Source organism: Microcoleus sp. N9_A2, assembly GCF_036701775.1.
In the GTDB taxonomy this organism is placed as follows: domain Bacteria; phylum Cyanobacteriota; class Cyanobacteriia; order Cyanobacteriales; family Microcoleaceae; genus Microcoleus.
Genome location: NZ_JAUBRH010000007.1, coordinates 115,343 through 172,431, shown reverse-complemented (window position 1 = coordinate 172,431; position 57,089 = coordinate 115,343). Strand labels below are relative to the sequence as shown.

Here is a 57,089-nt window from a genome sequence, read left to right as displayed (position 1 = left end):
TTCGCCACCATCTAGGAAGTCACTGCCAGCGCCGCCATCAAGGATGTCGTAGTCTTGTTTACCGTAGAGGCGATCGTTACCCTCGTCGCCATTGAGTTGGTCATTACCCGTGCCACCATCAAGGTAGTCATCGCCCGTGCCACCTGCAAGTTTATCCTCATCTTGCTGACCGTAAAGGCGATCGTTCCCGTCGCCACCATTGAGTTGGTCGTTGCCTACACCGCCATCAAGATAGTCATCACCTGCTTGTCCGAAGAGGGTATCGAACCCGCTGCCGCCGTAGAGAGCATCATTGCCTGTTCCGCCTTCGAGGATGTCGTAGTCTTGTTGACCGTAGAGTTGGTCGTTGCCGTCGCCACCGAAAAGGCGATCGCTACCTTCGCCACCATCCAGCAAGTCGTTACCCGCGTCTCCGTTCAGGGTGTCAGTGCCAGCTTGACCGAAAAGGCGATCGTTGCCGTCACCACCTGAAAGCAGGTCGTTACCTTCACCACCATCGAGGAGGTCATTGCCAGCATTACCTTCCAGGGTGTCCTTACCTGCTTGACCGTAGAGTTGGTCGTCGCCGTCGCCACCCGTCAGCTTGTCTTCGCCGATGCCACCATCGAGGAGGTCATCACCCGTTCCTCCAGTTAAGGTATCGTTGCCTTGCTGACCCAAGAGTTGGTCGTTGCCCTCGCTGCCAAGGAGTTGGTCTTCGCCTTCTCCACCTTCGAGGTAGTCATTTCCTGCGTTTCCATCGAGGGTGTCGTTGCCCTCCTGACCGTAGAGTTGGTCGCTGCCTTCTCCGCCAAGGAGTTGGTCGTTGCCTGCTTCACCTTTGAGGAGGTCGTCGCCAGCTTCCCCGTAGAGTTGGTCTTTGCCTTCTCCGCCGTAGATGCGATCGCTCCCTGTTCCGCCATCAAGGGTGTCGTCGCCAGCTTCCCCGTAGATTAGGTCATTGCCGCCTAAGCCACTGATGATATTGTCCAACAGGTCGCCGATGAGCAAATCCTCAAATTTGGAACCTTCGAGGTTTTCGATGGTTTCTAGGCGATCGCCATCCGCATCTCCAGCCCAACCTGTCCCTGTTGTCAAGCTAACGGCTACAGCAGTTGCAGAGGTGAAATAGGAAGCTGCATCGTTACCAGCACCGCCATTGAGAGTATCGGCATCCTTACCGCCAACCAAGAAATCGTCACCGTTCTCACCGAACAGAGCATCTTGACCTTGTTCACCAAATATGATATCTTTACCGTCTCTTGCTTGGACGATATCGTTACCTTCTCCAGCATGGATGATATTGGCTTTGGCATCGCCGATAATTTCATCATCAAAGAACGAGCCAATGACGTTTTCAATGTTATAGAGTTGGTCATTGTTGCCAAAGCCGTCTGTTGCTTTGTTTTGCTCTAAATTGACTTTGACTTTGGTTTGATTTGGGTCGCGGCGGTAGCTAACGGTATCCTTGCCGTCGTCTCCATCAAGGTAGTCATTTCCGGCATTACCAATGAACAGGTCATCCCCTGCTAAGGCTTCAATGCGGTTGTCTTTACTGTTGCCAATGAGAACATCATCATACTTGGAGCCGATGATATTTTCCAGATTTCGCAGGATGTCTGTGGTGCCAAACCCATCTTTAGCAGTGCCTGCGTTGATGGTAAAGTCGGGTTCTGTGTCGGTAGGTATGAGGCTGGTAGAAACTATAGTTGTGTGGAGAGAACCACCAAGATTTTGGTAGTTCTTTTGCTCGTCAATATTGACAATTACACCACTCGGCGAGTTTTCGTAGCTGACGGTATCAACTTCAGTACCACCGTCAATTAGGTCCTCGCCTGCTTCTCCCATTAGGAAGTCGTTGCCTGCTTCTCCATATAAGGTGTCGTTACCAGCATTGCCATTTAGGTTATCAGCACCAGCACCACCTGCTAGTTCGTCGTTGCCTGCATCGCCTTTGAGGATGTCATCGCCATCTTCACCGAAGAGTTTGTCATTTCCTTCGTTGCCATCAATTCTGTCATCACCTATCCCTCCTATTAAGAGGTCATTGTCTCCCTCACCCAGTAACTCATCGTTACCACTGCCACCATCAAGTAAGTCATTTTCTGCACCACCCAGGAGTCCATCATTATCACCCTCACCATATAACTTGTCATTCCCTTCTTGTCCATCAAGTAAGTCATTTCCTGCACGTCCGAAAATGCTATTATTTCCTGAATCTCCTAGAAGAAAGTCAGCTTCATCTGAAGGAAGTAGTCCGTAGGAGTAAAAAGACTTGAAAGCTTGAGAAATTGCTGCTTCATCTGTACCAGTCAAGCCAAAAGGAACAGGCTGTTTGGGCAAAGGAGGTGACACAGCATACCCAGTTGAACCATCAAGGCTAAAGAAAATTTCACCAGGGTCATATTCAGCTTTGAGCAAATTGTCGTAGTTGTATCCCCTCTTAGGATTTTTAGGATCGACAAAAAGAGAATCAGCACTAGACCCATCAAAAGAGTACCTCCCAGCGATATTGACAATGGCAACTGCTACAGCATCAATGAATTTATCTTCAGACTCATAAGCCTCTTTCTCCATTGGTATATTGTCATAATTCAGCCCACCAGAATAGTAATCTCTAAAGTAAGCCTCACCAAATTTTACTAGACTACTGTTTCTCTGTTCATATTGCCGAGAATGGACAAGTTCATGAGCTATAAGGCTTAACTGAGCAAGTGTATTTTCCTCTGACTTTGAAATATAAATGTTGAGACCGAAGGTTTGACCCTCTGTTTTAGTAAGTCTCACTTTTGGAAAGTTTTGAGAGAACCCTAACTCATCCAGTAAAACAGCATCGTAGTGTATGCTTACCCGATCAACAAGGCTGCCAAAATGAGGACGTAGATAGCCTTTTTGAACATCCGTTAGCGCAGATGCAAGTGGATTTTTCTCTAACATCTTTTGAGCTGCTGCAGGATATGCAAGTCTTCCAAAACTACCCCACTCATCCTCTGCTAATGGTTTTAGAGATGGAGATTCAACTTTTTCTATCGGCACAAAAGTTTGAAGTTTACTGCCAGCAGCATTGAGACCAGCATTGATCGTATCTGTAGAAAAGGGATTCTGTAGCAAGTCCGGCAGTCGGAAAAAGTCCGATAAAAGTCCGCTCGAAGTCTGATCGAGGTCAGATGTAGAATATAAAAATCACCTGTTTTACAGTCAGCGGAGAAATTCTGTCCGACCGATCGCTCTGTTGGCTGCTCGACTGCGATCGGTCAAACTCGAACCAGGCTTAAATGCCTGCATTTTTAATAAGATATTTATCTTAGAGAAAAAATTAATTTACCCTACCCAGACACAGCATTTATGACGGTTGAAGAGGCGATCGAACTGGTTGAGCAACTGTTGGAACGGGGAAAACTGACGAAAGCCCAGGAAGCAGTTCTTTGTGGCACTTGGTTCGGGAAAGCCTACGCTCAAATTGCTAAAGAAACAGATTACGGTGAGGGTTACATCAAAGATGTTGGCGCAGACTTGTGGCGCTCGCTCGCAACTGTTTTAGGCGAAAAAGTGACGAAGCAGAACCTGCACGGCGTACTTAAGCGAGCCGCCAAGCTAAAATTAGCAGCATCCCCCTTGTTACCGCTTCCACCTTCAGCTTCCCCCCGCTCTCGCATCGACTGGGGTGAAGCGATCGACGTGTCTCGCTTTTACGGGCGCACGGATGAACTGCACGCGCTGAACCAGTGGATTTTGCAAGATGGATACCGTCTAATTGCCCTACTGGGGATGGGTGGCATGGGCAAAACCGCATTGTCAGTCAAACTGACCGAGCAAATCCAGGAACAGTTTCAACTTGTGATTTGGCGCTCGCTGCGGAATGCTCCGCCACTCGATGAAATCTTGACCGATTTGATTCAATTCCTATCGCACCAACAAGTCAGCGCTTTACCGGAAACGACTGAAGCTAAACTATCTCTGTCGATCGCCTGCCTCCAGCAAAGACGCTGTTTGGTAGTGCTAGACAACGTAGAAGCCATTTTGGAGAGCGACACGCAAGCCGGAGAGTACAAAGCCGGCTATGAAGGCTACGGTTATTGGTTCGATCAAGTTGGCGAGATTCCTCACCGCAGTTGTGTTATTATCACAAGCCGCGAAAAGCCCAAGGACGTTGCCAAGCTCGAAGGCGTTCGCTCAACTGTGCGATCGTTCGCTCTCAAAGGGCTGACTTTAACCGCAGCACAAGCAATTTTTCAGGATAGAGACTGTGCAGCTAGCGGTGAAACCGTTTGGGAGTCCGTCATCGAGCGCTACGCGGGCAACCCGCTGGCACTCAAAATTGTCGCGGCTGCTATTTGGGAATTGTTTGGCGGCAATGTCGATCTGTTCGTGCCCTATCTGAAGCAAGGCGGGCTGAAGTTTGGCGACATCACCGACTTACTCGATCGCCAGTACGAACGGCTCGCGCCACCCGAACAGCACATCCTGTACTGGCTCTGTATCGCTCGGGAACCTACTTCGCTGGCAGAGCTAGAGCGGAATGTGGTGTCAGAGCCGATCTCACGCCAACTGCTGGATATTCTCACCTCGCTGGTGAGGCGCTCTCTGGTGGAGCGATCGGATCGGGGCTGGTTTCTCCAACCGGTGGTAATGGAATACTTAACCGAGAAGTTGATCGCTCAAATCTGTCGGGAAATTACGCAACAGGAATTAGCCTGCTTCAAAAGCCATGCCTTAATCGAGGCTACGGCAAAAGACTATGTTAGGCAAACCCAGATCCGTTTGATTTTGCAGCCGATCGTTAGCCAGCTTGTCGATCGACTGGGCAACCAGAAAAGCCTAGAATTTTACCTGACACAAATTCTGGCTCAACTGCGACAACAACCAACGCTACCGCCCAATTACGCGGCGGGAAACCTGCTCAATTTACTGTGCTATTTACAAACAGATATCGCGGGCTACGACTTTTCCCAGCTAACCGTTTGGCAAGCCGATCTGCGAGCGGTGAATCTAGCAGGCGTGAACTTTACTGGAGCCGATTTGAGTCGCTCTGTGTTTGCCGAACTCTTCTCGGGCGCGATTTCGCTGGCATTTAGTCCCGATGGGAAGCTGCTAGCAACCGGCGATTCTCGCTGTGAGGTTCAGGTTTGGGAGGTTGCCAGCGGCAAACAACTCGCAACCCTGAGAGGGCATGAGAGTTGGGTGTGGTCGATAGTTTTTAGTCCCGATTCTCAATTATTAGTCAGCGGTAGCGATGATTATTCTGTAAAGGTATGGAATTTAGCAACAGGTGAATGCCTGCAAACCCGCAAAGGACCCCCAAACCTGCTGAATGCAGTGAGTTTTGGTAATTCAACATCCAGGGAATTGGAAGGTTATTGCACCTTGGCCGGTCAGGATTCCGATACCTGGCATCCAGCAGCACTGTTACAGCATATTGAAGCGCTTCAGGGACACAATTTTCTGGTGCGATCGCTGACTTACAGCCCTGACGGGGACTTTTTGGCATTGAGCACTTCAGCTTCAATTATCCATTTGTGGAATATTCAAACTGGCGAGTGCCAGCTAACCTTCAGCGGACATCAAGACTTTGCGCGGCTGCTGAAGTTTAGCCCCGATGGCACCGTCTTAGCGAGCAGCAATTTCTTAGCGAGCAGCAATTTTGACGAAGAGAGAGAGCGCTACATCCCAGAAGTTAAGATTTGGGATGTCAGAACCGGAGACTGTCGGCTGACACTGCAAGGACATTCAGGCTTAATCAACGATTTTGCCTTTAGTTCGGACAGTCAATGGCTCGCGACGGCCAGTAGCGACCAAACAATTAAGCTTTGGAACCTGCAAACGGGCGAATGTGCTAAAACCTTCCTCGGTCACTCCAGTCGAGTGCTGAGCATCGCGTTTGCACTCCATGACCAGTCTTTAGCCAGCGGGGGGGATGATCGCGCGATCGTGCTGTGGGACATCCGCACGGGGCGGAGCCTCAAAACATTCCAGGGATATACCAATGCTATCTACTCGCTGTCGCTGTCGCCCGATCGCCGCACCCTTGCCACTTCTCATGAAGATGAATCCGTCAAACTTTGGAGTTTGGAGACAGGAAAGGTGTTCGGGACGCTGCGCGGGCATGGGAACCGAGTGTGGTGTGCGGCGTTTCCCCCGCTGCCAAATCCTGACGCTAGTGATGAAAATCAATACGCGAACAACCTGCTGGCAAGCTGTGGGGCTGACTACAGCGTGAAACTCTGGAATTGGCAAACCGGACACTGCCTGAGAACGTTGCGAGGTCATGCCAACTGGGTGTGGAGGGTTGTCTTCAGCCCCAACGGACAGTTACTCGCTAGCGGGAGTTACGATCGTACAATCAAACTTTGGGATGTACGGACAGGTGAGTGCGTCAGAACATTTCAGGAACCAGCCAGTGCCATTCTGTCAGTTCTCTTTAGCTTTGATGGGCAATCTCTGATTAGCGGAGATTATGGTGGGACTGTGAGGCGGTGGAACGTACAAACAGGCTCCAGCCTCTGCTGTTGGCAGGCTCACGAGGGGCGAATTTTTACGCTTGCCCTGCACCCGGACAACATTCGGGTTGCCAGCGGTGGCAGTGACCAGCTCGTTCGGCTGTGGGATGTGCGGACGGGTCAATGCTTAAAAACGTTTCAGGGACATCGGGCTGCGGTTTCAGCCGTTTGTTTCGCGACCAACGGGCAGCACCTTATTAGTGCTAGCTTCGATCAAACTATTCGGATTTGGGATATTGCCACAGAACATTGCATTCAAACGCTGCAAGGACACCAAAATGTTGTTTCCTCTGTCATTGATGACACTGCATTGTTCAGCAGCAGTCTTGACCAAACCATCCGAGTGTGGAATTTGAGCTCTGGAGACTGTCTGAGAACGCTGATTGCCCCACGTCCTTATGAAGGTATGAACATCACCGGAGCTATAGGACTAACTGAAGCTTCCGTAGCAACTTTAAAAGCACTGGGGGCGATCGGGAATTAAAGTAGGGGTAAATCGCATCGCTGAAATTTTTTCCTCCTGTCGCACATTGATGGTGTTGCTAAACAAAACTTTTTGCCTTTTAAAAAAATTAGATCGGCTACCTTTCAAATCAGAAAAAGTATTTACGAACATAAATTAATTATAGCCTTTCTCCCAATGGTATTACAAAAAAATGCCCTCTTTCAATCTTATCATGCCAGCCAAAACGTTTACCATGATTCCGTAAAACAGGCACTCATCAATGATGGCTGGACAATTCTCAAGGAAAACTACGAACTGGAGTACGGGGGAGATAACTTATATCCAGATTTTGCTGCTGAGAAATCTATTGCTGCAACGCGAGACAAAGAAAGAATACTTGTGGAAGTCAAAAGCTTCCTCGGACGATCGTTCATTACTGACCTACAAGCTACCATCGGTCAGTACATCATGTACAAAGAAGTTGTCGAAGCTCAAACCCTGGATTTCAAGCTATACTTGGCAATTGCAGCTAACTTGTACGATAATAAATTTCAAACCCCGCTCGCCCAATTAATGCTTCAAAAAAATCAAGTTAACCTATTGGTTTTCGATCCAATCCAGGAGGTCATCGAACGATGGATAAACTCGAACGCTACCGAAGCTTAATCCAAAAAATTCTCGAAGAATATCAGCAACTTGGCTCGGGCAATTCCGATGTCGAATCTGTCTTGCTGCTAGACCCGATTCGCGAGCATTATCTTCTAATGAAAATGGGTTGGTATCAAGATAATCGCATCAAAAGCAATGTCATCCACGTTCGCCTGAAAGATGGAAAAATCTGGATTGAAGAAGACCGGACTGAGGACGGCATCGCAACCGATTTACTGCAAGCGGCGGTGTCTTGTGAAGATATTGTCCTCGCCTTTCATCCACCGCGTTTGCGTCAGTTTACGGAATTTGCAACTGCGTAACGCGATCGCTCTTATGGAGAAAATAGCACATCGCGCATCAAGAGCGATCGCGCACTTGTCTAATTCGCAGCCAACAAACCCGACATATTCAGCACTTTTTCTGACCAGATTTTTACCTGTTCGCTAACTTTTATTCGTTGCTGAACGTTCGATCGAATCTCAGCCCAAGAATACTGCCAGCAAGCTAACTGAACCTGCAACTCAACTAACTCAGCAGCTATTTCTATCTCTGTATCGGCAGCAGTCCATTCAATAAACAGCTTGCTTTCTTGCAGTAAATCTTCAATTATTTCGCCATGAGCTGTATTTTGACAGCGGGATTTGATTCGCGCTAAATTTGATGCTAAATTTCCCAGACGAACCGGCAGTTCGTCTCGCAAATAGCGTGACTTTAAAGCATTCCAATCTCTCATAACTCTCCTAATAGCCGTTGAACGATCTGAGCAACTCGATCTCGAATCATCGGATCTTGAATTTCCATCGAACGATTGTTTTGGCGGGGGCGGATATTGATGAGAGATTCATAACCTACTTCTTGTGTCAGCGGATACCAATCTGCTCCCCAAATATCTACTTGCTTGCTCCCATTTTCCAGCAATACAGCTTCGCAGTCAGCGTGAAGCTCTCCACCACCAGCTAAAATTCCCCGTTCGATATCCACTGCCAGTTTAATATAACTGCTCAGGATTTCCAACATTTCTTCAAGTTGCTCTTTGGTAGCACGCTCTTGTATCAGATTAATCATCTTTGTCTGCGCTTTCGATAAACTACTTTTTAAGTTACGTTAACTGTGCTTGCCTCAAAAGCAATTGCTTGCCGAACAATACAACATTTTCCACTGGATTTAGGAACATCAAATTGATGCTTGATAAGTATCATTGTAGAATAAATTTAGTTATATTTATCCACAACTCGGTAAATTACTGTCATATGCTAAATATTCTATCAAATAAAATGATGCACTTTCTATCTCCCAATCCACCCATTCTAATGGGTTTTCAAAAACACCTTCTAGTCCAAATAAGCTGACAGTTTTACCAACATTTGGAAAATCATCATCTATAACTGTTCTAGAGGTTTTTTCGAGAGGCTTGAAATCATGGGAGCCGGGAGGCTCTTCTACATATCCGGTTAATTGGCGTACCGATGTTTTGACTCCATCGAAAATTAGGTAAGATTTTGGCAGAAAAGTTATTTCATTTTGGGGATTAAGTGGATGATTTGGTAGCAAGCCGAGTTGACGGGTGGGAATGACAATTTTTGAATCGCGGATTAAAGGTCGATCTAAATTACAATTTGTGAAATAGAGTAGGTCAAAATGATTGCTAATTACAGTCATTGAATTTTCTCCAAAGTAATCGTTTTTATGCTCGCTAGCGGGATTTGTAAAGTGCGATCGCTTATAGGTTTCCCTGAAAAATTTTATCTTGAATATAACATAAAAAAGGTTTTTTTACGTGCAGTTGGAGAGTTTTTGCTGCTGTCGTTTGCTGCCGCATCTGTTCCGATTTCAGGATTGTTAAGAGTGCGATAATTGTCAGTTCGATTGACAGCGCGGATATCGGGTTTACCCCAATTACTCCTGTTACTCATTACTCATCACTCATTATTTGGTCAAGATTGCGCTGCTTCAACTCGATCGAGTTTATTTTTTAAACCGCGATCGCGATCGCAGCTTTGAAAATTTTTGGCGATCGTGCAATGAAACCGCTAACTCCACAAGACATCCTCAAGCGTTACTCAAAACACCGGACAGGTATTGACAGCCCCGGCTCCTTTTACTCTCCTTTGGAAACGAAAGTAATGATGAGAGCTAATCCGCCCCTTAAGCCTGAAATATTAACAGCTATTCCAACTATTTTAACCGATAAAAATCAAAAACCTCAGTTGCAAGCTACACTTAAAACTCCTTACCAACTGATCGATACTGCTTTCAATCTTGAAACAGCCCTTCAACCATTTCAACAAGCAAAAATCATCGGTATAGACTGCGAAACGACAGGGCTTGACCCCTACAAAGCCAAAATTAGATTGTTACAACTTGCCATTCCTGACCATCCAGTAATCATTGTAGATTTATGGGCCATTGAACCGAGTTCCCTCGAACCATTACGCTTGCTCTTAGCGAGTCCTGCATTCAAGGTAGGTCACAACCTCAAATTTGAATGGCAAATGCTCACTTTTGCCGGACTGGAACCATCCAAACCCTTTTTCGATACCTATTTGGCTTATCGAGTGCTGACGGCTGGACTAAAACGGTATCTGTCCTTAGAGGCTGTCACTGAGAATTTACTCAAAGTAAATCTAGACAAAACGCAGCAAGTTAGCGATTGGTCGGGAAACTTAACACTCGCTCAACTCCAATATGCTGCTACCGATGCTGCAATCTTACTCCCGCTGGCTGCTGTTCTCGAACAAAAATTGAAAGCTTCTAAGCTTTGGAAAACTGCTTTGCTAGAGTTTTCCTGTCTGCCTGCGGTGGCTTCTATGGAACTCAACGGAATGCTTTTAGATAGAGAACAGTGGAGAGTTTTGGGAGTCAAGTTCTGTCATCAACGCGACTCTCTTTTAAAACAAATTAATTCGCAACTCCATCGACCTAACCCTCACCAACAAATCTCTCTGCTGCCCGAATTTACGGATACAATTAATCCTCGCTCTCCCAAGCAAGTCTTAGCCGCTTTGCAAGAAAAAGGTATTCCTGCTACTTCCACTAGCTCTCAACATTTAATTCCTTTGCAAGGCGAGTATCCCGTTATTGAAGCACTGTTAGAATACCGCAGTTTATCGGCTCGTATCGATACTTTTACTCTGGGTTTACCTGAACGCATTCACCCGATTACAGGGCGCATTCATCCCAATTGGTTTCAGATTGGTGCTAGATCAGGACGGTTTAGTTGTCGAGAGCCAAATTTAACGAATATCCCCAGAGATAAGGAAACCCGACAGTGTTTTAAAGCTGCACCCGGTTACGTCCTGCTCAAAGCCGATTATAGCCAGATTGAACTGCGGATCATGGCGAAGGTTTCGGGCGATCGCACGATGGTGAAAGCTTACTCCAAAGGGGAAGATTTGCACTCTCTCACAGCTTCCTTGGTGCTAGCAAAACCTTTATCTAAAATTACTGTCGAAGACAGACAGCTCGGCAAAATTATTAACTTCGGTTTAATTTATGGCATGGGAGTCACGAAATTTAAGAATATGGCTCAAGCAGAGCATGGAGTCACTTTAACGCTGCAACAAGCTTCACACTTTCGCAAGAAGTTCTTTGAATCCTATACAGGTATCAAACAATTTCACGGCAAAGTTCGGAGCGCCTGGAGCCGAGATATTCGAGAGAGTCGGACAGTCTTAGGCAGAAGGAGATTATGGTCAAAAGATACTAAACCGCTGCTTAACGAAATGCTAAATAACCCAATTCAAGGGATGAGCGCTGACATTACTAAACTCGCTCTTGCTCTCATTTTTTCACCTCTAAGCTGCACGGATGCTAAACTGATTTGTGTGGTTCACGATGAAATTTTAATAGAGTGTCCTCTTGAAGAAGTGAGGCCAGTTAAAGCCTTGCTTAAAAAATGTATGGTGAGAGCCGGGAATAAATTTCTCTCTCCGATTCCTTGCGAGGTAGAAATTAAAGTGATGGAAAGTTGGGGAGAATAAACCCGCCCGACCCCACGAAAAATCCCCTGATTGACATTGCTGCAAGATATCAGGGAGATCGAACTTGATATATAGCGGTTCTCAAAAAAGTGAGGTATGCGTGCGATGCCTATGCCCTATGCCCTATGCCCCATGCCCTATGCCCTATGCGTACCTCATGTTAGTGAGAAAGGCTATAAGTGATTCAAACCTAGCAGTTGGCTCTCGCCTGAGCCGGCTCAGGCTGCTGAATGATGAAACCGCAGCGACATAAAGATGAACCGAATCACGAAGATGCCCGCCACGATCCAAGTTCCCCCAGACACTTCCTTGGCTCTACCTTGGCAGGTTTTCACAATCGGATAGGCAATAAATCCGATCGACAACCCTTCCGCGATCGAATAAGTCAATGGAATCAGAAATATCGTCAGAAACGCTGGAATCACTTCCGACATATCATCCCAGGGAATTTCTTTGAGCTCGGCTAACATCATCGCGCCCACAATCACCAACGTCGGCGTTGTTGCAAAAGCCGGAATCGCTTTAAACACCGGAATAAAAAACAGCGACAGCGCAAATAATCCAGCTATAACTAAAGCAGTAAATCCAGTTCTACCGCCTTCGGCAACACCTGCAACTGATTCAACATAAGTCGTCACGCTCGACGTACCAAATATCGGACTGATTGTGTTGCCAATAGCATCTGCCATCAGTGCTTTATTGGCACGCGGCAACTCGCCATCCGGGCCGATATAACCTGCCCGCATTCCCACACCAGTTAACGTCCCGATGGTGTCAAAAATATCCACAAACAGAAACACAAACAGCACTGCAATCCAGTCAATAAAATTCTCGGAGTTCAGATTAGCAATTCCCAGAAATGCTTGACCAAAAATGTCTTTTGGCAGTTCTGGTAGCGCAAAAAATCCTTGAGGTGGGGGTGAAACTTTGAACAGCCAAGCCCAAATTGCAGTTCCAAAAATTCCAAATACTAACGCACCTCTGACGCCCCGCACCACCAATCCGGCTGTCATCGCTAAACCCGCCACAGCCAGTAGCGTGTTCGGTTCTGCTAAACTGCCAAACGCCGTTTTTGTGGCTGGATTTGCTACAATCAATCCGGCTCCTCCATTAGCAACATCTCCTGACATCCCGATGTAGGCAATAAACAAGCCAATCCCGCCTGCGGTTGCGTGCTTGAGCGACTTTGGAATTGCCGCGATCAATAACTTACGTACATCCGTCAGCGTCAGAAGCATAAAAATTAACCCCTGAACAAACACGCACGACAGCGCTAACCGCCAATCGATTTTCAGTCCGATGACAACTGAGAAAGCGAAAAAGGCATTCGTTCCCATTCCAGGCGCGAGCCCGAACGGATAGTTTGCTAAAATTGCCATGCAGAAGGTTCCAATTGCCGACGACACAGCGGTTGCTACAGCTAATTGCGAAAACAAATCTCCGGGCTGTTGTAGAAAAATCGCGTTTGACAGAATAATCGGATTGACGACTAAGATATATCCCATCGTCATGAAGGTGGTGATTCCCGCGATCGTCTCTGTTTTGAAATTGGTTCTGTAGAAATCAAACTGAAAGAACTCTGCCAGTGCTGCTTGCCAACCTGTGTAGGATTGCTTTGGTGGAATTGGTTTTTGAAATTCTAAATCAGCGCTCATGGTTTGGATCTCCGAAATTTAATTGAGATAGGAGTTAGGCGGTAAACGATCGGCCTAGATGCAATGCCGCCAATCCTTTGCGATAATAGTCTGGATCGTTCTATTCCTGAAAGTATGGAAAATGCACCGAACCGTTATCCACAAGCCTTACTCACACTAGACCATAGCGTTTGGTGACAGCGTAGGTCGTCAATTTCAGCCGAGCGGGAATTGCGGCATCCGGTTGAGCGGGAATACGGGTGCATTGACCGCTTTTGTCGTAGCCGACGCCGTGATATTTGCATTGGAGTTCATCGTTCTCAACCCATCTCAAACTCAGAGGAACACCGCGATGCAAACACAAATCCCGTGCTGCAACGATCGAGCTATCGGAAAGTCGAAACAGCACGAGACGTTCATCGAGTAGCTTTGCAGCAAATGGTCGATCCGTGACTTCATGCGAGAACGCGATCGGATACCAAAACGGCGCAAGGGCTTTCCCATCAGTTTCACTAAAGGTGCAGTTTCGAGGCAATACAAACGCAGAATTGCACGATCGTTGTTGTGTAGTGTGCATAATCCTGTATGCGAAATACCGCTGAAGCTTAAGATATTAGAAAGCTTACTTCTGTACAATTTACTACATACCCCTCTTTTGTCACTTTCGGCAGAAAATAATCTGGGATGGTTATATCATAAGACTTTTGCGCTAACTCTATCTACCGTCAAAGCTTTTTGGCTCACCAACAAACCCATGCTATTGCTGTGAATAATACACTCAACTTTTATCGTAAGCAGGTGGCCGATACTCGAATAATTCTTGCTCTCCCGCCGCAAATTTAGACCCATCCCTCCCAGTTGCAGGTCGAGCAAAGGACGCTTTATTACGAATCCCCTGGATATCTTCAGAAGAACGCTCAGACGACAGCACAAACTGAGTTCTCTGATAACGCAAATGGGCTAATTCAATCGAACCCGGTCGCCCTTCACAATAGGCTCGTTCAGCACAGCGCTTTACTGCGATCGCAATTTCAGCACTCGTTGCTCCGGCATAATCAGATAGTAGTGAATACCACTGCCTGTCGCTCCAAAGATTCTCTTTTCCTTCCCCAAACTGCTCTGGGAAATACTTAGCTAAGTGCAAATTGAAAATCTCATAGCGAGCGCCGCTGTGTGGCAAATCCACAAACCAGATTCCGCCGTCGTCAAATCTGCGGATAAGTTCAGCCGGCAGCATTTCTAAGCGGTTAACAGTAGCTAACATTAACACGGGGCTTTCATGCTCCTGCATCCATGTGAGCAATTTCTGCGACAGCCGCCTAGCTACACCGCCATCAGCATTTGATTCCCAGCCAGAAAAACCCTTGTCAAAATCGTCAAAGAACAGCACGCAGCCACCCAAATTATCGGCTGTATCCAGCATTTTGTTGAGAGCGCGATCGGGATTAGAAGAACCTAGAATATTGCCCCAACTTGCTGCTAAAAGCGCATAACCTAGCTTCTTAGCAGCTAGCTTTGCACTCAAACTTTTGCCCGTCCCCGGCGGCCCCCACAGCAGCATTCCTTTGGGAGGTCTGAGGTGATATTTCTTGGCATCAGCTTCTGACAGCTTTACGACTTCGCTCAAATAAGCGTCTAATAAATCTAAACCGCCAGCATGAGGCACGTCTGGAGAAGCAATGAACTCCAACCCCTGGTCTCGAAGTTGCGATATTTTATGCTCTAATACCAACTGTGCGATTTGGACAACTGAAGCGGTCACAGAGAGCGATCGATCTAACACTAATTCAATTTCAGCCTGTGGCAGCCCTAGACTAGAAACAGCCAGCCGTTTTTTAGCAGCTACCGCATCTGAACCAAAATCAAGGGAACAATTGCGATCGCAAAAATTATCCACAAGAACTTCGACTTCAAAGCGATCTGGTAACGGACATTTGAGTAGAGGAATTAATGGACTTAGCTTTGATGGCAGTTGGATGTACTCACCCAGCAGTACCCAATATTGGTTGGCCCAACGCCCTTTCAGCTCAAAAAAAGCATTAGCTAATTGAGAATAACGGCGGACAAGAGGCTGTTCGCTACTGCCTGACTCCAAAATATCCTCTAACAAAAAGATACCGGGGCAGTCATTTTCCAGCAGAAATTGCAGGACATCACTCTCGACAGATAGCTCAGTTTTGCAGAGGACGCATTCACTATTATACATCTGAGGAAAAGTATCTGAAACGCTTGTCCTGCCTGAATAACAACCTAAATTTGGGAGATGTTTATCGAAACACTGCACCTGTTGAAGAGTTGACTGCACTTGTTGAAGAGTTGACTGCACCTGTTGAAGAGTTGCATAACCGGGATTCCAATAATAAACAGGTAAAGAACACTCATTAGCGTACTGATGAAAGGATGACAAGATTGTTTGGCGATCGGCACTGTAATATTCGATAGCCACAATTGGAGTTTGAATAACTCTTAAATTAGACAAATCATTGAAAACTTTCATGCGTTATATACAACTAAATACAGGAGATTTAACATAATAATTTAACTAACGTAATTAAAATTTAACTTCCTGCTAATGAGCGAAATACGCCCCCTCAACTGGAGGGGGTAATTGTGCCTAACGGCACTCATTAATTGATGTTATGCAAGTTAAATTGTCAATCATGGCTACAACTAAAAAACAAACCGCAGCCACTCCAATTCGCTCTCAGTCACCAGTGCCTGCTAAATCTAAACCGCCCGAAAAACAGAACAGTCAAACTGTCGGCAGTAACAATGGAGCCAAATCAAAACCTCAACCTAACCTCAGCTCCGAGCAACTTGCTGGCGAGCTAGTCAAACAGATTCGCAATACAATTCATAAGAAGTACGGTGTGACAATTCAGCGTCGCGATAGCCGTATTTCGACAAAGGTTGGCCACGCAATTCGCGAAAAACTGGGATTGGATATTCAAGCTCAGTTGAACAAGCGCAACGGCAATGGCAATGGTAAAAAGTTCGACTGGCAAGAGTGGAACAATACTGTGTTTCCCAAGCTAGTTGGCCGGCCCGATGAACTCAAGTATGATGTCGAAGTTGTTGCTTTAGCGATGAGCCAACTTTACGATACAATTGCTGACAATCCACAAGCTGCCATTGCCGATTTAATGGAGTTCAATGCTCAAAGCTTAAAGCGTCGCAACGAGTTAGCTAAATCCTCTGAAGAAGATACTGAAGAACTCGATGAGGATGACGATGATGACGATGAAGATGATGACATACTCGATGAAATTGATGAGGATGACGATGATGACGATGAAGATGAGGAAAGCGATGAGGATGACGATGAGGAGGATGATTTTAGTCTAGACGAAGACGAGGAATTTGAGGAAGACGACGAATAATCGCTAAAGTTTGATTAGAAAGCTCTGCTGAAAAAGCAGAGCATTTTTTTGCCTCTATCGAGGCCTTTTCCACGAATCGCAATTGAGGGTAATGATTGTCGCCACCGTCCGAATCAGGACGCTCTGGGAAGCAGACCCAAAAAATTCACAATCAAGGAAGTTTTGACCTTGATTGTGAATTTAATTTTACCCACTCACCCACCCACTAATTTTTTTGAATTAATTGTAATTAGCAGACTGCCGTCGCTTTAGTTGTGAAGAAAAAACACGCTTGAGGGTTAATCATGGCTAATCGCAAATCCGCTCCAACTCCGATGCAAAAGCAATTTGCAGAAACTCTTGAAGAACAGCGCTTCGAGATGTTTTTGCACGTTGCCCGCGAGTTAACGGGACGTGCCAAACAACGACAGTTGCAGAAAGGTAAAGCTCTTGACTGGGAAGCGTTCAATACTTGGTTTAACAAGCAATATGAAGGCTACTCGGCTGACGAGATGCTTGAAGAAATCTTGAGCAACGTTTACTGGCTTTCATCTGAGCAAGCTGTGATTGACTTGCACTTCCGTTATATCGAATCGGCAGTCAAAGCTTCTCATAAGAAAAAGGCAACTGACGATAATGAAGAGATTGATGATTTTGTCAAGTAATCAATGACGACCCCCGATAAAGGGGATAAAATCCTGCTTGGAGCAGGATTTTATTTGCCCGCCCACCCACCGCACCAGTTCCCTTTGCGATATTTGCGATCGCATTCTCACAAGGATTTAGTTAATAGCACTTATGGAGTAATAACTTGATTATGTCATTCTGAACCCTTGACGGAGTTTACCATCGAGCGTAGCAAAGGTTCCGCAAGTAAGGCGAATAATCTCAAAGCTTTGCAACACAGTTACAAAGCGTAAGTTATGGTTAATTGGTTTTATCCGAAAATGTAGGTTGCTCAATAAGTCAGCGTAAAACCGTTTGGCAATAAATTAAATGACTGTTTTTGTTAAAAGGCTTTGATACAGCCTATTGCAAGTTTATGAAGTATACCCCAGATAGATTAATGATTAATCCCCGTAGGGACAAGGCAATGCCGTGTCTAAAGCTGCATTTCATAAACCGGGGATACGCTGTATTAAACGCGAGCGCGTTTGAGAGATGTTCCACTTGCAAATTATAATCATGTACGAACATATTCAGCATTTTCTCACCCTCACAATTGAAATTGTGGTAATTTTTGGTTATGGTGGCTTAATTGTTCACTATATCGCTACGCTGTTAGCATCGAAGCGAATGAATCCTTCTGAAAAACTCTCAGCAGAACTTGCCCCCGATTTTGTGCCTCTTCTCAATGAAATTGCTTCCTTTCCTGCTGTTGCCGAATCGGCAGCAACTCCAGAACCCACAGAAGAACAGCGCCTCACCTCTTCGCTACAAATTAAAGCCGAATTTGCTTCTAATATTCAACTCGATACCGACACATTTAATCTACCCTTCATTCAAGTCGATAGCCTGACTCTTCGACAATGCCGCACCGTTATTCGAGCGCTCAATTCCACTCTCCCACGAAGTGAGCATATTCGCATTAAACTCAACAAAAAAGATGTGCCAGCCGATTCGTTAAAATTTCAAATTAAGAAGCACTTTGAGCATCGACCGCAGCAAGTTGTCTCCCTAATTGAGCAAATTTTGAAAGTTAGTTAGCACGCTCGGCGAATCAACAAGCCAATTAGTCTTTTATTTCAAAATAACTTATGGTAACGATTTGATAGAAAGTTTTTTTGAATGCACCCTCCTTTTCCTGACCAAGCTATTAGTTACTTTCTTCAGCGCCAAGGGGAATCAGACCCTTGCCAATCTGTTCGCTCAACTCGTTGAGACTCAATCCCCGTTCAATTGTGATCGCACGAATTTCCTCCCTCCTACCGACGTTACCTAGATATAAGCTACATAGCATATCTGCCGGCAACGAAGATTTTTTGTGCGGTTAATTGCAAGTCAGGAAAGATTGATGAAATAAGCCGATCGTCATTTTGAAACAACTGTTTTTGATACTCGTCTTCTCGCAGCGTACAAATTGTAACTGTCGGCTGTTTGGGTTTGCCAATATATTCTCTGCCACCAATGCCCAAATAGTCAACAATCCAATACTCAGGCACTCCAAGCAGGGCGTAATCTTCAACTTTGCGAGCGTAATCATTTTGCCAGTTGGTGCTAACGACTTCAGCAATCAGTTTAATTGAGGAACCTGATGTAATTACAGGTTCTTGTTGCCACAAAGGTTCATTAATTAGTCGAGTTTGGTCTAATACAAGCACATCGGGGCGAAAGGCTGTTGCTGTTCCTAATAGTTTGATGAGACAGCGAGGGGGGATAAGGTAGGGTAGATCCAGGCGGTCAATTTCTACATTCAGTTTTCGTCCCAGAAAACCGGATACTTGTTCGTGCGGCCCTGTTGGTTCCATTTCGGTTAATTCACCATCAATCAGTTCGTAACAATCGCTGTCGCCGTAGTTACTAATAAATTCATCAACAGTTATAAGTTTTGGAGGTGATTGAACCATTGTGTTTGTTCCTCATCCGACGGCAATGTACATCTTTATTCAAAGCCCCGCCATACCTGAAAGGTTTGCTGTGGGTTGTTTGTGGCTCTGTTCCTCGGCGTCAGTCAAAGTAATCTTTCGCCTACCAATCTGTTCGATTAACTCGCTCAAGCTCAATCCCCGCTCTCTGGCAACAGCTCGAAAACCTTCCCACCCCGCAGATGTTACCTGAATGTTCCTTTGCTTTTTTGGCTCCTCATATCGAGGTTCGCCTCCGCCTAACTTCAAATTAGCCAGAGAGTTCGGGTGGAGCTGCGTTCCTTTTCTTGGGGGCATTTGGCAACATTGTCCTTTCTCTATTTTCTTTATTATCCCACATTGTTAGTTGCTTTCCATGTTACTATATATAGTATGGAATAAACCCATGCCAGCGAAACTCTTCAAGCTGGTGTCTGGCTTTATTGCTGGCAAGTTAAGGGCTGACTTATTTCAGGAGGCACAAGGAAATGTACCCAACTCAGGAGACATCGGACAACGAGCAGCGTCAACCGTTCGTAGTTTTGCGAGGCTCAACAGGAAAGCGCCACCACACTGTTGCAGACTCCCTGCGGATTGACCCAGATTTCCAAACGCTCATCCCTCCTTTGAGTGCGATCGAGTTCGCTGCCTTAGAATCCAGTATTCTTGAGGAAGGATGTCGGGACCCCTTGGTGGTCTGGACTGAGGAGAAAATTCTGATTGACGGTCACAACCGCTATGCTATTTGTAGCGCGCACGGCATCCCCTACCAAACTGTAGAGATGTCTTTCGACAGCCCTAACGCCGTCAAAGTTTGGATGCTCCTCAATCAACTGGGCCGCCGCAATCTCACGTCTGAATCGGTTAGCTATTTGCGCGGCACTTGGTACGAGCTGACAAAGCAGCCCCGTGGCGGGGACAGAAAATCAAGTGGTCAAAATGACCACTTGAAAACAGAGGAAAAGTTGGGGGCGCTTTTCTTGGCATCCCCAAAAACGATTCGCAGAGACGCTCAGTTTGCTAAAGCAGTAGACACCCTGAGTTCTATTGGAGGAGAGGATATGAAGTGGAAAATACTGAATCGCTCTGCTGGACTGACCAAAAAAGAAGTTATTGCCTTAGCCGCTGAGGTTAAGAGTCGTCCGGCTCAAGTTGTCAAAACTTTACAGGGGCGATGCCGGAAAGTGAAACCTGAAAAGCAACCTGCCATCGCTCACCACCTGACGCTCAAAATTGGTTCCTTAGTAGAGGTGTACGCGCCAGATCGCGAAGATGTTAACGGCCGGTTAGGCCGCATTCAGTCAGTCGGGGAGAAAACTGCCACTGTGTGGATGCGACACATCCCTACCATTACCATGCAGTTATACACCTTCAAGCACTCGGCTCTCACTGCTGTACCGCTAGACAATCAACCGGGACTTCAAGAAATTTGCGATCGCATCTCCCTGCTCTTTGAATCAGGGAACCTCGATCCATTTGAAGTAGAAATTCTGAATTTGCTCGAACAGCGCGTTGTTCACACACCTTGTGAAATGCAATATTTGGAACAGATTGAAAAGAAAATTTGATATCAAATGGTTAGATGTGATTAGATGAGGCATAACACAATTCTAAAATAACTCAATGACTCTAAAAGTTTACAGCTCAGCAATCGTTTCCCTCCCCTGACATTTGCAGTTTTCCCTACGCTAGAAAAAAAGCGCGTAACTCCGCGTTTTTGCTTGCGTTTTTGCTTTGACCGGAACTCGGCAATAATTGTTACCCAAAAAAGCAATTACTCAGGGAGCGAAAACTCGCTCTTTTGGATTTCTAGTCCACAAAGTACAAAATCCTTTTTGTGCAGGTTTACCCTCTACTGTCAGCGTCACCCCCAATCGATTTATCTCAGTTTCACACAGTTTTTGGCCACCTTTCTCGCTCAACAAAGCTTGATTCCAGCTCATAAATTGGCGAGCATATTTCCCTTCATTGCTGGTTGCCCACTGAATTGTATCCGCGTTCTTGCGAGCAAACTGACCCTCTTTGCTCAGCCCCCATTCGAGCGCTACGGCTTGTTCTAAAGTGAGCTGGCGCGGCCCTTTTGGGTCGAGTTCAGGCGCTGGAATGAACCGGGGCAGCGCTAACCCGATAAACGCGCCAATCGCCATTGCCCCTAACACTACCCCGCTCCCAAAAATCACCGACCAAATATCGTGAGCAACTTTCTCTAAAGCTGCTTGTCGCACTAGGGTGTAAACTGAGTTAGAAATGTGGCGATGTTGCACCTTAACAGCCGCTTTTCCCTGCCGTTCTAAAAACTCCCTGCTTTCTTTTTCCCAATTTTCAGTAAGCTGCCGAACTTGTTCCAGTTCTTGAGAAATAACAGCTTGAGAATCTTTCAAATCACCTTGCCATTGAGATTGCCAATTCTTGAAAAACTGGTCAATCTCTTGCGGTTTTTTTTCTAACAACAGTTCGAGTTGACCTGTAGCCAGCAATACGATAAAAAGCGGGTCATTTTTATTGAGACCGTATCGGTAAGCTGTCTGAATGACATGAGAGCGAAATTTGGAGTCTTTGCCCTTGAGTACCTGGCTGATTAGTGACTCAGTATCTCTCTCGTACATGGGAGGGGCAGATAAAGGATCTCTGTTCAGAGCTTCTCTTTCCCTCGAATCATCGTCTATGAGTTCCCAAAACTCCTTTTCATTTAGCTTACTCCCATCTAATCTCAACTTTTTTTCTACTGCATCTTCTGGGAATGTATCTGGATCATTGGCCAAAATTTGCGAATTTTCAGCGGATTGTATGGAATTATTTGTGGTATTATTAAGTCTGCCCTGTTCCCTTGGCGTTTCCAATATCTCGCCAAACTCTTCAGAGTCAACTTCGGAAAGTTCTTCTAAAAGTCGATCGGACATTTAACCTCCTACCTAATCAAAATCCTAATCTTTATGCTGTTCTGCATCGCGCATTCTATAGTGTGAACTCATATTTTGTCCGTCTCCTAACGAGTTCATCACCCATTGACTGTAAAATTTACAGGAATACCCGCAAATTATCGGTTTAGACACTATCTGTAGTATTAAGATGTGTTTCGCCACACCCAGCCCGCTGGCCCAGTGGTGAAGAAGTTTTTGAAACCCTGGAAATCTCGTAGCGGGCGATCGATCTTCTTACTTTCAGAATTTAAACGCAATAAACAACGTTTATTGCTAATATCCAACGCCTGGGATAACACAACTGCGTTGATTGCACTCAGCCAGCGGGCTGGTTTCGGCACACCCTATCAGTAGAGTCTGTGCGTAAGCCTTAATTTAGATTCTTAAAAGCTTACGATACCTTTTTTACATACAGCCTCCTGAGACTTTACAACCTGTTGCTTATTTGGTTACTCATTTTGTTGCTCATTTTCTATCTGCATTTCCTCATTTTTTTTTTGTTCATAGGGAGCGATGACTTCTTTTTTATTGCGATTGGGTGCGTTGTTAAACAAACCTACATCTTCTATCAGACGGAAACAGTCTTCCAGAAAAGTATGCAATCGCTGCTGACTAATCAAGAAGAATTCAGAGTGTTTCATTGCTTGAGAAAATGACAACCGCTTCGTATCAATAAACTTGCGCTCTCTTGCACTCAGCGCCGGCAAGTCTACCACAGGAATTCGGTAATTATTAATGAGCTTGTTCATTTCCTTATGGCTTTGTACGTGCGACCAATCTTTGCAAACTCCAAAATTGCGGACAAAAATGTGATTGAGCTGACCTTCAAAGTAGTTGAAAGAGTCAATAAACATTTCAATGCTGTCCGTCGTGCCACCGCAAATAAACCACTTGCATACATCAACTCCTGACTGCTCTTTAAAATCAGGAGAGGTTAAATTAGCTTCGTCAATCCATTTGTTGATAATGCTGTAAACCCGAGCTGGTAAATTGACAATCACAGGAGTTTCTACTGCTGTTTCAAAAATAATATCGATATCGAAAAACTTCTCTTCATCTTCAACTAAAGCTACGATTTTTGCATTGTGTTCAGGATAGCGCTGCTGCACATCAGGATTTTGAAAATCGCCATCAATTAACGTGTACAGCAGTTCATACTTCTGATTGAATTCAACCAGAATCCGAGTTAGCATCGACTTGCCAACGCCACCTTTCTCGCCGTCAACCAAGTGAATCATGTTAGTCATTTCATTCCTCCTTGCTGGATGTCGATGTCTATTCAAGACTTAATAATTTTTAACTAAAGCTAGGCCCGACCATTGCTGGATCGAAACCAGCTAAGTTAAATGCGCTGTTTTCAAACTCAACTTCTCCCCAAAATTCCTCTGGTTCTTTTTCTTCGGGCAAACTTGCGGGATTTGAACTCTCAGGGGCAGTTAATTCCGTAGCAATAGATGCACCTGAATTCGATAAGTGAGGGAAAGTAGCTAAAGGAATTAAACCCGAAGAAATACCAGGGGCAATTACTCCTAACTCGGTACAGTTAAATCCCGCATCTCGGCAAACTTCATCTATCTGCCTGAGCAAAAAATTAATGCTTTCTCGCCTCAAATACTCTAACTCTGTACTAGAAGGACTACCGCTATTGCGTAATGATGCTAACAGCCACCGCGCTTTAATTAGAGGTAAAATCGTTTCCTGGAAACTAAAAAAAGGATGATTTTGCAGGTAAGATAGCAAGATAGCGTCTTCGGAATCTGGCAAAACTTGACAGCGCCAGCAAAATTCCTTGTAACGTTTTCTAGGCATAATTCCTCACCTTCTTTCCAGCACCTCGGTAGGGTCCTCCCAATAAGAGAGCTGCATCTAAGTTTGCTTCTGATTCCTCTAATGAAGGTTCTGTATTGGACGACTCCTCCTCCTCACTCCATTTATTAGAATCATCTAAGCAGCTATCTTTGATACTTGAATCAGCATTTTGTTGAGCGCAAACTTCACTGTTTTGTTCAGTAATAATTTCAGTGTTTTGTTCAGTGGGTTCCTTAAATTTTTGTTCCGCGGGTTCCTCAAATTTTTGTTCAGTAATATCTTCAGTCTTTTGCTCAGTAGATTCCTCAATTTTTTGTTCAGTAGATGGCTCCGATTTAGCGTGAGTAAATTGCTCAAGTTTTAATTGAGTAGGTTGCTCGGATTTTGGGTGAGTAGGTTGTTCAGATTTTGGCTTGGTAGATTGTTCAGCACATTCTTTTACACTCTGTATATCAGTCGTGGGGACTGGAGCATCTCCTGAACTGGAAGTTGTATCTTCTGCCCTCTGAGAAGTTGCCGCAACAGAGCTTTGCCTCAGTACCTCAAACTGAGATTTGAAGTAAGAAAATAGTCCGTAAACATCAGCTATGCGGCAACCTAAACCATCAGGATCAAGTGTTTTTGGCACTGTTATACCTGCGTGCCAAGACAGCGAATAATGAGAAAACTGATTTCGCAGTTCTGGCTTCATATATTCAGAAGTCCCCCCGCAAAATACAATTTCATCTAAATCGGGCGGCAGCACTTCATTAATCCAATGAGATAGCATTCGAGCGTAGTCGAAGCGAGACAGCTTGACTGCTTCAATCAATTGGTCAACTTCTCGATCTTTAGCTGTTTCCTCTCGATTCCGAGCAATTCGGTAAAAGTAAGGGCGGTTGTAGCTTACGCCCGCTTGAGCGATTGATAAAGCCAAACGGGAAGCATCGTAGTTAGATGTTCGCTCTTGAACTAGATCCACCAACCTTACCATTCCTAAGTCTGAAGTTTTGCCCTTACCGACAGCACCGCGTGCCGAAACTATTACCGAAGCATTGCGAAATCCTACCATAACAAAGGCAGTTACCCGCTGCTTGAAGGCTGAACCTAAATTACTGTTGTGGATCAAAGCAATGCCGCCGCCTTCTTGCAAAGCTTGGGTTTTGTCCAGGGTAACGGAGAGCTTGCCTGTGGGTGTTTCAAATGAAGCAGAGTATTGACTTAATATCTCAAAAAATTGCTTGGAGTCATTAAACTCGCCTGGGGGCAAGAAAACGGAGATCGCAGCGCTAAATTGACTGCCTAAATCTAACTTCCGCGACACTACCCACAAAGCTGCTAGAGCTTTGTACAAAGCGCTACTGTACTTCAGTCCCGCCAAACCGATGTGAGCATTGAATTGTGCTGCTGCTAGGTAGCCAACGGCTCGGCATTCATTACCAATTGCCACCCAAGCAATATTTTCGGGAGATGCTGATGCGAGGTTGGGTTGTGTGAAACAATTGGCTATGTCTTGGCTCACTGGCCCCACCTGCGATTCCATTACAAAGGAGCTTGCTTTACTGCCTGCTTGCGAGCTTTGGCAGAAAACTCTAGTAGATAAGCCGCCAAAATCTATAGCCAGAATCGCATCTGGTATTGATGGTTTTTTCTTCATAAATGCTGGCTTTTATTACGTTATAAAATGATAGTATTGGCTTCAGTTTAAGTCTGACCTCACCAAATCCGGTGGTTTTAGATAGTTAAAATAGCCCCCTCCAAATGGCGGGGTACAGGCTGCCTTGCAAGGAAAAAATCTTGGGTGGATTATCAGGGAAAGAGCTTTAGAGTTGTGAGAAACGGTGTAGGTATTATAGGTAAGCTCAATTCATTGCGCTTGAGAGCGGCTTTGTGTCTCGGTATTGTTCTCTGGTCTAGTTGAGTTGGTGTCATACTAAATCAACTTAATATCAAGAGTAATTTTAAATATACAAATAATTTAAATTAAAGGGCTACCGCTAGGGTGTAAAAAATAGGGAGTAAGCTATGCTCTACGCTTTGATTAATTCAACAGGAATCCACCGGCTGGAAGTAGAAGAAAAGTTGGAACTTGCAGATTTGCAAAACCGAGTGGGCATTGCAGGTGAACCTGCGTTCATAGAATATGTCCCGAATCAATTTCCAGATCCCGCGATAGACCTAATCTGTGATGAGGAATTCTTATACAAGGAATTGCCCTTAACCTGCATTACTCGTCGCAGTATTGCACTTGGCGGTCAAGTGATTGCTACTGCCTGTACGGATGATGGTGAAACAATAGGGTTGACCGAAGTTCAGTTTCAATTAGTCGCGACAAATCTGATTATTGCAAGCAGGATCTAATCTATCATGCCTCAAGTTTGCGCTTGGGGCAACTTCCTTATTTAAAATAATATAATAATAACGTCTTACTAATAGCTAATTTTTGATAAACTTAATAACTAAAATAACTCAAACAAAATGGCTATCGCAATGGTTGTAAATCACAATTAGAACAATTGGACACATGCCCACAAAGAAGACACAATTACCCGCATCTCAAGAACCTGTCACATCGAGTGAATCTACGGCTAATACGCCCAATACGTCCTTATTGGATGTTATTTGCACTCAATTACTAGCAACCTCAGAGCAGCGAATAGAAGCACTGACCGCCCTCAAAGCTCAACTAAAAGCACAATACGACACCCCCGAAACTCCTGAAACCGGCTCAATTGTGCAGCAAGCATGGCAACACATGAACCAGACCAACGTGCTCTGATTTCCAGTCGCTGTGAGGCTCACGGAGGGCGCACTAAGTCATTGCATTTACTCACTGTAGAACTGGAGGACTTGGATGAACTAATCGACAACATCGAAGGTGAAGAAATCACACCCGAATTAGAAGTAGCGGTGCAACAACTCTTAGAACAACGGGGTAGTACCTACGAGCAATGGCTTTCCAAAGTTGATAACTACTGCGCTGTAATTACCAACCGCCATGCCCTGAGTAAACAACGAAAACAGGAAATAATCACTTTTTACAAAGGACTCTTTTCTGCTTAATGTTAACCTCAAAACAAAAGCAATTTTAATAAGATAGCTGTCGCTAGTGTAGAAAAAATAGTAAATTAGAGGTATACAATGCACTGCTGTTTAGGGTTGGATTGTACTCAAATGGGTTTAGATGAAGGCGGAGAGTGCATCAACGAAGAAAGTTGCTACCGTTACACAGAAGCTTGGAATTTGTACGAGATAGTGCTACTCAAAGGATTACCAGGAGCGGTGTATATATGCTGGCCTGGCAGAGATGCGAATACCGAATGGAGGAATGAGCAATGGGGATTTAAGCACCTCAATAACTGCGATTGGTTACACTACACAGCATCATTGAATACCTTGGCCCAGTGGCAACACGCCTATTACAAACTTAGCTCTAGAAAGAACACCAAGTATGTTCCCAGTGACTTATTTGATGAGTTTGAAGCGTTGAGAACGCAGGTAGACACGGAGTACGGGAAACGCCAAGAAAGCAGCGCTCTCATCCTATTTGAATAACAGAACACATAAAAATGACCAGAAACATTCACACATTCCTCAGAACGGCTTGCTTCGTGAGATGCCGTCACCCTTCCCATCACGAACGAGGATACACCTTAAAGCATCATAAACTTGAGGGCATCATTCAAGTTTGGTTCAACTCTTTTGAGCTGTTGGATGAGGCAGAAAAAGTTTTGAGAACAGAAGGGCTTGAACTAAAGATAACTTTGGCTTATCAATCTAACGGCTGTTTTCTTTCGATTGATTGTTAGATAACTACTACACTCTTGGATTAATGGAGTCATAAAATATGCAGATTTTCTCATTGAGAAAATACAATCCCATGTCTCATTCCAATCGGATGGTATCGCGCTATGAGTATCCCTACTGCTATCACGACAATGTGTATAACTTCAAAAAACTGATTTATCCAATCAACCCGTTTGATGATGGGGTATGGATTGAAGCTAGTCGGGTTCCGCCTGAAGTGTTCGTGCAGTCTATTAAAGTAGAGTTGATTCTGAGAGATGCGAAAAATCCTTGGCTGAATGCCATCAAAAATGATTCATCAGAAATGATGGTTCGTGTTGATGCCCACTGGATTCAAACATTTAAAACACCCCTATATCTGGGAGGAAACTCAAATGAACTAACAACAAAATAAAGAGCAATTCGTTGTTGAGCATTGACTGAAACAACGGTAGATATTGAATACACGAAAGGGCAAAAAACCAGCGTTTCCATGCCCTTTTACTTGAACAAGGAGGAATCATGTTAGGAACACACTTCATCGAATTACCCGTAGCGATGCCACCCATGTTACCTGAGATGGTGGGAGTCAGCAACACTCAATACTTTGCTCTTTATTACCAAGGAAGCAAAGCCACATGGAGTAATGGCAGAGCAATGGCTACGTTTAGTTACTACGCCGTGTATGCGCCACTGATAGAACACATAACTCTCGCAATCCACTTAGAGCCTTATAACTTTGGTTCCGATGATGAGCTGCCAGAACACGCTATTTTATGCGACTGTGTTCACCATAAAATGTATGTCGGCGCGTACAAAGAAATCGATTATTTCCTGTTACAGCAGCATCCCCATGAGCCGTCCCAGTTGACCGCCCAAGAGTTTGAAGAAGCCGTGAAAGCGGTGGAAAGTATGACCTTAGAGCAAATGCAGCGTTTGGGAATGTTCGAGATGTTCGGCAACACCAATCCCCAAGCGCGCCTCGCAACCGCAGAATTGGTGCAGTGGCTAGACCAACAAATCACCGAAGAATTGATACAGCAATATATCCAATTAGCTAATCGGGGTAATTGGACAGCGGTGAGGGCATTAGACACCCTCAAGCGTAGAATCTCAGAAGGTAAGAAATACCACCAGCAATTAGAGAGCAACTAAATTATCTATGCCGGAGAAGTCTCGATATTACAGCCCCGGCATGGGTACAAAACACCCATAGTGTAGCAAACGCGGAGTTAGCCCATGAAGCGATTGACTTGCAGGGATAAAGCAAATTATTCAGTAATTTTCTCGATGCTTGGCAGCTTTCTAACAGTAACGAATACCTTTAATTCTGGGTGTCACCTCGTTCGAGGCGTTTTGACTGCCTCAACAGCTCAGGTGTCGAGTTTATCCTTAGCCTTGTTTGCCCTAAGCCGATCGTTTACCAAGCGTTTGTTGCTCTGTTCGGTATACGCTGCAAACCCGAGTACCCAAAGCATCCGGTGCAATTCCGCAGGTTTCCAACCCTCATCCTTAGCTAATTCTTGCATTTGCTCTAAAAGCGGAGCAGGCACGGAAAAATCTATGCGTACCATTTTAGGAGCATCAATGTCGGGCATTTTCAATATTTCCACAATTCATATACTGCTTATCCTACAAGGATTTAGGGGCTCCTAAGTCCTTAAGGATTCTCCCTCATGCCCAATAGTTTACTCTGAGGGTATACACAGGGACTCAGAAGGGGTATAATCTAGAAATTCATCCAAAACCAACCCCGCCCCCTCTGACTCGCAATCTTCTGGGGCGGGGTATGGCACTCACAATGGAGATTTCCTCTATGTTCGCAGATTACGGGCAGCCATCGCAACCCGCCCGACCAAGCTTTGTAGAAATACCCAATCCCCGCGTCACCACCACAATGGGACGCATGGAAGTGACCGACGTTCGCCCTGAAACAGTCACCGGTCGCCTGCTAAATGACCGAGATAATTTGATACAGGAAGACGGACAGCCAGTTTACATCTGCGTTCGGAAACATGAGATTTTGTGTTCCACCGAACGAGCCGACGTGATGATTTGGTGGGAACTGGGGGAACAAGCGATTACGGGACACACAACGCCCCGAAAATATTCCCTCGAATCCTTGATTAATCGCTTGGACGGACTCAACTTAGATGAGCTCTACGCTTTGCGAACCTTCGTTTGTTTGGAGAGCGACCCGTCAAGAGCGTATTCGGGTAGCGTCAACAGCGACTTATCCCACTTGCAGGCTTGGTTTCCGACAGTGCGAGTTCTCGATCGTGTTGAACAAAACCAACTAGCAAGCGCGCTGTGCTGGCGGATAGCTAGCGACTCCAACGCACCGACAGCGCCGACACCGGGTGACGGGAGGAACGATTAATTCTTGAGTTGATAGAAGATGTCGTCTCAAATTTCTCTTTTAGTCCAGTTAATGGGTTGAGTGTTTTTATTGAGCAATGATGCAACCTATAACTAATCACGCCAAGAAAGAAATCTGGAACATCTTCCATGCGACTAATCCCCTAGAGCTATTAGGAGGCTCGAATTATGATTACAAACTTTGGTATTGGATTGCCAACGACACCAAGTTTCACACCACAATTGTTTTATTCGCAACATCTGGATTTTGTGCCTAGTTCAGACGATACTTTACCGTCGATTATTCCTGGTCTGAACAGTTTGCCAGCTCAATCTGATGGCTGCGAACGGGTAAGGGTAATGGTTTTTGGATCGAGCTACGGGGTAACATACACGATTCGCTGGCTTTACAAGTTACAGTTCGCTCATATCAGCGAATGGAGTTTGCTTATGCCGGCTCCAAGTGAGGGTGAATTTATGAGCATTGTTACTAAGCGAATCCCACTGAGTTCAACTAACTAATTGGCATAAAACTTGGTAACAACTTAGTAACAACTTAGTAACAATTTTGTAGCGACGCTGGCGATAGTTTCATCTGTATCAAAAGCGATCGCTAGTTTTTTCTATCAGACACCAGTGAGGAATGAGTATGACCAACGGCAACGGGTCTAACGGTGACACCCCTAACGGTGATACGCCCCAACCCGATCCAATACAAAAGTTAACAGAATATGTCGAATCTGTCAACTACCGCACACCAACCCTACAGGTCTGGTGTGGGCTTGAAAAAGCCTGTTGACCAGACGGCTAGTATTTACTAGCAGGCGTTAAGACCAAGCGTTAAACTTCGTACCTTGAAATGCGTGCCAGTTTCAAGCTCTACAACTGGGCAATTAAACAGGTCATTAAGGGAAAGCCAGTGTTGTCCAGAAAGTACCGAGTCTTAACAGCGTCGAGGCAAACTTAACCAAGAAATTGAGAGATGCAGTAATGCGTACATTTGTCCTAGATAAAAACTTGAAACCTCTTGACCCCTGCCACCCCGCACGGGCAAGAGAACTATTAAGAAAAGGGAGAGCCAAAATCTTTAAACGTTACCCGTTCACCATTGTGCTACAGGACAGGGTTCTAGAAAATTCGGTAACACATAGTCACCGAATCAAAATTGACCCCGGCAGCAAAACTACGGGTATTGCTGTCGTTCAAGAGCAAACTGGTCGCGTCACCAACGCATTGGAAATCACTCACCGGGGTCAACAAATTAAAGACGCCCTTGAATCTCGCAGATCCTTGAGAAGAGGGCGTCGCAACAGAAAAACTCGCTATCGTAAGCCCCGCTTCCTGAACAGAACCTGTAAAAAAGGATGGTTGCCACCGTCTCTCGATAGTCGAGTTGCGAACATCGAAACCTGGGTTAGACGAATCAGGAAAGTTTGTCCCGCTATAGCTATTTCTCAAGAACTGGTGCGTTTTGATTTACAACAGATCCAGAATCCTGAGATTGCTGGAGTTGAATATCAAAGAGGTGAACTATATGGCTTTGAAGTCAAAGAGTATTTACTAGAAAAATGGAGTAGAAAGTGCGCTTATTGTGGCATTACGGATGTTGCTTTTGAGATCGAGCATATCCTTGCGAAGTCTAAGGGAGGAAGCAATCGAGTTAGCAATCTGTGTCTCAGTTGCCATTCCTGTAATCAAGCCAAAGGGAACAAGCCCGTTGAAGAGTTTCTCAAAAAGAAACCTGAAGTTCTTAAGCGAATACTAGCTCAATCCAAAACACCCCTTAAAGACGCAGCGGCAGTTAACGTTACTCGCTGGGAACTTTACAGAAGGCTACAGTCAACTGGACTACCCGTAGAGCTAGGCTCAGGAGGACGAACAAAATTTAACCGCAAAACAAGGGGGATTGAAAAACAGCACTGGACTGACGCAGCTTGTGTCGGAGAATTGACGCCAGAAAAACTACTCCTAAATGGTGTAAAACCCTTATTGGTTAAGGCTAAAGGGCACGGAAGAAGACAGCGTTGCGGAACCAACAAATTTGGCTTCCCCATTCGTCATGCACCAGCTCAAAAGTTCTTCATGGGTTTTCAGACGGGAGACTTGGTGAAAGCTAGTATCCCCGCTGGAAAATATGCAGGAAGCTACACTGGTCGAATTGCAATTCGGTTTAGACCAAGCTTCAAGCTAACAGTAGGAGGAAAAAGTTTTGATGTTCATCCCAAATACTTGAAGACTGCTCACAAGGCTGATGGCTATGAATATTCGTCCTAAAAACAGGGATGCCCTGTCGGGCAATTTATTAGTTGGTGGCAATTCCCCACGCTAAATCATTGGCGGTACTCGCTGCGCTCGATATATCCGCCTTGATTATAGCATCCGCCCCCTTGCCACATTTTAGGTGGCAAGTCTTAGCGAACAAATAACCGAGTTGAAACAACAAGTGAAAGACATATATGGAGATGAAGAAGACTGGAAACGAATGTCAAAGACTTGACGGACTTATCGCACGCCGTCAGGAGAAAAACCGATTGCAACGGTCTAAGCTGGAGCGAACCAAGCGCTTGCGAGATGAAGCTGCTTTGGGTAGACCTTTTAGAAAGTCTCCCCTGCTAGACTTCGTTGATGACTTGGTACATAGACCCCCAAATCAAGAACAGATGCGCCAGCTCAAAGAACTACTTCTAGAAGAACAGAAAGCGATCGCTAAACTCATTGCTTTAGTTGACCAGCACCTAGAGTAGCTGTCTGCCGTTCGCGAAACAGCCCAGCCACACCCGCTGCTGGGCGAGTTTTGTTTTTTGTGGATGGTAGGCGAGATCGTTGGGAAATTCTTGATTTCGCTCCGCAAACGCGCTGCTTGGATTAGCTGCAAATTGGATGAATTTCCAGCACTCGTGCCTGGCTTAAGTGAGTGGAAATGAGAGATCCTGAAAGAACTATCCAACCAGAAATTTCCGTAAATATTGAAACATCCCAAGCAACTGAGTTGGCTCCGCATCAGGAATCAGAAGACTCTCAAGAACTGTGGGAATTAGCCAAGAAGCGGCTCCTAGAATCCTGGCAAACCGATGAAGTTACTGCACGGGAAGATACTTAAACAAAAATACGAAATTTCCTCTTCAACGGCGAACACGCTCGCGCTGGAAAACTGTAAAGCTACCTTTAAACAAAGTAAGCGGACACCAACGGATTCGGATCGGATACATTGTTTCATACCGATTCCAGAGAGCACTCCATAATATCCCAGTCAAGGTTATCATCGGGGAACAGGGATAATTGCCCCGGCGATACGTTAGATTGACCACGATTGTGATAGGACAGGTGACACGCGGTACACAGAGCGATTAAGTTTTCTGGGCGATTGTCCTCCGGTATCCGATTGCGATGGTGCACCGCTAAAGTTAAAGCACACCGTTCAGATTTGGTTAAGCCGCTTTGTTTGCCGGGTCGGAGGCATTGTTGATGGCACTTAGCACAACGCCAAAGAGCGCTTTCTTTCACCGAGAGCGCAATCTCTTGCCAATTGTCGGGATACCTCTTTGGTTTAGGCATAGCGGTAAAAGCTCATCTTTTCAAAATAGGGCGATCGCTCTGTTATCGAAGTAAATTCAATTCAAAATTATCAGCAACCAATCAACTTCAACGCTGTCTTGAGTCTCCCACAGTAATTCTGGCAATAAGCGAAAATCTTCAGCTGTGGGCTTATACTCGCAAGCTACTTCCCATGCTTGGGTTAAAGTAACCCATTGTTCGGGAGTCTCAGGTTTTTGGCGCACCAGGGTGAGGAAATTGCTTGTCGTGCGGGCGGATGCTGCATTCACTTCAAACCTGACCAGTTGTAGTTCAAATAATGGATCGCTGCTGTTGGCTAGGATGTCGGCGTAGTCTGTGTCTAGCAAATCGATTGGTTCGAGCGGCGTGTGAGCCATTTAATCAATTAGTGACAACTGTTGATTATCAATCATTTTCAACTCTTCTTTGATGGTTCCACAGCAATTCTACAATTTGTTGAAAATCTTCAAGTTCGGGTTCGCACCCGTAACCTGCTTCCCAAGCCTTGGTTAGAGCAGCCCACTGTTCGGGAGTATGGGGTTTTTGCCGCACCAGAACGAGGAAATTGCTTGTCCTGCGGGCGGATGCCGGGTCAATCCCCAGCCTGAGCAGTTGCAGTTCTAACGCGGGATAGCTGCTGCTGGCAAGGATGTTCGCGTACTCGGTGTCCAGTAAATTTAGTTTTTCGACGGGTGGGTCGGTCATTTGTCAGGCTTTAATATCGGGGATGGTTTCTCTATTCCATCACAACATCCACTCGATCGCGATCGCTAAGCTACTCTGCATCTTGCCAGCCTTCTAGACCTGCTATAAAGATATTGATCAAGGGATGATCTACCAGCTCTTTTAAGGCTTCAGTACCGCCTGCTTTTAGAGCTCCAATTACCCGTGCTTTGAAGGTTGGATTGCTCTCAATTTGCTTGAGGGCTTCTTTTACAACTGCCTCCCTTTCTAGAGGCGTAGTCGTGGGATAATTCTGCTCCAGTTGTTGTAGAAGTTGCTGAATTTCTGCTGCGGCTTCTGCCAGGTTTTGCTTTTGATCGGGCGTGTAATTGGTTATGTTGCCACCTATCTGATGAGCGTGAACCGTCTCAGCATCTACAATACCTCCAGCAATCTGAGGATTGTGTAAGTTCCAATTAGAGTGTTTTTTTGATCCTTGTGACATAGTATCTCCATTGTTATGATATGTTTCGGCGTAAAGGCTAGGACTCTTTAGCCCTATTATTATCATAGCTTCTAAACTTTGAATCCGGGAATCTTTTTCTTTTAAAATTAATTTAATTTCCTCTGGTAAAGCTTTGATATTATTGTAGGTCACCAAGTAGTCGGCACTAAGTTTGGAATGGTCTGCGTCTGGAGCTGTTTTGGCCTCCAGTAAAAGCTTATCGGTACCCCGTTCATTCATCTTTACACTTTCTAACTCAGCACCAGGGTGTTTTTCTGCTAACTGCTCAAATGAAATGGCAATAGCACGAGGGTCAACGTCATTTTTAGGAATTTCAATTTGCAGTTTTTCTGCTCTTGGCTCTGTGATACTTTCAGGATAGGACATCACAATGGCATCAACAACGCCGGGAAGTTGTTTAATTTCTTTCGTGAGGTTATTATGTATATCTAGTCGGCTAAACCCATCCCAAACAAAAACCACTATACTGCTATAAGCTGAACCTTCAACAAGATACAAGTCTGAGTCCATAGAAATCTGCTGAATAACGCTTTGATAATTGTTGCTAGAGTCCATAACTTTTACATAAATGATTAGTCTCAAGCACGGTATTTCTAAAACTGTTCGCAAATGTCCTTGTCCCCCGACAGAGGAAGTGTTATCTATTTCCCTACAATCAGGAAAGATGGAAGCTAGCAAAAAATAGAGTAAGTTTTGAACCCGCTCCTCATTATCGACATACCCTTTTCGAGCTTGGTCTCTTCCAGGATGTAGTTTCTCTTTCCCTATCGACTTTCGCAGCGCCCCAGGTACACGATTTAAAATTATGCAAACATCTTCTATCGACGGCCTGCTTAGATTAACTGCTAGAGAAGTACGTTGGATTGAATCAAAAGCTGCGAGCCGAAGTGCTGCACAAGCCGGATGAATAGCAGCACCAGCTTCAAGCTTCATCAGCGATAGAGTTTCCATCTGCTCTTGATTATTGGAACCTGGGTCAGGGGGGAGCAATCCTTTAACACGCAGGGCAAGGCGTACATCTGAAACTGTGTTTGCATTTGGAAGGGATAAGGTAGGGATTGAACTTACTACTTGTTGAGTAGCAATGAGCAGGCATTTTTGCCAGTCACTTAACCGATTTTGGAAGCTTTGACTGATAAACCTCTCCATCCAGCAAACAACTTTGTTTTGGATTGAATCTTCACCAATAAACTCAGCCCCAAGAGCGATTCCCAAAAGAGCAACGATGTCAGTACAAAAGTCCATCGGCCCACCGTCGATGAATGGCTCACGTCCGGCGACCCACGTTAATCCTTTCTTGAGTACCTCCCATTGGGAGGGCTGAAGTATGCCAGTTGCTGCGGCAAATCCGAGAATCGCAACATCCCGATAGCTCCGCTGTGCTCCTATACGTTCTCCGGCAGCCCATGCTGCTTTTTGAAGCTGTAGACCAATGTCCAGATATGGAAGAAGCCACGCTGCAAATGCTTCATCAACGTTCCCTCGTCCAACTAAGTTTTTTAGCTCTCGCAAAAGAGCTTTTCTTGCGTCGGTGAACAGAAGTTCGTCTGGAGCAGTCATAGAAACCATCTCGTTTCACCGATTCGTCCTAACATTGCATTGGGATTCCAACGTGAGACCGTACCTAATTGTCCTAGCATCTTGGCGATTAACTCGGAGTACATGATAGTAACTGGCATTGGTGATGGGAAGAAGCTTCGCCATGAATGGCACGAAAACGTAAACACTTGTCGGGTGAGGTATGTTGTGTCTTGGAATGAAGACTGACCATGAAGGCGAAGTAGAACTGGAGAAGGAATTCCATCCTCTACCCTTTTCAGCTCTTTCGCTCCAGTTAGTGAAAGCAAAACTTCAGATCGGGAAAGTCGCAAAAATCCGCCCCGTACAGGAGCAAAGACACCCTTAATAGAGTTAGTAGAGTAATCTTGTATCCCCTTCTGTAATGCGTCAAATAGGATGTAAGGATGTTCTTTAATGATGTGAATAAAAGCATACTCTACATCATAATCACCTAATTCCCCCATAAGTTTTTTTACTGCTTCCGCTTCAGAATTTTTGAGGGGCTTAAACGCATGGAATATTAGCCGTATATGCTCCCCTGCCTGCCAGTTCATCGAACGCTTGACTTTACCGATTGTGTCGCGCAACGACTGGAGCAGAGCATCCTGATAATCTGTAAAGGGAACTGCTTGTGAAAGGTTTGAGAGTCTATAGTTGCCATCTCCCGAAAAGACTGTAGTGATACCGACAACCTGCTCTCGATGCCCCAAACGGCCTTCACTTACATAAGCACTACCGAGGCCAAAAACTAATTCATGAGCAATGGTAGGATTAGCTTTAATCAACCACGGAATTCCGCCCAGCTTGGCGTAAGTAGCAAGTCCCATAGTGTTGAGAACATAGCAAAGATTTCGATCTGGAACATCAACAGTCTCGATCTGAAACTCCTGAACAGGAATCTGTTCCGCAAGAAAAGCGGCTTTGGTGGTCAAATAAGGATTGTTATCTCCGTATAGTTGATGAAATGCCTCATCGATCTGAACCAACGCCAAATCCCACTTAAAGTTTTTCCTTGTTTGGTGGGCGAGAGCTTGCCTAACCGCTCGATTATACGCTTCTGCTGTGTTGTCCTCAGTAAGGAAAAACTCAGGTTCAGCTCCATCAAGGGCGTACTTGTGGATAAACCCTTTGGCAAAAGGTTGTCTCTTCAGTTTTGGTACGGTAACACCGTTAAAAAACTTGTAAAGGAATTGCTCGACACGCCCCTTGCGCGTCTGTTGACAGATAACGCATATGCGGGGAGTTGAAGGGGTAAAGGTCTGTGCCGTGTAGGGGCCATAATCATTTAGTCCACCATCGTTCCATGTAGAAGTTTTCTCGCCCGTTGGATCTAAAACGTAAATGGCTGAACGTGCGATGTGGACGGCAGGGAAATTTGGCGGATTTGCTTCTGTGAGGAAAGGCTCAAGGGTAAACGTTGCACCTGGGACAAATTCAATCGGGTGGTTAGCGAAGTATTGAATAATAGTTTGCAACTTTTCTAGTCTAGCTGGGCCGCTTCTAAATGTCGCAATCTCATTGTCAAGTGCTTGCTTTATATGAGGTGCTTTCTTGCCAAATAAATGCACAAGACAGAGGTTAAAAGCTTCGTGTCGCGGCTCAAGAAATACTTCGCTCGCGGCAACAGTGCAAGTCCCCGAACGAGAGTCTGTAAGGGTTAACTGTTCATTCTCAATCGACTGTACGCGCCCCAAGAGCTTTAAGCGCGGAGCCATACGACTATCCCTTGATAGAATCAACTGACTCACATAGAGTCCAGTAAGGGAAAAGCCTTCTCTTACCAAGGCGTCACAAGGTAGCTCGATCCATTTGGTGGTTCTGGCGTTCAGAGCTAGCCCTAGACACAGTGACTGATTATCGAAGTTCACCGTCCGAATGGCTGCCGTGTATAGTGGTTTTACCGATAGCCAGGTTGGGAGTTCGGTGTCACGAGGGAGAACTTTTGCTAGAAAATTATCTTGAGCCTGGTCAGAAATAAACTCTATGGGATCGTACCCAAGAATTCTTCGCCCTAGTCTGTGCAAATAGTTAAGTAGTGCGGCACGAATCAAAGCTGCACACAGATAAAGGTTCTTGGAGAGTGGAATAGTTATGGATTCTTCACCCAGAACTTCACCAGATGAAACAATTGAAACACAAAGAATCTGATTCTTGTTATCTCTATGGAAAACGTGAGTATTGCCATGTTTTTCACGGAGAGCATCTAGCTGCTCTTTGCTCTGATACTGATAAATACCGACACAAATCTCCACATCTTCAAATTTGATTGGAGAAAAGTTAAGGGTAAGCTGTCTGTTCGCATTGGCCGTTCTGGCGACGTTGCTAAAGTTAGAGTTTGTCATAATCAATACCTAGAGGCTCTCCCGATATCCGTAGACGGCTAATTTAGAGGTGACATTAAAAAGCTGTTGCGCCCAATGGCGTATAAATGTCAGAGCTTCGTTCAGAGCCGTAACTAATTTTTTCGCCGTAAAATCATCAAAAGATGTCTTCTTATAATTTTACGAAAAATTCCAGCCGAATGACTACGCCAACCCCGAAGATAGAGATAAGTACATAACACAAAATGTTCGTATTGGTTTGTCATCCCCTCAGCAATCATCATGCACTGCCTTGATTGTCCCACAGCAACTTTGACAGCAATTCAAAATGCGAGCGCGTTCGGTTTGTAATGGCAAGCTTCTTTCCATGCTGGCGTTAGAGCTTCCAATTCTTCTAGAGTTTCAGGTTTATGCTGCACCAGCGCAATGAATTTAGTTTTAGTGCGCGCTTCTGTTAGGTCAACCCCTAATTTAACCAGTTGCAGTTCAAAAGCTGACTTGTTACTGTTGGCAAGAATGTCAGCGTAATCGGTGTCCAGCAAATCGAGCGATCCGAGTAGCGAGTCAGTCATTTGTCAGGGTTCAATATTGGGAGACGGTTCCTCTATTCCATTACAACATCGATGAGAGCGATCGCCAGCCTTGCGACTGCAACCGAGCGAGTGTTTTCCCGTGGCTGATAATTATCGTTGTCAACCATCACCTCACACCGAATCATCCATCCACCCGCACTCCGGGCAATCCCAATGAACAGGCGGCGTTTCATACTGGGGATAAGTCATTTCACATTCGGGACACCGGCCGGTAAACAGTGAATGCGTGTCCAGCAGCTCTAACTTTTGCAAGGCGTGTCCACCGCTGCCGGGTGTTGCAGGATAAGTTCGCCGTTGTAGTAGCTTGCCCCTTCGGGTTCCCACAGTTCCTCCGGTTCGGCGTCGGGGTTTTCTAGAAAGTCGGGGCAAGTGTCCGCGTTGGGGCCCGCCCGATGCACGGCACAGATGAGGTGTGGGTTGCGGGCGTAGAGGACATAGCGATCGCACTCAGGGAGTTTGGGCATGGCGGGTCTGTGGGGTTTTGGTCTGGGTTTAGTTTCTGGCAAATGGGGGTGTTGGTGGCGATCGCGATTGGCGCTTCAATCAAGATACCGCTGTTCCGCACCAAGGATGCGTTGCAAAAACTGGACTAATTCGGCAAAGCAATCGGGGTTATTTTCAAGCAACAATTCCGCAAGCATGATTGAATGTTTGGTTTTCCTAAACTTGAGGCGAACAAATGATAACTTGGCAGTATAGCCTTTCTCAGGTAGATGACATACAGTATAATTGATGCTGTTATTGCCCTTCATTTATATGAAAAAGACTATAGGTTCTGTGAATATCTTAAAAGTTTGGAAACAAATTGCGCTCTTTGCGAGCTTAACGCTGTTATCTCTGTTGGGTGTCAAAACCACCTCTGCGACGCCCTCCCAAACAACTTTACAGGCTCAAAATTGCCCCTACGGAGGCAAGCCTCGACCTTTTGCTCAAGTCGTTACCGAAACAGATCCCCTGACTATCCGTTCTTCCCCCGACGGCCCGGTTATCGGGCTAGTTCCTAAAGGCTGGCAAGTCGTTACGGGCGATCGAGATGCAACGGGACAGTGGGTAAAGATTGGCGGTGAATATAGTCCTAGCCCTCAAAATCTGAGTGGAGGGCAGTTTGCAAATGCGCCTGATTTCCGAGTGGGCTGGGTAAATAGAGTTTATCTCAAACCTTTGGGCAATTTTTGCGAAAAACCCCTGAAAATACAGCGGGGCGAATTAAAAGGACTGTCGCAAGAACGGCAAGTTTTGATTCATGAAGATTGGCTGCAAATAGCAGATAGAATCGCCAGCAAAGACTCTCAAAAATAACGCTGAATTTCGATCGACTACGCAGAAAATAGTGTTTTTTACGAGAACCAGGTTTTTTTTACCCGATTAATTTGGGATTTATACCTAAGTCCTAATCCTGCAAATTATCCAGGCGGCAACTTATGACAAAATTGAGCGATCGCACCGCCATCAACTTAAAACGAGTTTTACAAGTTGCCACAACAGTCCCAGGAAATTACCACCGCTTTTTGCAAGCCGGACTAATTGATTCCCCGTCGGATTTCCCACAACTTGTTTCCCATTGGCAAACAGCTTTTGCTAGCTTGCAGCCCGTTGACAAACAAACAATCCGGCAAAATCCCGGATTATTTCTGGCGAATGCTGATGACTTAGTTTACCGAGGAATGACTAGCGGAACTTCCGGTCAATCTTTTACATACTTTGCCGGAAATGAGTGGAATGAAGCGCGTTTGTTGGCAAGAAAACGTGCTTTAGCTTGGTGGGGAATTGACGAACAAGTCCCCATTATTAATCTTGCCAGTCGTTTGCAGCCGCTGCGAGTCAACGATATTTCATTGATTGGAAATATCGCCCCGGATTTGCTGCAACATTTGGCAAAACTGTTGCAGAACAAACCGTCTGTCATTCGAGGTTATCCCAGTCGTTTGTGCGAAGTGGCTGCTGCTCTTTTCGGAGATTCAATACCTGCGGTTTTAGGGGTGATTTGTACCGGGGAGGTTTTATTTGAATTCCAAGAACAATTACTGCGATCGGTGTTTCAAGCTCCAATTATTAACGAGTACGGTTGTCAAGAAACAGGAATTTCTGGTTTGAGTTGTCCTGAATGCGGGCGGCTGCATTTAGATATCGATCGATGTTTGTATGAAATTATTGACGGTGAATTAGTCACTACAGATTTATACAATCGTACCATGCCTTTGGTTCGCTATCAGTGCGGCGATCGCATTCTATTAAATCCTGATGTTTGTCCTTGCGGGCGCTTTGGATTAACAGCAAAAATTCTCGGTCGCAGTCAAGAACAAATCGAGACGCAGCAAGGCTTAAAATATCCTGGGGAAATCTATTTGCCCGAGTTTGACGGGATTCTTAACTATCAAATAGTCAGGCAAGATCGAGAACAAGTAGATATTTGGTTGCAAGTCGAACAGCACCAAGTTCTCGAACTGCAACCTTTACAGCTTTGGTTAGAAAATTTATGGGGAGAAGTTCGAGGGAGAGTAATTGTAGATTCATCGGATTTGAGTAAACTGGAAAATCCACAAAGCTGTAGCGCTTTAGAATGGATCGAATGGGTAACACAAAAATCTTGGAATGAGTGGTTGGAATCGGGTTTATTACCCCTAGGAGAAGCCCGAGAAGTTGCCTTATTGTTAACAAATTTAATTCAGCCAAAAATGATGGTTTTTTCTGGAATATCGCCGCTCGCAGAACAATCTATCGAACAGCTTTTGCTGCGTTCAACTTATCGGGAACTGTCAGTAGAATTGATGGCGGTACGGGTATTGCTATTTGCGTGTAATTTTTTAACCGATAGCCAAAAAAGGCAGCAGATATACCGCCACGCCCAGAAGCGTTTAGCCGAGATGAATTGCCGGGAATATCCGGCGATGGTAGATTTACTAATTCCCAGTTTAGGATTTGAGAATAACACCGCTGCATCCATTTGGGAAAATACTAATTTACCCGAGACTGGTAGGCTTGATGTATTTAACATTCAGCACTTGTTAGCAGCATTCAATCTAGCAGCAAGTAAAGCCAAAAAAGCAAATCCAACTCTAGCGATAGCCTGGAAACCAATTTTAGCTGTTTTAATCGGAGATTTGAATTTTTGGGCTGACAGATTCCAAATCCCAATTTTAGGATATTGGTGCGAGTTAGCGAGTGGAAAAGCCATCGCACTCAGCAGCAAATACCGCAGCCCAACAGGCGACCGTTTTTTAGACGCTTGGTTAACTTGGCGGCAAGCAATTACGGGCTCAGGCGATCGCGGATCAGCTACAATCGCCTTATCTCAGTTACAAGCAACAGCAACTTTACTGACAGAGGTAGCGCGAGTAGAACTGGAACAGGGATATGCTAAACTGCTGTGGGAAACAGACATTAATTCTCTAACATGGTTAGATAAAATTGCCAAGAACGCTGGACTAATTAACCGCAACTTATCAGATCGAGAACTCGACCCAATACCTTGGATACCGCTGTTGTTAAAATTAGCAAAACTTTTGTTAGCGCGGGGAGAAGGGGAATTAGCCTATCAGTGTTTAATTGCGTCGGCACCGCCAGATATGCGGGCTTCGGGATTTGAAAGATTAGCGCGAGAGATGAATTACAAACAATCTATAATTTGCGATCGCACGCAATGGTAAATTTAACTCTAATTATACTGGGAAACAGCAATCCTGACTGGGAAATAGAGGCGATCGCCACTTTTCAAAATCAAACCTATGACTTACAGCAGGTAATGAGATTCAATCCATCAAACTCTGACACTACGATCTCTTTTACATCCTGTTTACAACTTTTAGATACAATTAATACAGAACTCACAGCTATTTTACCAGCGAATACACAATTAAATTTTTTGCTACCTCAACTCACAAATACTGCACTGACATTTTTACCGCCAAGGGTGGAGTTTCCCCTAGAAACTGCCCGACAATATCCTGTCGCCACCTTAGCTTGGATGGCATCAACTTTTTTGGTAAAAGCGGCACTACCGCAGTTAGAAATAACGCGCTGGAATTTGTTAGCAGTTGCTGGGGAATTAGAACGGCAAAAGATCGCTTTTACTTGGGGTTATGCTCAGGCAAATACTGCTATTTTAGAATTGGATAATTATCAAATACAAGCTGATTATCTATCGAAACGTTCAGAGATAAATAACAGCTATATCTGCACAAATATCGATAAAGCAAACATCAAATATTCTCGAAATCACGATCCAATTACTAGCAAATCTCGCGTGTTGGCTGTGATTCCCCATTATCGCTGCGAACAGTTTCTCCATCGCTGCTTGCAGTCTCTGGTAACTCAAACTAGACCTCTGGACGGTATTGTAGTTATTGATGATGGTTCGGAGTCGCCACCTGTAGATATTGTCCGAGAATTTGCCGAGGTTACTTTATTAGCTTCAGCTTTGAATGTCGGCCCTTATCGCTTAATTCAGCAGGTAATTTCTCAAACAAATTATGATGCTTATTTATTTCAAGATGCCGATGATTGGTCGAGCGCAAATCGCTTAGGATTATTGTTAGCAGCAGCCGAAAACTATGGAGCAGAATTAGTCGGAACTCAGGAGTTGCGCGTGTTTGAAGATGACAGGGTTTTACCTGTACTTTATCCTCTCAATGTCAGCGCTGCCCTAGCCGCAAAACCGGGACATCCGCTGTTGCATCCTACCAGCTTAGTTTCGCGGAATTTAGTGTTGAGATTGGGCGGTTTTGCTACGGGATTGCGGTTTTCGGGAGATACTGAGTTTTTGTTGCGAGCGCAGTTTGCTGCGACAATAGTTAATGTTCCTGATTGCGGTTATTTTCGCCGGCACCGAGCTGGTTCCCTAACTACCGATCGAGCAACTGGATTAGATTCTCCAGTGCGTTTAGAATTGATTCAGCAGCTCAAAAAAAGAGCGATCGCCAACAGTGCTGCGGTGCGGTCAGGCAAATTACCGGATTTGCGTCCTTTGAAAACAGCAGGGTCGATCGAACTCCATTATATTACCGGTTCTGCCCTTGAGAGCTGAGACCTATCGATTTGAGATTTGAGATTTGAGATTTGTAATGACTGATTCTGGATGAGCGGTGTCAATATCGTGTTACAGGTAATTATCCCCGTTAAAAATCGTCCCGAAATCGCTGACTGCGTGCGATCGCTTTTAGCAGTTGGTTATCCCGTGACTAAAATCATTATTTGCGACGGCGGTACCGCTGAATCTAAATGTTTAACGGCTTTACAAGATTTAGCCAAATTATCGCAGGTAGAGTGGTTCAAGTATCCTCAATCTGATTTTAATAAATCTCAGTTAATCAATCAGGGTATTCTCCAGGCTAGTAGCGAATACTTGCTGATTTCAGATGCTGACATCATCTGGAACAGACAAGGAATTTTACAACTATTATTTTCCATTTTAGAACCAATTACTCTGGAATCCTTTTATTTAAGAACTCTGATACAAAATGTAAAACATCTCCCAGAAACATCCTCTTTATCGGCTGTAAGTAATTCAAAAAAGGGGATTATTTGCTATGTAAGAACTGTAGCAGAGTCTTGCCTGCAAACAACGGCCCTAAAGCGGGAACGCTATACTTACAGCATCCAGAAGGGGGAACAGATTGCTGCTGTTAATATTGTAATGGCGGTGGCGGGCAATCGCGCTCGACCTGGATGCGGTTTGCTCTGTACTCGCAAACAAACGCTATTATCATTAGGAGGATACAAGGAAAGTTTTACAGGTTGGGGATGGGAAGACCAAGATTTGCTGATTCGCGCTACCCTTTTTGGCATCAAGATATGCGCGGCGGGAAATGTAATTCATCTTTCTCATAGCGATGCTGCGCGCAATCAGCACCACCAGCAATTGCCGCCAACACAAACGCGAGATCGCAACATCATCTCTTGCTTGCAATCTCTCCAAAAAGGCGATATATTTGGAGACTTACGGCAACCAGCAATGCTACCTCATCCATTGTTGGAAATTACCACCAATTTTACCCTAAATTCTATTTGTGAGTGAACTTCAGTTATCCTTAATTATTACCTACCGCCAGCGGGAAGAGCATTTGAGAACTCAACTCGCGTGGTGGAGAACTCAAGCCTCGGAAAGTTTATTATCTCTTTGCGAAATCATTTTAATTGAACTCGATTGCATTCCTTCGGCTTGGATTTTACCAGAAATTGCCAACCTGCCAGTCAGTTACAATTATCTGCCCGTTGGGGGAACTTTTCATAAAACCAAAGCTTTAAATTTAGGTTTATCTCTGGCGCAAGGGCAATGGGTAGCAGCTTTTGATGTCGATCTCATTCCCTACGGAGATGCTCTCGCTCGCCATCTAAAAATGGCTCAACTTTCAGCCCAAATGTTAGTAACTGGGTATCGAATGATGTGCGATACTGCTCACCTGGATTTTCCTCAAAAGTCGGCTATAATTGAACAGTCGCAAGTTGCACCAGAAGATATGCCCACCGCGCTATTTAAGCACTTGATCCGGCGGGAAAGATTTGGAGTTTTACCTCTATTTCAACGCCAGCGCTTAATGGAAATCGGGGGATGGGATGAGACATTCATTGGCTGGGGGGCTGAGGATCAAGATATTGTGGAACGATACTTAGGAGAGGATAGATATTTTTGTCGCTCGCCTGAATTAATCTACATCCATTTAGCGCATCCACCCGATAATAATTGGTCGGAATCTTGCTGGATCGAACAAAATCGCCAGCACTATTATACTAAACGTCAGTCGATTTGAAATTTGAGATTTGAGATTGACTGCACAGATGAATCTGATAGCTTGAGCTTTAGGCTAAACCAGATATAAGTTTCAGTAATATCAAATTGAAGTTGCGGCGAAGCGCGGCATTTGACTTTTGCCGACGAGAGAGCGAGATCGGTTAGCAGTGCGGTAGCGGTGCGGGCCGACTACACTTAAATTCAAACACAAACACAGTCTGGTTGGAGTAAAAAAGCGATGATTGTTCGCATCGGCACTGAGCGGTTGGAGTTACGAGCATTGGAAAGGTGTGCTTTATCCCCACCAGCTACCGCCGCGGTCTAGCCTCGATCGCTATATTCAGCACTATCAAACAGTCGAACTTAATAGCACCTACTAACGCAGAGATTAATAGCAAGACTGAAACGACAAGGGCGACGATCGAGAAGCACAGAACGATCGAGCGATCGCGGAACCGTGATTGCAGTATTCGAGATTTCACAACCAATCCCCTCTGATTGTTTGCAGCTTAAATTCCCTAGCATTCCGCATCTGCTTTCGTGAAAAAAATTCAAATGCTTCAAATTGGCAGACGATTTGATCGTGTTTTAGTAAGCAGTTCTAAGACTTTCCTCTCTCTACAGGACTAAGTTGAAGGATAGAATGCGATCGCTTGCATCAGATTTCAAACTATAAATCTAGCGGTACACTTTACTTTCCAAGCATTGGTCGTACCTGCAATCTCTCTTCAGTTCCAATTAGAACCTCCAACGAGCGGTTTTTATTTTGATTGCAACCTGTAGTTTATGTCGCATACATAGCGATCGCTCCGCACTTGCTGGGCCGACGGCTGAAGGATCTTTTTAGGCACGTTTTTGCTCTACCATGACTCTGGATACTCGGCGTGGGTTGGAAGCCCTCCGCTAGCACAACTCCACGGCGCTCTCGATGCCCAGAAAATGCGATCCGTCGGAGCCATAGGCGGTGCTGTATCCAACGAGCCGGCTGGAACAACCACAATTAGGCCGCTGCGCGTTAGACGCGGAACCGGGCACCCGCAATGACTGCAAAACCATTTGCTGAAGCTGCTCGCCGCGGGAAGGTCGTAACGCGCGATGCCTTCCTCCCCTGAAAGCCATCGGAACTGGCTCGGCTCAACGGTTAGATTTGTGGCGTGGCCTGTGCCCGTGCCTTTGCGACACCGCGAGCAGTAGCAATGAGCCATTTTCTGGAACGGTGGGTTCACTTCAAAGGTCACAGTTCCGCAAAGGCAACTACCGTGAATGCTGGGCTTATCCATCTGCTCTCTCCGAGTGTCTAAATATTATTAGGCTGAACGATTCTAGCTATCCACCAGAACTAGATGGACAGCCAGAATCGTTCTGTATATCATTCTAAATTTAGTGGATAAATAGAATTGTTCCGTATATTAGGTATTTTCTGGAGGAAAGGCTGAATTTTTCCGTATATCCTCAAGTGCAATTGCCCGTTGCTGTAGGTTGGGTTGAGCTTGTCACGTCAAGGCTTGTGAATCCGGGTAACGTGAAACCAAACATGGCTCGATTGGACGATCGCACCGGAGTTGAGATTGAGAAGCAGTAATGAGTATCGGGTTTCATCTTTCAACCCAACGTACAAGAGCGGGCGACCGCATTAAGTTGAAGGATAGAATGCGCGAGCAAGCTACAAACTGAGATAGCTCGCATTCTCATACCTCAAATACCTCGATCTATTCCATTCCCCACGTATTATCCCAGCTATAGCACTCTTGAATCAGTTGATGTACCGCAGCACCTTTTGAGTTGTATCATTACCCAAACAAACACTAATTGAGCCAAAACTGTACAGCAATCTAACAGTTCGCTTGAGTGGCTCCAAGTGACCTTCGCAATGCACTAATGTCTTTCGTCAGTCCGCTCCAAGCAAATTGTTATACAACCGATGCCAAACAACGTTACCATCCCTGAGCATATAGCTGTTTAACCGCTCCAGGATTATACTTACGGCGAATATCGCCAAACTTAGCCTCATCTGTAACTTCTACATACCCGTCTGAAGCCACTGTATAAACACCCGTCTCATAGCACTCAGCTAAGGCCAACATCATATTAGTAAGGTTTGTGAAAGCAAAGCTCAATGAACCATCATCACAACCTACATGAAAGATCGGGGCAGTATCATTTAGATTGTCACTACCTGTAACAGCAAAATACTCACCATCAAAATCAAATATTAGAAAGAGGTGAAGAGGGTCTCCATCTCTTTCTCGAACTTCAAGCCAGTAAGAATCATTAAAACCTTGTGAATATTGCAAAGCAGTGTCTAGATCTAACAAGTAGTGATATACAAAAACACCGCACCTATCATTAGTACCATTACACCATTGATATAATTCGTGGACTTCACGAGATACACAAAAAGGTATCTCACCTAGCTTCTCTTCAACTTCTTCGGGTGATAAGCCTGGCTGAAAACCTGACGCACAAATAGGGCTGTTTTGTTGAAGCCATTCCATGATGCGGTTTAGAGCATCAGTTAAAGCTGACATAATATTGCCTCATAGAGAACTCTCGCATTAAGTTGAAGGATGCAATGCGCCAGCGAAATCAACACACCTGCACAAGCGAGCTTCTTGAAGTATCTGGCAACTGGTAACAGCTCGAAGCCCGCCTTTTCGTAGGTGTGACGGGATCGAGCACGACCGGGTTCGCCCCCAGTCTCAACCATCGCCACAGACATCCCAGGGCCTTAGTTCCCTGAAGCTGAATTAAAAATCGGAGGTGGCGTTCGTCTAGGTTGTTGTTTGACGATCGCACTCTTCGAGATTGGGGGCACGGGTTGGTGTTGGGATTTGGTTCGGTTTTCCTCAAAACTGAGGTGTTGGGAGCGATCGCACTTTTGCTCAGTTAATCCCATCCGGCAAGTACAGATCGTCACCCGGAAGCCGCCGCTCGATAACCTCTTGCCGGTTCTCCAACATAACCGAATCAACGAATTTACCAAACCGCACATTGTACTCTCTTTCAGTGCGCTTGATGCTGAATGCTGCATCAGCCCGCCGTTCGATGGATTCTGCCATGCTGGCTTGAACTAAAGCTTGAGCTTTTACGTTGCCTTTGGTTGCTTCATTGAGCCAATATGCCGTAGCTAATGCAATGGGAATGGGCTTGATTAATTGAGCGTTGCCTTCCACTGGAATGCTTTGGGCTTGTGTAAAATTGTATCCGCCAAAAGGCAGAGCTAAAGGTGAGTTTCCATTGATAAAGCGGGTCAGCGATTGTTTTTGCTTGTCCACCGCACCCATAACCCCAATCGCATCGACTTTGTAGCCGCCATCGGGTAGCTGGTAAACACTCAGCGGAATTGCACCTAAAAGGATGGTGGCGGAAATAGCTTTAACTGTCATTTGTTACTTCAAATAAATTACAATTGCCAAAGATTAGCCTGCATTTGACTAATTAATCAACGATATCTCTGAGCAAAGAATTTAGTTTGCGGACTACCGAACCTAGCAAGTAGTGTTTGCTCTACATAGAGCAATCCACCGCAGAAAGCGATGACTTAGAACTTCGTATTGGCTGTTCTAGGTCGCAGAACTTCGACATTCAGCTCCAGTTTTTCTCCCAGCCACAAAGAATGTGTTGTGTGGTCTGCCACATCGTCGCCTGTTTCGGGATGGACGAGAATATTTAGTTCCTCGCGGTGGAGCATCAACCAGGGAACGACTGTGCCAAACTGTTCCGGTAAAAAGGCAACTTGATACATCGCTTGGGGGTGTGGCCCAATGGGTTTATCGTGCCAGCGCCCTAGCTCCACCTCAAACTGAGTCAATCCTTCGCGCACGCGCTCCGCAGCATCGCGACTATCACTGTCAAAGTAAATATGTGCGTGAAAACCAACAATTTCGATGGTGTCTTCTGCCCAATGCGGTGATTAAACGCTTTCTAACCCAGATACCACAACTGCGAGCGTGTCACACTGCGCCTCTTGTTCTGCCCAGCTATGGATTTGGTGCTGGGCTTTGCGTTGCAATCCACTCTCTTTTTTTGGCTCTAAATCTTCTTCAAAGCGCTCGGGGTATAGCGAGGGGTCTAACCCTACATTATGCCCCGCTCGCCTTAAACACAACGCAAAAATAACGGTTTGAGAGTGTCGATCGCTTCGAGCGAACAAAGACTGATTTTGTTGATTTGGTAGGACGAGCAGCCGGAACAATCTTTTAACTCAATTAACGGGACAGGTTTGCAAAGCCCGTGCGTTCGCCTAGGTTGATTGATTGGCAGCAAAATCTGATTGCTCGCGATTGAGTACGTCCAACTCAATCTCGCTCAGCACTTTGGGTTTCATTTCAAACAAATCATTCAAAATTGGCTTAACATTAGAAAACTGAAAATACTCCGTCAGCGTTCCAATCCGGTAATTAAAAGGTTGATATCGGTGTTTGAAGTACAGCTCCACATTCCCCCGGTGTTCCCACAATCCCAGCAAATTAACGGTCACATCCGAGTAATGCGCCCTCACATCCCGCTGCACTTCGGCGATTCTCTCTTCAATCAGTCGAGTTGTCACCCCAATTTTATAGAAGATTTGACCGTCCGCTTTCACCTCAAGAAAGTAGAGCGAGTTCACTCTTGATCCGACGAAGCTGCGATCGATAAATCAGCAAATCAGCCAATCGTTCTTCTAAACAAGATAACCCCGCAGCTTCAGCAATTTCTACAGAGCCTTGCAACTTCATTAACTCTGACACCAGCAGCGGTTCTTGGACTCGGTTGAACAGCACCAGGGGAAGAGCACCCACTGGGATTTTACCCAAGTTGGTAAACTGATAAGAGCGCTCGCCCGACGACTCTAGCAATCCTTTCAACTGCCACCGAAAGTTTACCAAGTCTTTGGGAATCGCGTAGCCCCGTGCGCCGTACTCTTTCCACAGCACCTTCAACTGTTCCAATTCCTCACCCTTGAGTTCGATGTTGAAATGCTCGTAGAGGGGAAGCGATGGGAAAGCTTTGGTTTTAATCCGCTGCGACACGGGCTTGCAAGTTTCCTCGGTGTGAGCGAAGTGATGTTCTTTCACCGAACCCTTTTTCGCTGTCAATCCGCCTCCGCAGTAGAGACAAGTTAGCTGAGTTTTTCCGCGCGCAACTTCATCAATGCCCGTCAGTTCGCCGCTGAGAGCAACACCAAATTTAAGCCACATTGTCTGTCAATTCTCCTTTGAGCCGGTTTTGTAGATGCACCTGCTCCATACGATCGAGAATTGTAACAACAAATCCAGGGGTGAGGGCTTCTGCCTTGAGGGAGAAAGCGATCGGCACTCGATGCTCTTGATGCGTGACTTTAATCCTTGCGTCCAAAATCTAAAATCTAAAATCTAAAATCTAAAATTGCTCGCTCACCAGTCGGGAATTTCTTGGGCCGCGTCAGATTGGCCTTGTGACAGTTGGTGAGGGGGCAACGGCACAGCGGGCAATTCATCAATTACGCGGGGAAATACCTGTTTCCCCGTGTAGGAAAGCATCGATAAAGAGGCGATCGCTCCTCTGACTTGTTCCGGCTTCACCTCCAAATACCGCTGCAACTGTTCGAGGTTGCTGTGACCGCTGATTTCTTGAATCACCCGCAGCGGAATCCCGGCGTTGCTCATCTGAGTCAGGGCGGTTCTTCTGAAGCTGTGGGTGGAGGCTCCCTCGATGCCGGTTCTCACGAACGCTTCTCTCAAAATCCGATCCGCTGAGTTTGAGTGCAGGTGCTTCCAGTGGTGGGAGGGGTGGCGACCTGGGAATAAGTAAGTCTGACCCGCGTGGGGACGCCAAGAAGTCAGGAGACTTCGCAAATCTTCAATTACCGGAATCGTCCTGGTTTGGAGTTTTCCTTTGGTGTTGTGTTTGCGGAAGTTGATTGTAGGTCGAACATTGCCCTTCGTGGTGTAGATATCGATGACTGAGAGCGAACAAGCTTCCGCCACCCGGCAAGCCGTGTACAAACAAACCCCAAACAAAGTGCGATCGCGATCGGTTTGTAAACCTTCGTTAAATAAGAGTTCGATTTCCTCTTGCGCGAGTATCTTGGCTTGTCCGTGTCCCTCTATTTTCATGCTTGGTGTATACCCGACCCGACGCTCCAAAGTCTCGCATACTTACTGCATTGCTGCATCCGTCGGGGGGGATTTCTTAACGAGGTAGAGATCGCACGGCATCTGCACTTTTCTACTTGGTATACGCGATCGCGCACCCAAGTCCCTTTGGAACAAGGAAAGTTAAGTAAACAAATCTGCCAAACCATCTCCTGCTTTTTCTGGCTTGAGGTACAGCGTACAAATTCGTTCGACATCTTCCCATTTTGCACTGTGTTTTTCACACCAAGCTTGGATGCCAGAATGGCTCAATTTCTCAACTTCATCGTAATCGACATTAGCAATTTCAGTTTCATCATGACAGGCAATTACATCTAAAATATTAACAATGTTTGGCTCACGCAATTCTAGTTTAAGGGGATTGTAAAAAACTCCATAATACACTTTGTTGTGTAAAAGGAGGATATAAACAGAAGGGGTTTCTCCTGAATAAGTTTTAGCGCTGACTGTATCGTCGGCAATACCTTCAGCGTAACTGCGGTTAAGTTGCAGTTGAGCAGTATGTTGATAGTAAGGAGAAATATCGACATCCGCGAGGGCTGACAGATTGAGTTCACCAGATTGAATGGTAGTTCGAGAAGCCATTTCTGTTAAATTAATTTCTTGAGTATCGTCACTTGTTAAAACGGGCAAATCAATCAGCTTTCTCGACTCTTGATGGCGAACTATTAAATTTTTCCATCTTTTCTGAATTTCGACTAGATCGTACTGAAGATTTGTGTGTGAAGTTAAAGTCGGAACAAAAGCATAAATTTCAATGGTGCGAGGCAAATGCCAAAACCGTAAAATTCGGCCTGCTCTTTGGGTAGGTCCAATCGGAGTCCAATCAATATCATAATTTATCACGATCGAGGCATCTTGCATATTGACGCCAACGCCGTGAGCATCTGTCGAGATAAAAACGTCGTAAGTTTCCTCAGATTCCCCCTCTGCTGCGTTGGCAATTGGAGCAAATCGCTTGATTAACTTTTCTATTTCTTTTGTTTCTTTCATCTCAAACTTTTGAGAATCTTTGTTGGATTCGATAGTTGCGGTCACTTGCAAAGAAGGAAGCAATTTTTTTAAAGAATTGTAGAGGTAGACAACGGTGGCATGGCGCTCGCAAAAAATAATAACCTTTTGAGAATTAGTTTGAGCTTTTTGGAGGATGCTAGATAAAGCTTGCAGTTTAATGTCTGAACTTTCATTGAGTTTTTTTAATTGGCTGATGAGCGGTTCCAGCGCCGATTGCCGCTGCTGGCGATTCCAAGTAAATTGAAGTTTCTCTAACTCATAAGCGTTGCTGCCTCCCGGCGTATCGATCACCTTTTCTAAGACTCCTTGAAGAGAGAGGGGAGAGCTGACCCACGCAACTTTTACAACTCTTTTTAATACTTCTCGAAACATGGGGTTGCGGGAATCCAGGTCAAAGCAGCCGTTAATAATGGCGTCAGTGAGTTCTGCATCAAAAAAAAGAGGAAACGTTATAGTGTGTAAATTTACTTTGGGAATGTAGCGGCGGCTTCCTCCAAATTTTATATAAATATCTTGCCCTTCTTGCTGACCGTAATATTTAGCAACGTGAGGAGTGGTAAGCTGGCTGGCAACGGGGAGCTGGACGAACTCCGAAGCGTTGCTGACAGTCCAAGCCCTTGCATCATCCACGTAATCCGGTAATAATGCTTGACTTTCTGCGGTGTGAGGCAGCAAAAATAATTGGTTGTTAATATTGTCAATGTCCCTAGCATAAGGAGAACCAGTTAACAGTAAAACCTTAAGATTTTCTTGCCCTTTTTGACAGAACTCCCGCAGGCGAATAAAAGCTTGCCGCTCTGAAGGTTGCTTTTTCATATTAAAAAGGTCGTGCTTGAAGCGATTCCTAAATTCGTGGCTTTCATCAATAACGAGCAACCACCGCTGTTGGTCGAGGGATTTTTGTATCTCCTGAAAATCTTCTAAGCTAGAATCTTGCTTGGAACTTGCCTTGTCAAAAGCTTGGCGCACGAAATATTCACAGGGCAAGCCAGCTTCTCTCATTTCCCGCTGCCAATTGCTGCGGACAGACTTAGGGCCAACAATCATTACATTGTCAATAATATCCTCATCGCGCAGGTGCAGAGCGACATGAACGGCTACTACAGTTTTTCCCAAACCTGTTGACGCTACCAGCATTGAGCCTGAGAAATCTTTAATCTGCCGCAAGGTTTGAGCAATCATATCAACCTGATAGGAAACCGGCTTTTTTTGATAACGAGTCTGGACGGGTTGAACATTCTCAAAAGCCAGCATGGTTTTGAGATAAATGTCCCAAGGCTTAGCAAATTGAAGCCATTTTAATAGCGCTTCTAAGATTTCTTGAGTGATATTATGAGCAGTATTAAAATAAGTTTCAAATTCTTTAACTAAGGCAATCACCTCTTCCCTATCTGTTACCACATTGCCCGCTTCAATTCGTTCTAGCAATCCCCGCCCCGTTAGATTTGAAGAAGCAATGATTGCTGTTTGGTCATCGATGATATAGAGTTTGGCGTGGTGGTCGGTGGCTCTGGCATCAACCATTTGAAATTGATGGGATTGAATTTTTTCTATTAGGTCAGACACGGCTTGCCGACGCTCTAGGTCTAAACCCGTCCGCAAATCGCGCATAATCTCTGCAATTAAAGCTTGCCGAGCGCGTTCTTCTCCCGGCTCATCCAGCCCCACTAAAAGATAAGTATTTTTGTTGGTTGTATGCTGTCGGATTAATCCCCAACCGCGAATCGTAAAAAATCCTGAAGCAATGCGGATGTCCTGACGGGCTGCTTCCAAATGATACCTAATATATTCCAGGGCTTTGTGGCTGTCAAACCAACTCTGCCTCTCAAATGCCGAGCTGTTAAATTGATTGTCAGCAATATTCATTAGCAAATATTAAAGTGATTGTACTTGGCTGTGTTGACTAAATAAATCTATTCGCCTTGGTAATCTTCGGTTTCCTGACATAAGAAGGCGAACTCCGTACTTGTCCGGGTGATATGTCAAGTCAAATTGTTTCTCATCTGCTTCATAGCTTGATTCAAGCCCTCGCTGTGAATCCAGCCCGCGCAGCCGCCGTAAATCATTCTGCCATCGGGATCGCCCAAAAAAATGCGATCGACGCCGACGGGGTTTTTCCAAGCCCTAACCGCCGTCCCATCCCTGAGCCTCATTATTGGATGGGAACTTTTAAAATCCCTGTGGTGTGCTGGAGTCATGCCTGGAACAGCTAGTAAAATAGCGATTGCCGAGCCTGTGATATCGTCCATATTAGTAACAATCGTCGCTGCCGCACAACCGCACCCTTCCGTCACCGTCATTTGAAGCCTTTCCTTAATGTCGCCGTCAAACAACGACAATTTCTCAATCTCTTCTAAAAGTTTCCCGTGCGGTTCGGATAAGCGCCTTTGGCAATAAATCGCTGTCAGCAAGTCCTCCAGTCCCACTTTTGTCAAAGCATCTGCAATCAATCCTGTCAAACCTAGCACGGCAATGCCACCTAACATTCCCGCAGGGCCTCCCAGAAATGCTAGAGCTGCTGTAATGGCCGCAGCTCCTGTCAAACCTGTTGCAGCCATCGTCACCACCAAGATGACACCGGGTAAACCCAAACCAGCTACTTTCAAGGGCGACTTCATCCATTTTACCCACCTTTGCTATTGCTTTGGGAACCTTACCAACCGCTTGCGGGTACGGAACACCTGCTAGCGCAACAAGTTATTTATTCTAGATTCTTGCATTTACTACTGCGTTGCTGCATCAAGCTGTGGATTTTCTTAACGCGGTAGCTGAGTTCAGGGAACGTTTGAACAAAAGGCAGAAAAGGCAGTTGGTAGCGGTAAGAGATTGAGAGTTGGGCGATCGCTGTTAGGAAAAACCTTCTATGTACTCAACTTGAGGAAGTGGCCTCGAAGGAAAGCTGAGTTTAAAAAACACCATAAAACAGCCAAAACAATTGTTTGCTTAGCTTGACTAAACAATAAAGTTCAAAGTCTGGCACATTTAACAATGGTACAGTACAATTGCAATACGATTAATAATTAAGCACAGATTGTGGGAACTTTTAGCAATCAAAAAAAAAATTATGAAATATCTTAAACCTCAAGTAGTTGCAGTATTCTTAGGAACAGTTTTATTTTCGACAAATGTTCAAGCTAGAGAACCTATTGGCGATTTAAATCTGAGTGATTATTGTGAAGCACAAGGATTTGAAAGTTCTCAATTATCTAGAAAAAGAGTCGGAACTCAAGCTGCTTATGAAAATTGGTTTTGCGTTAAGGGTAACAACAGAAAAATAATTAATCTGGAGAGTGCTTGCCAATGGCAATATCCCAACTACCAGGTGTTTGCTTGGCCTTTCGATCCTGACGATGCCTATAGTTGGAAATGTTTTGAGAGAATCACTCCTAACAATCAAAGATTCAAATAAATGCACAATAAACCTGCGATTGTTTCATTACCCCTTTGGCAAAGACTCCGTACAACCAGCTTCTTTAAACTGTTGTAAGAAGCGATTCCTATCAACTTGGGGAATACCGCGCATTAATTGAGCAAGATTTGTTAGCGGTTTGGGCCAAGCATATTCGTAGAGACCTGGTTGATTATTGCTCGTGTTGACAAAAGCCACTCCTAAATAGTTACCTTGTTGGAGCAGAACTTTGGTATCGCTAGTTCTAATATGTTTACCAGATACAGTTCCTTTAGCAAAACTCATCCCAATTCCATCGATAGGCGGAATAAAAGTTTCTATGATACACACTTGACCTTTGATAGTGGAGGGATAGACATTCATAGTTTCTTCTAACGCCGTCCATTGACCGAGGAAAGGCACTACATCAGGATTAAGGGGCAACCAAGCTCTGACAAACGCTCTCAAATTCTGAAACTGAGCTGCATTGCGAGTATCCCGAAGATAAAACCCACGAGAGCCTTCAGGAGGCGAAGCAACAAAATTGCGGAACTGATTTATTAGTTGTTGTAACTGATTTTCAGTTGGGTATCGTTTAGATTGTTGTGCAACAATCGGTAATGAGGTTGTTGCTAAAATGGCTAAACTGATTGTAATAGTGAGT

58 protein-coding genes (2 of these 58 running past the window's edge) are annotated in these 57,089 nt (G+C 45.2%); 25 read left to right on the top strand and 33 right to left on the bottom strand.

Going from position 1 to position 57,089, the window contains the following annotated elements:
- Positions 1-3,090 carry the 5' portion of a calcium-binding protein gene (locus QUA44_RS06675; protein WP_333249270.1) on the bottom strand. The gene continues 1,215 nt to the left of window position 1, outside the view, so only the first 3,090 of its 4,305 coding nucleotides appear in the window; its start codon is at positions 3,088-3,090; the stop codon falls past the left edge of the window.
- Between the two features lie 234 nt (positions 3,091-3,324).
- Here QUA44_RS06675 and QUA44_RS06670 point away from each other — a divergent pair, with 234 nt between their 5' ends.
- The 3 genes from QUA44_RS06670 to QUA44_RS06660 all read left to right on the top strand — a co-directional run bounded on the left by QUA44_RS06670 (position 3,325) and on the right by QUA44_RS06660 (position 7,892).
- Complete coding sequence (locus QUA44_RS06670; protein ID WP_333249268.1) at positions 3,325-6,960, top strand: NB-ARC domain-containing protein; 3,636 nt, start codon at positions 3,325-3,327, stop codon at positions 6,958-6,960.
- A 156-nt stretch (positions 6,961-7,116) separates the two neighbouring features.
- A complete protein-coding gene (locus QUA44_RS06665; protein ID WP_333249265.1) occupies positions 7,117-7,587 on the top strand; it encodes an element excision factor XisH family protein in 471 nt (156 codons plus the stop codon).
- Positions 7,557-7,892 carry a XisI protein gene (locus QUA44_RS06660; RefSeq protein ID WP_333249263.1) on the top strand — a complete coding sequence of 112 codons (336 nt, stop codon included), beginning with the start codon at positions 7,557-7,559 and terminating at the stop codon, positions 7,890-7,892. Before QUA44_RS06665 ends, QUA44_RS06660 begins: the two co-directional genes overlap by 31 nt.
- A gap of 59 nt (positions 7,893-7,951) precedes the next feature.
- Here the strand turns inward: QUA44_RS06660 and QUA44_RS06655 are convergent, their stop codons facing one another.
- From QUA44_RS06655 to QUA44_RS06645, 3 genes are all read right to left on the bottom strand, one after another.
- Complete coding sequence (locus QUA44_RS06655; RefSeq protein ID WP_106331790.1) at positions 7,952-8,305, bottom strand: hypothetical protein; 354 nt, start codon at positions 8,303-8,305, stop codon at positions 7,952-7,954.
- Entirely contained in the window at positions 8,302-8,637 is a 336-nt protein-coding gene (locus tag QUA44_RS06650; protein ID WP_333132781.1) for a DUF5674 family protein, read from the bottom strand. Before QUA44_RS06650 ends, QUA44_RS06655 begins: the two co-directional genes overlap by 4 nt.
- A 156-nt stretch (positions 8,638-8,793) precedes the next feature.
- Positions 8,794-9,231, bottom strand: a complete 438-nt coding sequence (locus QUA44_RS06645) for a hypothetical protein (protein ID WP_333249260.1) — start codon at positions 9,229-9,231, stop codon at positions 8,794-8,796.
- Between the two features lie 362 nt (positions 9,232-9,593).
- On the opposite strand from QUA44_RS06645, the gene QUA44_RS06640 reads away from it, so the two are divergent.
- A complete protein-coding gene (locus QUA44_RS06640; RefSeq protein ID WP_333249258.1) occupies positions 9,594-11,552 on the top strand; it encodes a bifunctional 3'-5' exonuclease/DNA polymerase in 1,959 nt (652 codons plus the stop codon).
- Positions 11,553-11,770: 218 nt separating this feature from the next.
- Here the strand turns inward: QUA44_RS06640 and QUA44_RS06635 are convergent, their stop codons facing one another.
- The 3 genes from QUA44_RS06635 to QUA44_RS06625 all read right to left on the bottom strand — a co-directional run bounded on the left by QUA44_RS06635 (position 11,771) and on the right by QUA44_RS06625 (position 15,683).
- Positions 11,771-13,207, bottom strand: coding sequence for an NCS2 family permease (locus QUA44_RS06635; RefSeq protein ID WP_333249255.1), 1,437 nt, complete (start codon positions 13,205-13,207; stop codon positions 11,771-11,773).
- A 151-nt stretch (positions 13,208-13,358) separates the two neighbouring features.
- A complete protein-coding gene (locus QUA44_RS06630; protein ID WP_333249252.1) occupies positions 13,359-13,763 on the bottom strand; it encodes a Rieske 2Fe-2S domain-containing protein in 405 nt (134 codons plus the stop codon).
- A gap of 201 nt (positions 13,764-13,964) precedes the next feature.
- Positions 13,965-15,683 carry an ATP-binding protein gene (locus tag QUA44_RS06625; protein WP_333249249.1) on the bottom strand — a complete coding sequence of 573 codons (1,719 nt, stop codon included), beginning with the start codon at positions 15,681-15,683 and terminating at the stop codon, positions 13,965-13,967.
- A 163-nt stretch (positions 15,684-15,846) separates the two neighbouring features.
- Here QUA44_RS06625 and QUA44_RS06620 point away from each other — a divergent pair, with 163 nt between their 5' ends.
- The 3 genes from QUA44_RS06620 to QUA44_RS06610 all read left to right on the top strand — a co-directional run bounded on the left by QUA44_RS06620 (position 15,847) and on the right by QUA44_RS06610 (position 18,252).
- Entirely contained in the window at positions 15,847-16,566 is a 720-nt protein-coding gene (locus QUA44_RS06620) for a hypothetical protein (RefSeq protein WP_333249245.1), read from the top strand.
- Between the two features lie 284 nt (positions 16,567-16,850).
- A complete protein-coding gene (locus QUA44_RS06615) occupies positions 16,851-17,210 on the top strand; it encodes a hypothetical protein (RefSeq protein WP_015179737.1) in 360 nt (119 codons plus the stop codon).
- A 520-nt stretch (positions 17,211-17,730) separates the two neighbouring features.
- On the top strand, positions 17,731-18,252 hold the full coding sequence (locus QUA44_RS06610) for a hypothetical protein (RefSeq protein ID WP_333249243.1): 522 nt from the start codon (positions 17,731-17,733) through the stop codon (positions 18,250-18,252).
- Between the two features lie 242 nt (positions 18,253-18,494).
- On the opposite strand, the gene QUA44_RS06605 is transcribed toward QUA44_RS06610, so the two are convergent.
- Both QUA44_RS06605 and QUA44_RS06600 read right to left on the bottom strand, forming a co-directional pair.
- Entirely contained in the window at positions 18,495-19,112 is a 618-nt protein-coding gene (locus QUA44_RS06605) for a Uma2 family endonuclease (protein WP_333249241.1), read from the bottom strand.
- A gap of 39 nt (positions 19,113-19,151) precedes the next feature.
- Complete coding sequence (locus QUA44_RS06600) at positions 19,152-19,427, bottom strand: hypothetical protein (protein ID WP_333249238.1); 276 nt, start codon at positions 19,425-19,427, stop codon at positions 19,152-19,154.
- Between the two features lie 170 nt (positions 19,428-19,597).
- Between QUA44_RS06600 and QUA44_RS06595 the strand changes: the two genes are divergently transcribed.
- On the top strand, positions 19,598-20,677 hold the full coding sequence (locus tag QUA44_RS06595) for a hypothetical protein (RefSeq protein ID WP_333249237.1): 1,080 nt from the start codon (positions 19,598-19,600) through the stop codon (positions 20,675-20,677).
- Between the two features lie 210 nt (positions 20,678-20,887).
- Here the strand turns inward: QUA44_RS06595 and QUA44_RS06590 are convergent, their stop codons facing one another.
- The 4 genes from QUA44_RS06590 to QUA44_RS06575 all read right to left on the bottom strand — a co-directional run bounded on the left by QUA44_RS06590 (position 20,888) and on the right by QUA44_RS06575 (position 25,475).
- Positions 20,888-22,009, bottom strand: coding sequence for a DUF6753 family protein (locus QUA44_RS06590; RefSeq protein ID WP_333249234.1), 1,122 nt, complete (start codon positions 22,007-22,009; stop codon positions 20,888-20,890).
- A 470-nt stretch (positions 22,010-22,479) separates the two neighbouring features.
- Entirely contained in the window at positions 22,480-23,277 is a 798-nt protein-coding gene (locus QUA44_RS06585) for a mobilization protein MobD-like protein (RefSeq protein WP_333249232.1), read from the bottom strand.
- A 49-nt stretch (positions 23,278-23,326) separates the two neighbouring features.
- Complete coding sequence (locus QUA44_RS06580) at positions 23,327-23,839, bottom strand: hypothetical protein (RefSeq protein WP_333249230.1); 513 nt, start codon at positions 23,837-23,839, stop codon at positions 23,327-23,329.
- On the bottom strand, positions 23,832-25,475 hold the full coding sequence (locus QUA44_RS06575) for a hypothetical protein (protein WP_333249228.1): 1,644 nt from the start codon (positions 25,473-25,475) through the stop codon (positions 23,832-23,834). The genes QUA44_RS06580 and QUA44_RS06575 overlap by 8 nt, the downstream gene beginning before the upstream one ends.
- A 368-nt stretch (positions 25,476-25,843) precedes the next feature.
- Between QUA44_RS06575 and QUA44_RS06570 the strand changes: the two genes are divergently transcribed.
- The 6 genes from QUA44_RS06570 (at position 25,844) to QUA44_RS06545 (ending at position 28,759) form a co-directional block, all read left to right on the top strand.
- A complete protein-coding gene (locus QUA44_RS06570; RefSeq protein ID WP_333236980.1) occupies positions 25,844-26,179 on the top strand; it encodes a DUF3846 domain-containing protein in 336 nt (111 codons plus the stop codon).
- A 163-nt stretch (positions 26,180-26,342) separates the two neighbouring features.
- The gene (locus tag QUA44_RS06565) at positions 26,343-26,597 is read left to right on the top strand and encodes a hypothetical protein (RefSeq protein ID WP_333249225.1); all 255 of its coding nucleotides are present in this window, start codon (positions 26,343-26,345) and stop codon (positions 26,595-26,597) included.
- Entirely contained in the window at positions 26,564-26,881 is a 318-nt protein-coding gene (locus QUA44_RS06560; RefSeq protein ID WP_333249223.1) for a hypothetical protein, read from the top strand. Before QUA44_RS06565 ends, QUA44_RS06560 begins: the two co-directional genes overlap by 34 nt.
- Before the next feature lie 78 nt (positions 26,882-26,959).
- A complete protein-coding gene (locus QUA44_RS06555; RefSeq protein WP_333249220.1) occupies positions 26,960-27,373 on the top strand; it encodes a hypothetical protein in 414 nt (137 codons plus the stop codon).
- 325 nt (positions 27,374-27,698) lie between these two features.
- Positions 27,699-28,019, top strand: coding sequence for a hypothetical protein (locus tag QUA44_RS06550; protein WP_333276418.1), 321 nt, complete (start codon positions 27,699-27,701; stop codon positions 28,017-28,019).
- A gap of 107 nt (positions 28,020-28,126) precedes the next feature.
- The gene (locus QUA44_RS06545) at positions 28,127-28,759 is read left to right on the top strand and encodes a hypothetical protein (RefSeq protein WP_333203340.1); all 633 of its coding nucleotides are present in this window, start codon (positions 28,127-28,129) and stop codon (positions 28,757-28,759) included.
- A 218-nt stretch (positions 28,760-28,977) separates the two neighbouring features.
- On the opposite strand, the gene QUA44_RS06540 is transcribed toward QUA44_RS06545, so the two are convergent.
- Positions 28,978-29,202 (bottom strand): hypothetical protein, encoded by a 225-nt coding sequence (locus QUA44_RS06540; protein WP_041623929.1) that lies wholly within the window; start codon positions 29,200-29,202, stop codon positions 28,978-28,980.
- Positions 29,203-29,420: 218 nt separating this feature from the next.
- Here QUA44_RS06540 and QUA44_RS06535 point away from each other — a divergent pair, with 218 nt between their 5' ends.
- From QUA44_RS06535 to QUA44_RS06515, 5 genes are all read left to right on the top strand, one after another.
- On the top strand, positions 29,421-29,984 hold the full coding sequence (locus QUA44_RS06535; RefSeq protein WP_333309582.1) for a hypothetical protein: 564 nt from the start codon (positions 29,421-29,423) through the stop codon (positions 29,982-29,984).
- 167 nt (positions 29,985-30,151) lie between these two features.
- Positions 30,152-30,484 (top strand): hypothetical protein, encoded by a 333-nt coding sequence (locus QUA44_RS06530; protein ID WP_333249213.1) that lies wholly within the window; start codon positions 30,152-30,154, stop codon positions 30,482-30,484.
- Between the two features lie 468 nt (positions 30,485-30,952).
- Entirely contained in the window at positions 30,953-32,236 is a 1,284-nt protein-coding gene (gene iscB, locus QUA44_RS06525) for an RNA-guided endonuclease IscB (RefSeq protein ID WP_333249210.1), read from the top strand.
- 188 nt (positions 32,237-32,424) lie between these two features.
- Positions 32,425-32,706: a hypothetical protein gene (locus tag QUA44_RS06520; RefSeq protein ID WP_333249209.1), complete on the top strand. Its 282-nt coding sequence runs from the start codon at positions 32,425-32,427 to the stop codon at positions 32,704-32,706.
- Between the two features lie 176 nt (positions 32,707-32,882).
- On the top strand, positions 32,883-33,062 hold the full coding sequence (locus QUA44_RS06515; protein ID WP_333249206.1) for a hypothetical protein: 180 nt from the start codon (positions 32,883-32,885) through the stop codon (positions 33,060-33,062).
- Between the two features lie 511 nt (positions 33,063-33,573).
- On the opposite strand, the gene QUA44_RS06510 is transcribed toward QUA44_RS06515, so the two are convergent.
- The 7 genes from QUA44_RS06510 to QUA44_RS06480 all read right to left on the bottom strand — a co-directional run bounded on the left by QUA44_RS06510 (position 33,574) and on the right by QUA44_RS06480 (position 39,644).
- Complete coding sequence (locus QUA44_RS06510) at positions 33,574-33,894, bottom strand: hypothetical protein (RefSeq protein ID WP_333249203.1); 321 nt, start codon at positions 33,892-33,894, stop codon at positions 33,574-33,576.
- Between the two features lie 28 nt (positions 33,895-33,922).
- Positions 33,923-34,222, bottom strand: coding sequence for a hypothetical protein (locus QUA44_RS06505; RefSeq protein WP_333249201.1), 300 nt, complete (start codon positions 34,220-34,222; stop codon positions 33,923-33,925).
- Between the two features lie 70 nt (positions 34,223-34,292).
- Positions 34,293-36,266: a PD-(D/E)XK nuclease domain-containing protein gene (locus tag QUA44_RS06500; protein ID WP_333249197.1), complete on the bottom strand. Its 1,974-nt coding sequence runs from the start codon at positions 36,264-36,266 to the stop codon at positions 34,293-34,295.
- Positions 36,263-38,608: a Piwi domain-containing protein gene (locus tag QUA44_RS06495; RefSeq protein WP_333249195.1), complete on the bottom strand. Its 2,346-nt coding sequence runs from the start codon at positions 38,606-38,608 to the stop codon at positions 36,263-36,265. The genes QUA44_RS06500 and QUA44_RS06495 overlap by 4 nt, the downstream gene beginning before the upstream one ends.
- Positions 38,609-38,910: 302 nt before the next feature.
- Positions 38,911-39,159, bottom strand: a complete 249-nt coding sequence (locus QUA44_RS06490; RefSeq protein WP_333249192.1) for a hypothetical protein — start codon at positions 39,157-39,159, stop codon at positions 38,911-38,913.
- A 32-nt stretch (positions 39,160-39,191) separates the two neighbouring features.
- A complete protein-coding gene (locus QUA44_RS06485) occupies positions 39,192-39,353 on the bottom strand; it encodes a hypothetical protein (protein ID WP_333249189.1) in 162 nt (53 codons plus the stop codon).
- Between the two features lie 66 nt (positions 39,354-39,419).
- Positions 39,420-39,644, bottom strand: coding sequence for a hypothetical protein (locus tag QUA44_RS06480; RefSeq protein WP_333249187.1), 225 nt, complete (start codon positions 39,642-39,644; stop codon positions 39,420-39,422).
- Between the two features lie 292 nt (positions 39,645-39,936).
- Here QUA44_RS06480 and QUA44_RS06475 point away from each other — a divergent pair, with 292 nt between their 5' ends.
- From QUA44_RS06475 to QUA44_RS06455, 5 genes are all read left to right on the top strand, one after another.
- The gene (locus tag QUA44_RS06475) at positions 39,937-40,479 is read left to right on the top strand and encodes a hypothetical protein (protein ID WP_333249184.1); all 543 of its coding nucleotides are present in this window, start codon (positions 39,937-39,939) and stop codon (positions 40,477-40,479) included.
- A 122-nt stretch (positions 40,480-40,601) separates the two neighbouring features.
- A complete protein-coding gene (locus QUA44_RS06470) occupies positions 40,602-42,827 on the top strand; it encodes a hypothetical protein (RefSeq protein ID WP_333249181.1) in 2,226 nt (741 codons plus the stop codon).
- Complete coding sequence (locus QUA44_RS06465) at positions 42,821-44,203, top strand: glycosyltransferase family 2 protein (RefSeq protein ID WP_333249178.1); 1,383 nt, start codon at positions 42,821-42,823, stop codon at positions 44,201-44,203. Before QUA44_RS06470 ends, QUA44_RS06465 begins: the two co-directional genes overlap by 7 nt.
- A gap of 51 nt (positions 44,204-44,254) precedes the next feature.
- Entirely contained in the window at positions 44,255-45,193 is a 939-nt protein-coding gene (locus QUA44_RS06460) for a glycosyltransferase family 2 protein (RefSeq protein WP_333249175.1), read from the top strand.
- Positions 45,186-45,926 (top strand): glycosyltransferase family 2 protein, encoded by a 741-nt coding sequence (locus QUA44_RS06455; protein ID WP_333249173.1) that lies wholly within the window; start codon positions 45,186-45,188, stop codon positions 45,924-45,926. Before QUA44_RS06460 ends, QUA44_RS06455 begins: the two co-directional genes overlap by 8 nt.
- A 289-nt stretch (positions 45,927-46,215) precedes the next feature.
- Here the strand turns inward: QUA44_RS06455 and QUA44_RS06450 are convergent, their stop codons facing one another.
- The 11 genes from QUA44_RS06450 to QUA44_RS06405 form a co-directional block, all read right to left on the bottom strand.
- On the bottom strand, positions 46,216-46,389 hold the full coding sequence (locus QUA44_RS06450; protein WP_333249171.1) for a hypothetical protein: 174 nt from the start codon (positions 46,387-46,389) through the stop codon (positions 46,216-46,218).
- Between the two features lie 378 nt (positions 46,390-46,767).
- Positions 46,768-47,187 (bottom strand): GFA family protein, encoded by a 420-nt coding sequence (locus tag QUA44_RS30655; protein WP_445243636.1) that lies wholly within the window; start codon positions 47,185-47,187, stop codon positions 46,768-46,770.
- Positions 47,188-47,841: 654 nt separating this feature from the next.
- Complete coding sequence (locus tag QUA44_RS06445; protein ID WP_333249169.1) at positions 47,842-48,435, bottom strand: hypothetical protein; 594 nt, start codon at positions 48,433-48,435, stop codon at positions 47,842-47,844.
- Positions 48,436-48,789: 354 nt separating this feature from the next.
- Positions 48,790-49,293: a hypothetical protein gene (locus QUA44_RS06440; protein WP_333249167.1), complete on the bottom strand. Its 504-nt coding sequence runs from the start codon at positions 49,291-49,293 to the stop codon at positions 48,790-48,792.
- Positions 49,294-49,448: 155 nt separating this feature from the next.
- Positions 49,449-49,769 carry a DOPA 4,5-dioxygenase family protein gene (locus tag QUA44_RS06435; protein WP_333249311.1) on the bottom strand — a complete coding sequence of 107 codons (321 nt, stop codon included), beginning with the start codon at positions 49,767-49,769 and terminating at the stop codon, positions 49,449-49,451.
- A gap of 381 nt (positions 49,770-50,150) precedes the next feature.
- Positions 50,151-50,516: a GIY-YIG nuclease family protein gene (locus QUA44_RS06430; RefSeq protein ID WP_333249164.1), complete on the bottom strand. Its 366-nt coding sequence runs from the start codon at positions 50,514-50,516 to the stop codon at positions 50,151-50,153.
- Complete coding sequence (locus QUA44_RS06425) at positions 50,494-51,087, bottom strand: hypothetical protein (RefSeq protein WP_333249161.1); 594 nt, start codon at positions 51,085-51,087, stop codon at positions 50,494-50,496. The genes QUA44_RS06430 and QUA44_RS06425 overlap by 23 nt, the downstream gene beginning before the upstream one ends.
- Positions 51,077-51,244, bottom strand: coding sequence for a hypothetical protein (locus tag QUA44_RS06420; RefSeq protein WP_333136515.1), 168 nt, complete (start codon positions 51,242-51,244; stop codon positions 51,077-51,079). Before QUA44_RS06420 ends, QUA44_RS06425 begins: the two co-directional genes overlap by 11 nt.
- Positions 51,245-51,282: 38 nt before the next feature.
- Entirely contained in the window at positions 51,283-51,984 is a 702-nt protein-coding gene (locus QUA44_RS06415) for a site-specific integrase (RefSeq protein ID WP_333249159.1), read from the bottom strand.
- Positions 51,985-52,146: 162 nt separating this feature from the next.
- Positions 52,147-54,903, bottom strand: coding sequence for a helicase-related protein (locus tag QUA44_RS06410; RefSeq protein ID WP_333249156.1), 2,757 nt, complete (start codon positions 54,901-54,903; stop codon positions 52,147-52,149).
- A 116-nt stretch (positions 54,904-55,019) separates the two neighbouring features.
- A complete protein-coding gene (locus tag QUA44_RS06405; protein WP_333249155.1) occupies positions 55,020-55,655 on the bottom strand; it encodes a hypothetical protein in 636 nt (211 codons plus the stop codon).
- 446 nt (positions 55,656-56,101) lie between these two features.
- Between QUA44_RS06405 and QUA44_RS06400 the strand changes: the two genes are divergently transcribed.
- Entirely contained in the window at positions 56,102-56,446 is a 345-nt protein-coding gene (locus QUA44_RS06400) for a hypothetical protein (protein WP_333249152.1), read from the top strand.
- 27 nt (positions 56,447-56,473) lie between these two features.
- On the opposite strand, the gene QUA44_RS06395 is transcribed toward QUA44_RS06400, so the two are convergent.
- Positions 56,474-57,089 carry the 3' portion of a hypothetical protein gene (locus QUA44_RS06395; RefSeq protein ID WP_333249150.1) on the bottom strand. 41 nt of this gene lie beyond the right edge of the window, so only the last 616 of its 657 coding nucleotides appear in the window; its start codon lies off the right edge, out of view — the gene reads right to left on this strand; its stop codon occupies positions 56,474-56,476.

Bases quoted from the DNA above. Each gene is read 5' to 3' on its own strand.
- QUA44_RS06470 (WP_333249181.1), top strand. From the start codon at position 40,602: ATGACAAAATTGAGCGATCGCACCGCCATCAACTTAAAACGAGTTTTA.
- QUA44_RS06600 (WP_333249238.1), bottom strand. From the start codon at position 19,427: ATGCCCCCAAGAAAAGGAACGCAGCTCCACCCGAACTCTCTGGCTAAT.
- QUA44_RS06595 (WP_333249237.1), top strand. From the start codon at position 19,598: ATGTACCCAACTCAGGAGACATCGGACAACGAGCAGCGTCAACCGTTC.
- QUA44_RS06475 (WP_333249184.1), top strand. From the start codon at position 39,937: ATGAAAAAGACTATAGGTTCTGTGAATATCTTAAAAGTTTGGAAACAA.
- QUA44_RS06625 (WP_333249249.1), bottom strand. From the start codon at position 15,683: ATGAAAGTTTTCAATGATTTGTCTAATTTAAGAGTTATTCAAACTCCA.
- QUA44_RS06400 (WP_333249152.1), top strand. From the start codon at position 56,102: ATGAAATATCTTAAACCTCAAGTAGTTGCAGTATTCTTAGGAACAGTT.
- QUA44_RS06655 (WP_106331790.1), bottom strand. From the start codon at position 8,305: ATGAGAGATTGGAATGCTTTAAAGTCACGCTATTTGCGAGACGAACTG.
- QUA44_RS06465 (WP_333249178.1), top strand. From the start codon at position 42,821: ATGGTAAATTTAACTCTAATTATACTGGGAAACAGCAATCCTGACTGG.
- QUA44_RS06445 (WP_333249169.1), bottom strand. From the start codon at position 48,435: ATGTCAGCTTTAACTGATGCTCTAAACCGCATCATGGAATGGCTTCAA.
- QUA44_RS06405 (WP_333249155.1), bottom strand. From the start codon at position 55,655: ATGAAGTCGCCCTTGAAAGTAGCTGGTTTGGGTTTACCCGGTGTCATC.
- QUA44_RS06410 (WP_333249156.1), bottom strand. From the start codon at position 54,903: ATGAATATTGCTGACAATCAATTTAACAGCTCGGCATTTGAGAGGCAG.
- QUA44_RS06640 (WP_333249258.1), top strand. From the start codon at position 9,594: ATGAAACCGCTAACTCCACAAGACATCCTCAAGCGTTACTCAAAACAC.
- QUA44_RS06510 (WP_333249203.1), bottom strand. From the start codon at position 33,894: ATGGCTCACACGCCGCTCGAACCAATCGATTTGCTAGACACAGACTAC.
- QUA44_RS06630 (WP_333249252.1), bottom strand. From the start codon at position 13,763: ATGCACACTACACAACAACGATCGTGCAATTCTGCGTTTGTATTGCCT.
- QUA44_RS06635 (WP_333249255.1), bottom strand. From the start codon at position 13,207: ATGAGCGCTGATTTAGAATTTCAAAAACCAATTCCACCAAAGCAATCC.
- iscB (WP_333249210.1), top strand. From the start codon at position 30,953: ATGCGTACATTTGTCCTAGATAAAAACTTGAAACCTCTTGACCCCTGC.
- QUA44_RS06505 (WP_333249201.1), bottom strand. From the start codon at position 34,222: ATGACCGACCCACCCGTCGAAAAACTAAATTTACTGGACACCGAGTAC.
- QUA44_RS06515 (WP_333249206.1), top strand. From the start codon at position 32,883: ATGAGAGATCCTGAAAGAACTATCCAACCAGAAATTTCCGTAAATATT.
- QUA44_RS06530 (WP_333249213.1), top strand. From the start codon at position 30,152: ATGATTACAAACTTTGGTATTGGATTGCCAACGACACCAAGTTTCACA.
- QUA44_RS06580 (WP_333249230.1), bottom strand. From the start codon at position 23,839: ATGCCTAGAAAACGTTACAAGGAATTTTGCTGGCGCTGTCAAGTTTTG.
- QUA44_RS06560 (WP_333249223.1), top strand. From the start codon at position 26,564: ATGGCAACACATGAACCAGACCAACGTGCTCTGATTTCCAGTCGCTGT.
- QUA44_RS06425 (WP_333249161.1), bottom strand. From the start codon at position 51,087: ATGTGGCTTAAATTTGGTGTTGCTCTCAGCGGCGAACTGACGGGCATT.
- QUA44_RS06620 (WP_333249245.1), top strand. From the start codon at position 15,847: ATGGCTACAACTAAAAAACAAACCGCAGCCACTCCAATTCGCTCTCAG.
- QUA44_RS06555 (WP_333249220.1), top strand. From the start codon at position 26,960: ATGCACTGCTGTTTAGGGTTGGATTGTACTCAAATGGGTTTAGATGAA.
- QUA44_RS06495 (WP_333249195.1), bottom strand. From the start codon at position 38,608: ATGACAAACTCTAACTTTAGCAACGTCGCCAGAACGGCCAATGCGAAC.
- QUA44_RS06575 (WP_333249228.1), bottom strand. From the start codon at position 25,475: ATGAAGAAAAAACCATCAATACCAGATGCGATTCTGGCTATAGATTTT.
- QUA44_RS06480 (WP_333249187.1), bottom strand. From the start codon at position 39,644: ATGCCCAAACTCCCTGAGTGCGATCGCTATGTCCTCTACGCCCGCAAC.
- QUA44_RS06460 (WP_333249175.1), top strand. From the start codon at position 44,255: ATGAGCGGTGTCAATATCGTGTTACAGGTAATTATCCCCGTTAAAAAT.
- QUA44_RS06615 (WP_015179737.1), top strand. From the start codon at position 16,851: ATGGCTAATCGCAAATCCGCTCCAACTCCGATGCAAAAGCAATTTGCA.
- QUA44_RS06550 (WP_333276418.1), top strand. From the start codon at position 27,699: ATGTCTCATTCCAATCGGATGGTATCGCGCTATGAGTATCCCTACTGC.
- QUA44_RS06660 (WP_333249263.1), top strand. From the start codon at position 7,557: ATGGATAAACTCGAACGCTACCGAAGCTTAATCCAAAAAATTCTCGAA.
- QUA44_RS06490 (WP_333249192.1), bottom strand. From the start codon at position 39,159: ATGACTGACTCGCTACTCGGATCGCTCGATTTGCTGGACACCGATTAC.
- QUA44_RS06535 (WP_333309582.1), top strand. From the start codon at position 29,421: ATGTTCGCAGATTACGGGCAGCCATCGCAACCCGCCCGACCAAGCTTT.
- QUA44_RS06545 (WP_333203340.1), top strand. From the start codon at position 28,127: ATGTTAGGAACACACTTCATCGAATTACCCGTAGCGATGCCACCCATG.
- QUA44_RS06440 (WP_333249167.1), bottom strand. From the start codon at position 49,293: ATGACAGTTAAAGCTATTTCCGCCACCATCCTTTTAGGTGCAATTCCG.
- QUA44_RS06520 (WP_333249209.1), top strand. From the start codon at position 32,425: ATGAAGAAGACTGGAAACGAATGTCAAAGACTTGACGGACTTATCGCA.
- QUA44_RS06570 (WP_333236980.1), top strand. From the start codon at position 25,844: ATGCTCTACGCTTTGATTAATTCAACAGGAATCCACCGGCTGGAAGTA.
- QUA44_RS06540 (WP_041623929.1), bottom strand. From the start codon at position 29,202: ATGCCCGACATTGATGCTCCTAAAATGGTACGCATAGATTTTTCCGTG.
- QUA44_RS06605 (WP_333249241.1), bottom strand. From the start codon at position 19,112: ATGGTTCAATCACCTCCAAAACTTATAACTGTTGATGAATTTATTAGT.
- QUA44_RS06500 (WP_333249197.1), bottom strand. From the start codon at position 36,266: ATGACTGCTCCAGACGAACTTCTGTTCACCGACGCAAGAAAAGCTCTT.
- QUA44_RS30655 (WP_445243636.1), bottom strand. From the start codon at position 47,187: ATGGATAAGCCCAGCATTCACGGTAGTTGCCTTTGCGGAACTGTGACC.
- QUA44_RS06485 (WP_333249189.1), bottom strand. From the start codon at position 39,353: ATGAAACGCCGCCTGTTCATTGGGATTGCCCGGAGTGCGGGTGGATGG.
- QUA44_RS06590 (WP_333249234.1), bottom strand. From the start codon at position 22,009: ATGTCCGATCGACTTTTAGAAGAACTTTCCGAAGTTGACTCTGAAGAG.
- QUA44_RS06670 (WP_333249268.1), top strand. From the start codon at position 3,325: ATGACGGTTGAAGAGGCGATCGAACTGGTTGAGCAACTGTTGGAACGG.
- QUA44_RS06610 (WP_333249243.1), top strand. From the start codon at position 17,731: ATGTACGAACATATTCAGCATTTTCTCACCCTCACAATTGAAATTGTG.
- QUA44_RS06585 (WP_333249232.1), bottom strand. From the start codon at position 23,277: ATGACTAACATGATTCACTTGGTTGACGGCGAGAAAGGTGGCGTTGGC.
- QUA44_RS06565 (WP_333249225.1), top strand. From the start codon at position 26,343: ATGCCCACAAAGAAGACACAATTACCCGCATCTCAAGAACCTGTCACA.
- QUA44_RS06415 (WP_333249159.1), bottom strand. From the start codon at position 51,984: ATGAAAATAGAGGGACACGGACAAGCCAAGATACTCGCGCAAGAGGAA.
- QUA44_RS06645 (WP_333249260.1), bottom strand. From the start codon at position 9,231: ATGACTGTAATTAGCAATCATTTTGACCTACTCTATTTCACAAATTGT.
- QUA44_RS06650 (WP_333132781.1), bottom strand. From the start codon at position 8,637: ATGATTAATCTGATACAAGAGCGTGCTACCAAAGAGCAACTTGAAGAA.
- QUA44_RS06665 (WP_333249265.1), top strand. From the start codon at position 7,117: ATGGTATTACAAAAAAATGCCCTCTTTCAATCTTATCATGCCAGCCAA.